The organism is Paenibacillus sp. KS1 (assembly GCF_001680695.1).
Taxonomy (GTDB): Bacteria; Bacillota; Bacilli; order Paenibacillales; family Paenibacillaceae; genus Paenibacillus_B; species Paenibacillus_B suaedae.
This window is the reverse complement of record NZ_MAIS01000021.1, coordinates 1-57,671: the sequence shown is the minus strand read 5'-3', so window position 1 is coordinate 57,671 and position 57,671 is coordinate 1. Positions and strand designations below refer to the sequence as shown.

Here is a 57,671-nt window from a genome sequence, read left to right as displayed (position 1 = left end):
GATGCTGTTATTTTGGCGACAGGCGGACCAGGGATTGTCTTCGGCAAAACAACGAACTCGGTCATTAATACCGGGACTGCGGCCAGCGCAGTGTATCAACAAGGCGTTCGTTATGCGAATGGGGAATTCATTCAAATTCACCCGACAGCCATCCCGGGAGATGACAAGCTCCGTCTTATGTCTGAATCGGCTCGCGGTGAGGGCGGTCGTATCTGGACGTATAAGGACGGCAAGCCATGGTACTTCCTTGAAGAGAAATATCCGGCTTACGGGAACCTCGTTCCGCGTGATATTGCGACTCGCGAAATCTTCCATGTGTGCGTAGATGAGAAGCTGGGCATCAATGGCGAGAACATGGTCTATCTCGATCTGTCGCATAAAGATCCGAAGGAGCTGGACGTGAAGCTCGGTGGGATTATTGAAATTTATGAAAAATTCATGGGTGACGACCCGCGCAAGATACCAATGAAAATCTTCCCTGCGGTGCATTACTCAATGGGCGGCATGTGGGTCGACTACAACCAGATGACAAATATCAAGGGCTTGTTCGCAGCAGGTGAGTGTGAATACCAGTACCACGGAGCGAACCGTCTTGGAGCGAACTCGCTGTTGTCAGCGATCTTCGGCGGCATGGTGTCCGGACCTAAAGCAGTAGAGTATGTCCGTGGCTTGAGCAAAGCGACAGAGGATGTATCGGCAAGCGTATTTGAACGTGAAGCAAAGCTGAGAACGTCCCAGTATGAGGACTTGCTCAAGATGGACGGTACGGAAAATGCGTACGTCATCCATAAGGAACTGGGCGAATGGATGACCAACAATATGACTGTCGTTCGCTACAATAACAAGCTGGAAGATACAATCAACAAGATTAAGGAATTGAAGCAGCGTTACAGCAAAATCAACATGACGGATACGGCTCGCTGGAGCAACCAAGGGGTAGCCTTCACTCGTCAGTTGTGGAATATGCTGGAGCTGTCGGAAGCCATGACGAAGAGTGCGCTGCTTCGCAACGAAAGCCGTGGGGCACATTACAAGCCTGATTTCCCGGATCGCAATGATGAGCAGTTCCTGAAGACGACAATTGCGTCATGGTCCCCAGAGGGACCTGAAATTTCATACGAAGACGTGGATGTATCGCTTATCAAACCGCGCAAGCGTGACTATACGGCGAACAAGAAGAAAGGGGAATAACGATGGCGGAAGCTGTGGCACAATCCAAAAAAGTCAAGTTGATCGTGACACGTCAGGATGCGCCGGACGCGCAGCCGTACACGGAAGAATTCGAGATCCCATATCGCCCGAATATGAACGTCATTAGCGCACTAATGGAAATCCAACGAAATCCTGTGGATGCAGCCGGTAAATCAACTGCTCCGGTATGCTGGGAATCGAACTGTCTTGAAGAAGTGTGCGGAGCTTGTTCTATGGTCATTAACGGCAAGCCGAGACAGGCTTGCTCCGCGTTGATCGATAAGCTCGAACAGCCGATTCGAATTGCTCCAATGAAGACGTTCCCAGTTGTTCGTGACCTCGTGATCAACCGTCAGCGTATGTTCGATGCGTTGAAGAAAGTCAAGGCATGGATTCCGATTGACGGTACGTATGACCTCGGGCCTGGGCCTCGTATGGCAGAGACGAAGCGACAATGGGCGTATGAATTGTCGAAGTGTATGACCTGTGGTGTCTGCCTGGAAGCCTGTCCGAATGTAAATGAGAAGACGAGCTTCATCGGGCCTGCTCCGATCTCGCAGGTTCGACTGTTCAATGCGCATCCGACAGGAGAAATGAATAAGGACGAGCGCTTGGAACAATTGCTTGAGGACGGCGGTATTGAAGGGTGCGGCAATTCCCAGAACTGTGTCCGTTCTTGTCCGAAGGAAATTCCGCTTACGACATCTATTGCTGAGATGAATAAAGACACAACGAAGCTGATGTTCAAACGCTGGTTTATGCAATAAAGTAAGGTAGGAGCGCCCCGAATAGGGGCGCTTTTTTGTACCAGATAATTCGGATATCCACGTATGGCGTTATGAGCGTGAAACAAGTCAAAACGAAGCAAAAAATTTTTAAGAAAAATTTGTATTCCAAAACTGAATTTTCGATTATAGTATTGGTTAACAACTTGAATGTGCGCTGGAAGCTTGTGAAGATGACTAGGGGGTGCCGAGTTGATAGTCCATTTGCCAATACAGGACACGAACAGCTGGTACGAGAACAGCCTCTTCAGTAAGGTGAAACTGCTGGTGGACGAGTGGGATCCACTAGGACTGCGGGCGCTTGGGGCGCCGGACGATGAATACGATTGCCTTACCGCGTACATAGTCAAGCTTAGTGCTGCCAACTCGGACATGAAGATGATGGAAGAGGCGCTGGAACAATGCATGGAGGAGCATTTCGGAATTGGGCCTTCCATCATGGAGAGGGAAAGGCTTCAGCGTTGGAGAACGAGTGTTTCAATGTTTTGTAAGCGTTTAGATTCACTAATTGAGCATGCAGCTCAGCCGTATGTGGAGTATTATTCACCAGGATAATGGAAGCGCATTCAATTCGTGGAGAGCGATACAGGCAATGGACTGCCGGCCCTATTATAGTGGTCGGCAGTTGTTGTATAGAAGAAGCGAAATAGGAATGGTGCGATGTGACACAATACGCTCTGATAGCCAAACAGGCTCTTTACTCCAAACGAATGGGAACATGGATAAATCGACCCTCACTAGGATTTGCATTGAATACCGAGCTGATTCATAATAAAAGGACGAGACAGGATAGTCATACATAGGAATCGGCGTTTACTGAATGCAAGAGGTAAAGGTAGGGGATAGCTATAAAATCTCCAATGACGAGAGACACGAATCCGAATTCAGTTGCGAATCCGGGAAGACGGCGTTTACTGCGCATGATGGTAGGGGCAGTAATAACAATGCCTATGGCGGTTGGGGGCTATGCCAGATTCATTGAGCCTAATAATATTCGGCAGCGTAAGCTTGAGCTGGATATTCACGGACTGCCGGCTTCCTTCAATGGGCTGACCATAGCGCATATATCAGATATCCATTACGGACATCATCTAAGTGAATCGAAGCTTGCGAGCATTGTCCAAGATGTACAAGCCAATCAACCGGATGTGATATGCATTACAGGAGATATCGTTGATAATGGGGATGTGGTTCCAGCCGAGATTGTACCAATCCTGCGCCAACTGCGTGCACCATATGGTTCCTATGCTGTGCTTGGCAATCATGACTATCGGGGAAGAGGCGCAAAAGCTGTGGAGAATGCGCTGCAAACGGCAGGAATCCGCGTGCTGCGGAATGACAATGTGATACTCAGGCGGAATCATGAAGTGCTCGCTCTGGCGGGAATCGACGACGCATTGGAAGGGATTCCTGATATGACGCGTGCTATGCAAGGGATATCGGGTAAGATGTGTTGTATTCTGCTCGCCCATGAACCGGATTGGGGAACGGTTGCCCTTAACTATCAAGTTGATCTTCAATTGTCTGGTCACAGTCATGGAGGTCAGGTTCGTGTGCCACTGGTGGGACCCTTGTTCCTTCCAACTTTAGGTGAGCGGTACCCAGATGGATTATACATGCTAGAGCGTGTAGATAGACCGGATCGCCCACTTCACATTTATACGAGCAGAGGATTGGGGACGACGTTTCTGCCCGTTCGCTTGCTGTGCCCGCCGGAATGGACCTTGCTTACCTTGCGATCAATTGGATAAGGTTTATGCATAAGTAGCCCGTTTGAGGCATAGCAAAGATATATTAGTAGGAGTAGGGTCACATGGCTATTCGTGATGATCAGTAGTATTCGGCTTATCCCCTTAGGGTGTATAATGCTGATATTAGGGAGGAGACGAAGCGACATGCAGTCTATAGCTATCATTTCCGATATACATGGGAATTTACAGGCGCTAGAAGCCGTGCTTAATGATATTCAGCGACAAGGCGCTGATAAAATATACTGCCTAGGCGATTTAGTGGGGAAAGGGCCAAACCCCGTAGAAGTTGTTGATATGTTGTTTGAATATTGCGATGTAATCGTCAAAGGGAATTGGGATGAGCTTGTTCGGCAGATTGAAGATGACGAGCAATTCCGCTGGCATGCACAGCGGCTTGGTTCAGAGCGGTTAGCCCGTCTGGAACGGCTTCCTTTCTCTTATGACTTCAATATGAGTGGGCGTCATATTCGCCTGTTCCATGCTTCCCCACAGAGTGTGTTCACTCGTGTGCAACCATGGGATGCACCGGAAAAGCGTCTGGCCATGTTCGATTTCACTGCATCATTGACGGAACCGCTCCATCCATGCCAATCACCAGACGTGGTCATTTATGGGGACATTCATAATGCATTCTTGCAGCATTTTAGAGGGAATACGTTAGTGAATTGCGGTAGTGTTGGCAACCCGCTGGACATGACGCAAGCCTCTTATGTGATGCTGGAGGGCTATTTTGGGCAAGTTCAGCAAAGTGAGTTCTCTATACATTTCCACCGAGTTCCCTATGATATTGAGCAGGCTGTTCGAGCTGCGGAAATGAGTGATATGCCTGGAGTGAAGCCGTACGTGCGAGAGCTGCGTACCGGGGTATATCGCGGGCTGCAACAGAACGAAGAATAATTACTGGAAATGATTGTTGTCAGCGTACATTCATGCTAGGATAGAATAGGTCAATGACGATGCCGCCCTAATTAGGGCGGCATTATTGTTGCACATTCAACTAGAACTTAATGTGAGCGTAGCGGATCAGAGCATGATCTACTCGCAGCATTATGGACAAGAGGCGGCGGAAGCCGCACGAAAGGTGGATACATCAGTGACAGCGCAGAAATGGTTCACTCACCCTGTAGGCATGACCGTAAGTGCGATCATTGCTACATTGTTGTGGGGAAGCGCGATGCCGGCGATTAAGCTTGGGTATGAAGCACTCAAGATTGGCTCGGACGCGGCTTATGAACAATGGGTATTTGCAGGATATCGATTTGCTTTGGCTGGACTTATGCTCATTCTATTGACTGCTTGCATGAATCGTGGAACGCGAGCTGATGGGGTTCATTACGGTCAGTCTCGGCGTGTTGGCTGGCGAGTCACACGTCTTGCAGTCATACAGACTTTTTTGCAGTATATTTTCTTCTATATAGGCCTAAGTTTAAGTACCGGAATGAAAGGCGCGATTATTACTGGCGCAACCTCCTTCTTCCAAATGGTCATTGCACGGATGGTTGATCGCAGTGAAAGCTTCACATTCGGCAAGATACTCGGATTAGGCTTGGGGTTCGCGGGCGTTATTATTGTAACCTTCAGTAATACAGGCGGCGCAGGTATGTCATTTGGCATTGGTGATGTGTGCCTGATATTATCGGCATTGTTCGGTGCGATAGGGAATGTGCTGGCGCGCCATGAGTCGCGTGATTTGCCGGTATTGTGGCTGACTGGACGCCAGATGGCCCTAGGGGGAATTGGGCTTATTCTGGTAGGCGCATGGCGTGCTGGTTTCGCTCCCTTTCAATGGGATGCCTCATCCTTGCTGCTGCTCCTCTATCTGGCCTTCTTGTCGGCAGCGGGATTCAGCTTGTGGAATTTGATTATGAAATATAATCAGGTAGGGAAAGTATCGATGTTCCTCTTCCTCATTCCGTTGTTTGGAGTACTATTATCCGCATGGCTGTTGAATGAATCTTGGAATGGTGGGACATTGGCAGCACTTGGCTTTGTTGTTGCAGGGATCATTGTGGTGAATCGATCTTCTGCAGAGAAGTCTGCTCGTAAGGGAGTTCAGAGGGCGGTTTAACACAGGCTTAATGATTTGTTACACAATGGTAATATTCCTGTTAACGTTGGTTAATGTACAGAGGGTATATTAATAACAAGACCCCCTTTTGATGAATATATATCCCTTGAGACGGATCTGTGAGATACAGATCCCTTTTTTTTGTCCTTAACTCCGTATCATAAAAGAAAGATGCAGCCAGAGCACTGCATGAACTTCGTATCCCGATGAAGTTCCTTATGCCCCAGAAGCATCTTTAGCGCGTGATATATAACTATAATAATCGAACTATGGTCGTGCCTCCTGACAAGTTAATCAATGGGTACGCCCTGTTTCTGCTTCTCTTTATAGTACACCCAGTACGTAAATCCGATGTCCTTCAGCCGGGAGCGGACTTCCTCCCAGTCCTCGCCGACGCGGGAAGGCTTATGTGCATCCGAGCCGAAGCTAACTTCGACTCCGAAATGAAGGGCACGTTCCAAGATGGCGTCCGCTGGATACCAGCCGCCGCTCAGCTTTGTTTTCCCAGATGTATTGATTTCGATGGCAACGCCGCATTCTGCAATGACCTTCAAGGTGTCGTCGATAATGTCAGGGGCTTGAATGTCCGAGAACGGGGGGTAATTGCCCTTCATGGCGTCAATATGGCCTAAAATTTGAAACATGCCTGTGCGAGCAGAATCACGAATCATCTCATAATAGGTCCGTTTTTCAGCAATTTGCTGCTCGGCGTTTAGCTTCTTCCATCTGTTTTTATTGAAAATGCTGACGCCATTTGTGCTGTGAACGGAGCCAATAATGTAGTCGAACGGATATTTTGCAAGCGTCTTGCGATAGGTCTCCGCATGTTCAGGGAAATAATCTGACTCGATGCCCAGCAGCACGTCGATGCGGCCTTCGTATTCCTTTTTGAGGCGCAGCACCTCGTCTACATAGTTGTGAAAATCACTTTTGGCCATCGTAATATTCGGGTGCGGATGATCTTCATCCTGGCCGAAATAGGGCGTGTGATCGGATATACCAATAACTTGAAGTCCATGGGCGATCCCTGCCTCAATATACTCACGGATGTTGCCATCTGCGTGACCGCAGCGAAAATGATGAGTGTGCAAATCGAATTTCATAGCTTCCCCTCCTGTTCATTGAATGGTAGTGTCATATCTACGAAGTGAGCGGTATCGTTACTCGGAGCCGATGAACTGGGTTTCAGGCATGCCCTTCAAATCATTTAAGAATTGCTGCATGGCAGAATTCAAGTAACGGCCTGAGCGATACATAACCCCAACAGGATGAGCGGTTTCGAGTTCATGAATTTGAACGATCTTCAACGTGCCGCGGCGCAGTTCGCTGCTGACTGATAGCTTGGAAATGATACCCGCTCCAAGATTCAACTCGGCCATCCGCTTCACTTCCTCACTGCTGGATAACTCCATAACGATATGAGGAGTGATATTGTATTGGCGGAAGGTTTCTTCGGCGAACCTGCGGCCTACAGTATCAGGCGACAATAGAATGAGCGGAACTTCCTTCAGCATATCAACCGTTGCATGCTCATGCTTGGCCAGCGGATGGTCTGGACAGACGACGAGTTCGAACGAATCGTAGTAGAGCACAGACGTATTCAGATTCGGATTCGGTTCGTTCAAATATCCGATGCCAATATCAACGGTGCCATTCTCGATATGGGCCATGATCTGTGAGGATGACATGGACATAATGGTCGTCTTAATGAGTGGGAATTGATCCTGAAAATAGGAAAGAATCCGCGGCAGGATTTGAATAGCAATCGAAGTCGTTGTACCTAGAACAATATGCCCTTGCGGAATTTGGTTCAAATCACTCAGCTTCTGTTTAACTTCGTCGACGATATCTAAGATGCGCGTTGCATGCTCCAAAAATACTTTGCCGCTGTCTGTCAGGGTGACAGGTTGGTTGCGGTCAATAAGCACCGTTTTGAACTCATCCTCCAAGCTTTTGATCTGAGCAGACACGGCAGGTTGAGTCAGGTTAAGCAATTCGCCTGCCTTGCGGAAGCTCATCGTCTTGGAAATGGTAATTAGTGTTTCCAACTGGCTTAAATTCATGACTGTTTCCCCCTTTCTTGCCTATTTTGACATAGGACTAAAATATGGTGTGAGATGTGTACATGGTGGTGAATATGTAAAATCCGAAATAGGGTGTGAGAACGGAGCTTCAATACAATTTATCGCTTTTGTTGTACTAATAAAATGTTTTTCTCATTATACATTAGATTAGTTAAGGAAGCTATGCCGATGAGCAATGTTTACCAATGCGGCAGCTTATATGAAAACTTAATAATTGAAATAGTTGACCGCCGCGCAGGCCATGCCGCACAATGAAATGAAGACGTTCTCAACAACGTTACGTTATAGCTTAGGGGGAAAACAATGCGTTCGAAACAGGTTCGCAGTTGGATGATGTATGATTGGGCGAATTCCGCTTTTGCGACAACAATGTTGGCGGCAGTTCTCCCTATCTTTTATCAGTCTGTGGCTGCTTCAGGACTTCCGAATCATGAGGCGACGAGCTATTGGGCTTTTACACAGACGATCGGCATGATCCTTGTCGCACTGTTGTCTCCGATATTGGGAGCAATGGCTGATCTATCACGCCGCAAGATGGCATTTTTGCGCGTCTTTGCGATTTGCGGCTCGGTGGCTTGTATGCTTCTGTTCTTCGCGGGAAATGGAGATTGGCTGTATGTGTCAGTACTGTTTATTTTGGCGACGATAGGCTTTTCTGGAGGCAATACGTTTTATGACTCTCTTTTGCCCGAGATTGCAGCACCAGATGAGCGGGACGAAATATCTGCCAAAGGGTACATGTACGGATACATCGGTGGCGGTGTGCTGCTGGCGGTAAACATTGTCATGCTTGAGAAATGGGAGATGCTAGGGTTTCCGAATAAGCTCGTTGCCACGCAGACCGTATTTTTGTCCGTAGGAATATGGTGGCTGCTCTTCTCATTGCCAATATTCCGCCACTTGCAGGATCCTGCCCGTACAGATCGGAAATCAGTGTCTTATTACACGAAGCAAGGCTTCGGCCGGCTAGCTCAAACGATTAAGCGGGTGAAGCATTACCCTGAGCTATTGAAGTATATGGTGTCCTTCTGGTTTTTCAATGACGGCATCTCCACGATTATCGGAATGGCGGCGATATATGGTGCTGGGATGGGCATTCAGACGAGCCATCTCATTATTGCGCTGCTTATTACCCAATTCGTCGGAATCCCGTTCACCTACTTGTTTGCGAAGTTCGCCCGCAGGTTAGGTTCTAAGCGTTCCTTGTACGTATCACTCAGTACGTATATCGTCATCGTGTTCTTTGGTTATTTTATGACAACAGCGCTCCATTTCTACATCCTGGCCTTCCTTGTTGGCATGGTGCAAGGGGGAAGTCAGGCAGTGGCGCGTTCTGTCTACAGTCAGATGGTGCCGATTAGCCGCGCATCTGAATTTTTCGGGTTCCTCAGTTTATCGAGCAAGGTGTCTGCTTCCATCGGTCCGGCCGTCTTTGGCATGGTAGGCTTAATGACCGGTTCTACACGCCTGGCAATCTTGTCTATCCTGGTCTTCTTCATTATCGGTATTATTTTGCTTGCATTTGTAGATATTGAGAAAGGACGCAAGGAAGCAGCGATGGAGGAGGATACTTGGAATACAGATGCTTCTGGGGGCAAGGGGATACCTGTGCATTAATATTTCGGATGTGTGTTTTCTGAAATAAGCTTCCTAGCATTACATAATTAGTTTTTCTATGAGCAACAGCCCTACGCCGATCTCGCGCCGGCATAGGGCTGTTGTGTTCGTGAGCAGCACATCCAATAGAAGGAGTTGTGCTTACGTTGTCATAATCATCCACCATTGCTTGTCATACGATTCCAACTCAACCTCTTTCAGTCCCAAGTTCGACTCAGCAATCCACTCTCTGACCAATTGAATATATGCACTGTGGAACTCTGAAGAATACCCCATTTGCTCATATCCAGCATAGGTGCAGTTGTCAAAAATGAGATAGCCCCCTTTTTTCAACAGCCTCATGCAGGTATCGATAATGTTGATGAATGGCTCAAAGGCTGCCTTTCGAAGTTCTCCTCGATTGTGATAGCTCATCACAGCTTGAAGTAATTGAGGCTCGATATCCCACCAATTATTGTTGACGGTATCGATACCCTCGATATCTGCAATTATCGTTTGTATAATATCATTTATCGCATGATGGAAAGAAATGACTTCGAAAGAATGAGGCTCATAATACTGCAATAAATTGTTCCCGTTATCTTCAATAATTTTGACTTGGATGTCCAAGTCAGCCGTTTTGTGCTTGAACTGTTGAGATAACTCTTTATTCAGATTTGCTGTCACATAGGTTGCACCGCTGGAGAATGCGTGCAGTGCTCTTGGAATACATACCGTATCACCTGCAGCTATTTCGTATAGGGATGCATGGGATTGGATACCCAGCTCAACAAGTAAATGGTACCAAGCTGCAGAGTAATAAAATTCGACTAATTCATGACTCCATTGGCGAGACAGGTCAATTGGACTTCGCATGATTTGATTTAATAAGCTTTCGATTTCTTCAGTGTTCATTTCTTGAAGTTGTGAGCGTAAGGCTGTAGGGAGATACTGTTCGAGATGTGGGGGGAAGTTCCCAATCTTATAATACTTGGCCAGTTCCTGCACGTTCATGAATGTCACCCCATTACCAATATTTTATTACATTCTAAGAGATAGCCGTGTAAGGAAATGAACGAATCTTGCTCAATTTAGGGGAGTCAATCTACGTCTAGGTTTAACAGGGGATGAAACGATAAATTGCAGAAAGAGAATGATCCATGGATAACCTGGTGAGTAGTATCTATAAAGCGACGGAATTCATAGAGAGCAATCTGTCCAGAAAAATAACATTGGATGAGATTGCGGATGCTTGCTATATATCGAAATACCATTTGCATCGGGCGATGAGTGCTGTTGCACGCCGTCCGTTGATGGATTATGTAAGGGCGAGAAGGCTGGCCTCTAGTCTGGATATGCTGCTGCATAGCACCTATCCTATTCTACATATCGCCCAGGAATATGGTTTCGAATACGAACAGTCTTATATACGGGCTTTTGTAAGTGAATATGGGATGACGCCGTCTAAGTTCAGAAAAGGGTGCTTTACTGTTAATCTTACTGAAAAAATCAACATCGCCGAATTTATCCAGTTGGACAATGGCATCGTTTTCGAGACAGGATTCGTGTTGAAGCCGGCCTTCCATTTAGTTGGCAGCCGTCACTATTTTTCTCCGGAGACGAATTGGCATGAGCATACTGCGAACAGAACCGGCAATGAATTTTTCTACCATGTGAAGGATAAGATTCCGAATGCGCTGCATCCGGATACGTACATTGGATTGACAAGATGGGTGGAGGGAGACGCCGACTCGAACTCTTATCTTCCTTCGGTTGAGGTATCCGCAGCCACTCAAGTTCCAGTCGGAATGAGCGGTGAACGGGTGGAGACGCATAAGTATGCTGTGTTTCAATATATTGGAGACATCCATCCCAACCAGCTCACCTATCAACATTTGAGCATGATCTGGTCATACATCAATGAGGAGTGGCTGCCGAACTCGGGGTATGTCCGAGCGGATTCCTTCTTCTTCGAATCGATTGACGTCTCAGTAGCTAACGAACATTACTGCGAAGTCAAATTGTATGTTCCGATTGCTGCTCCAGCCTAACTCGATAGAATTGCATGCTCATTCGATAAAAAAGGAGAGCGCCCGACATAAGCTCGTGGGATGCTCTCCAATACAAATAGCCCTTTTTTCTAGAATTGTGACGTTGCGGCTACTTCATTCATTGCCTGCTCGTCTGTTGAATGTGTTCGCGGCTGGAAGGGAAGGGTGGCCGGGCTCATTGATTTCTCAGCTCGATCCCCAGCTCGCTTCAGCAGTTGTTCCTGCGCGTGCATTTTCTGCATGCCTTTTGCGGCTTTCTTGCGGTACGTGCCGTCAGGCTGCAGGAATCGACTTTTCGCTTGATCTGCCAAATAGCAATGAAGGATTTGAATAATCTGCTGCTTCAGCTCCGAATGCTCAATTGGGAACATGGCCTCGACACGGCGATCGAGGTTGCGCGGCATCCAGTCCGCACTGCTCAGCAGTACCTTGTTCTTGCCGCCATGCTCGAAGTAGAAGATGCGGGTATGCTCCAGAAATCGCCCAACTATGCTTCGTACCGTTATATTCTCACTCATATTCGGCACACCTGGGCGGAGGCAGCATACGCCTCGTACGATGAGCTCAATGCGTACGCTGGCTTTCGAAGCTTTATACAGCAGTGAAATGAGCTTTTCATCCACCAGCGCATTCATTTTGAGAATGATGTGCGCTTTGCGGCCTTTCCGCGCAGCCTCAATCTCATATTCGATATATTGCTCCAGCTTATGGCGCAAAAACAAAGGAGCAACGCATAATTGATTTAAGCTGGATGGCACGGTGAAGCCAGAGAGCATATTGAACAGCACTGAGGCGTCGCTGCCAATCTGGGGATTGACGGTCAGCAGCCCCATATCCGTGTACAGCTTGGCTGTCACATCATTATAATTGCCTGTACCCAGATGAACGTATCTGCGGATACCGTCCTCTTCGCGTCGAACGATGAGCAGTGTTTTCAAGTGGGTCTTCAATCCTATCAATCCATAGATAACATGGCAGCCGGCTTGCTCCAACCGCTTCGCCCAGTGAATATTGTTCTCCTCATCGAAGCGGGCCTTCAGCTCCACGAGTACCGTAATCTGTTTTTTATTCTCTGCAGCTGCGATTAAAGCTTCAATGATCGGAGAATTGCCAGATACCCGATACAGCGTTTGCTTAATGGCCAATACGTCTTGATCCTGTGCGGCTGCTCTTACAAGCTGAACGACAGTATCGAAGCTGTCGAAGGGATGATGCAGCAGACGATCTTGATGGCGAATCCAGGTGAATACATCCTCCCCGTCCTGAAGGGGCTGATGCGGCTGATGGTTTGGATAGAGAAGCCCTGGCTTCTGAACGAGCTGGATCAGCTTGAACAGGAATGTATAGTCGATAGGGCCGGCGATTTCGTATACGCCGCCGAGCGGCTCGTCTTCTCCATCCTGTGTGATCATTTGAAGCAGTTCATGACTAATGCCTTCCTCCGCCTCAATCCGAACCACATTCCCCCATTTCCGCATTTTGAGCGATTCCTCAATCTCCTTGAGCAGATCCTCTGCGCCTTCCTCATCTATGTCCAGATCCGCATTGCGCGTTATGCGGTAAGCCTTCATATCGACAATGTCATAGCCATGGAACAAGATGTCCATATGCAGCTTGATGACGTCTTCGAGCAGGATGAACTCCTGCTTGTCCGTGCCTGTCGGTAGCCTTACGAGTCTAGGCAATACTTCAGGCACTGCTACTGTCGCGAACACATCTTCCTCCTCGTCCGTATTGCGGACGATCAATCCAATATTCAAGCTCTTGTTCTGGATGAGCGGGAACGGCCGGCTTTGATCCACGACCATCGGAGTGAGCACAGGGAACAACTGCTCCATAAAGTAGCTGCGAAGATAGTGCTTCTCATTCATCGACAATCGATGCGGCCGCTTGATTACAATGTTGTGCTGGCGCAGCTTCCTTCGAAGCTGACCGTATATGTAGGCTTGCTTCTCGACCATTGCGGCAGCACCAGACTTGATGCCTTCGAGCGTATCATGCGGTGTGCAGCCTGATCGGTCGCGTTTGTCGTAGCCTGCAATCATTTGATCAATGACGGACGCAGCACGCACCATGAACAATTCGTCCATATTGGAGCTGCTTATGGCTAGGAACTTCAGTCTTTCTAACAACGGGTTCGTTTTGTCATACGCTTCTTCAAGAACTCTTCGATGAAAAGCCAATAGGCTCCATTCGCGGTTAATAAATGTTCGAGCCATCATGAAACCTCTCCTTTTTTGCACAATGAACGATTGTAGCTCAGCATGACATGGTCATTGGGGAGATGAGAGGGATGCTATCCTTTTAGTAGGACAGGATACCCGCTCACTTGCTCGAAGAATGAGCTTTCATGTTGGAAGGCCCACCGTTCCAGCTCCAAGCTGCCCTCATAGGTAGGAATCATCGTAATGTAAGTGCCTTTTTTAATATGGATGGTGAAATCTTTAACTTTCTGTTGGTGGGCAATATCGAGCGCATCGGCTAGCTTGAGGATAGAGGTGAGCTTGGATAGTACCAACTGCTCCTGTTCACTCATATCCGGTCTCAGAGGCACTTGAGCACTGCGCGGATGGTATAGTGCCATACTTGCGACAAGCTCCTTGTCCTTCTCAGACAGACCTAGCCAGTCCATCGCTTTAATCATATGGTATGAATTGGCGGCATGGCCCTCCTGGGATATGGTCTTGCCGATATCATGCAAGATAGCAGCCAGCTCCAAGCATAATTTGTGAGATGGGTCCATGCGAAATAAGCTGTTCAAGCGATCAAAGAGCTTGCTTGCGAGTCTTCGAACCTGTCTGGAGTGCTCCGTATCAAGCTGAACGCGTTCGGCAGCATGGAAGGCGGACGCCGTCATATCTTCGATATACAACGCTTGCAGCGAAGCTGACTGATCATGTGCTGAGAGTGACATCTCGTGAAGGACGCCGTGCCGTAAGGAGACATCCGGCAGAAGCAGTCGCTCTGCTGCCGTTGCTTTGAGCAGCTCTGACATAATAATAGCTGTTGGGATGAGCTGAGAGGCGCGTTCTTCATCAATATGGAATTTGTGCGATAGCTCTGCAGTGCCTGCTTGCATCCATTCGAACAAATGGCGCTGGAGCGTTGTTCTTGCGATGGATCGCAGTGGCAAGCTACCGACTGAGCTTGTCCCTCGCTCTCCATATTTGTTCGCCAAGGTGGAGGCTTCTCCGCCGAGGACAATTAGATGATTGATGGTATAGGAAGACATACGGCGACGCAGCATGTCCAGTTGACTTTCAATATATTGCTGAAGAACGCTGGAATAATGCAGCGACTCGCCCCGCAAGGACTCAAGCACTTCCTTCAGCTTCAAGATACCGATGCGAACATATTCGGAAAATTGCAATCTTCCAGATGCATATACGCTTAGCTGGACACCGGCGCTGCCAATTTCGACGACCAGCAATCCTTCCTCACGCAGCTGCGGCATTTGTTCAACGCCGATATTCAGTCCGACATAGGTCAAATATCGTTCGACAGAGCTATCAACCAGCTCGATGTCCATGTCCGTGTAACGGCGAAGGTTATCTAGAAAGTACCCGCGATTGCTTGCCTCTCTAACCCCGCTCGTCGCACAGGCGCGATACGTTTTCACTTTGTAATCTTTCATGAGCTGCGACATTTGCTTCATCGCGCGGCATACTTCGAACGTGGCTTTAGAATGGATCTGACCATGGGTGAAGGTATCGTCGCCGATCGGGGATGTAAGCTTAACATCCTCAAGAATGCGAAGCTGCCCTGGTCCGGCAAGCTCGGCAATAAGCATTTTAATTGCATTCGAACCAATGTCGATGCCTGCGGCAATAAGCGGTTTGTCCATAATATCCCCTGTCTTTCGTTACAAGTGAATGAAATAGACGGCATGTATGCCTTCACACCTATATCGCTCGCGATTTACGGGCAGGAATGAACACAGCTTATGGTGTGAATACTGCTTCCAATAGACTGGGCATTGCTGTCTACTGCTAGAGTAATGGATTTGACAGGTACAGGTCATAGATTTACAAAAGATTAACATTATGTTACGCGCTTTCGGATGGAGTTTTCATACAGGGCATGGCAAAATGAAAAGATATTGCAAGTATTTCAAGAGATGTCACTCTTTTTTTTGGAATGTAAGCAATGATAAGCTCAGCAGGCCGTTCTTCGCGGACGTAGGTGGATGATGGATGCTGTGCACACAACGTATTGCGATGAGTAAGGAAGGAGAGTATGCCATATGATGCGACCTAAGAAGCCGTTAGAAACCAAGGTTCCGACTCAGAATCGCCATCAGGGCATTGTAGATATCGGTTCCAATTCGGTACGTCTTATGATTGCGGAAATTCGCGAGGATCTGACATTTCAAATTGTAGACCAATGGAAGGAAGTCGTTCGTCTTGGTGATGAGTACGATGAAGATGGAGCGATTCCGGAATATAAAATTGATAAATTAATTTCAACGCTCCTATTATTTAAGCAGTTGTGCAGCCGTTATGAGTCATGTGAGATCATCGCGGTTGCCACGGCTGCACTGCGCAAAGCGACGAACCGGGCATTAATCCTAAGCCGCATTCTAGGTGCAACACAATTGTCTGTGCGAGTAATTAGCGGAGAGTCGGAGGCTTATTTGGACTATCTGGCAGTCGTATCGACCATGAATGTCAAGGATGCGCTGCTGGTCGACATCGGAGGCGGCTCCTTGGAGATGGTGCTCATTCAGGATCGGACCTTGAAGGAGAGCATCAGCATTCCGATTGGAGCGTTAACGCTGGCAGGCCAATATCATGTCAGAGAGGCGCTTGAAGTAGAGGAGGGGCTGCGGCTTGCTGCCGATATGGGGAAGCTTCTGGGGCAGATTGAGTGGCTGCAGCAAGCAGAGGGATATCCGCTTATTGGTGTGGGCGGAACGATACGGACAATTGCGAAGATGGATAAGGCTCAGGCTAAGGTTCCACTTGCTTCGCTCCATCATTACGTGCTGAGCCGGGAACACGTTGAACAGTGGCATGAGAAGCTGAGACCGTTGTCGCTGGAGGAAAGAGAGAAGATTCAAGGGTTATCCAAGGATCGGGCGGACATTTTTATGGGAGCCTTTACGTTCATTACGTATGTGATGGAACGATTGGATATGCCTATATTGACGGTAAGCGCCAAGGGTGTTCGGGAAGGTGTTCTATTCGATTTGCTTCAGGGGGAAGGGCTGATGATCGATGATCCTCTGTCTTTGTCCATCTCGAATATGATGCGGCGGTTTCGGTTGCAGCGAGATCATGCCAAGCGAGTCCATATCCTATTCAATCGACTGGTGGAAGATATGGGAGCACTAATGGAACTGGGAGGGGACTGGTCGCAGATCATGCACACGAGCGCGATGCTGCATGATTGTGGAGTCGTCATTTCTCCGCTTGAACGAGAACGGCATGCGCTATATATGCTGCTCCATTCAGATTTATATGGTCTGACTCCTCGCGAGCTCGTGCTCAGTGCGTTCATCGCCTCAGCTGATCAGAAGCTGAAGGCAGGCGAAGCATGGAGTGAATATGAGGCGCTATTCCTTCCCGGAGACAAAGAAGGTGTGCGTACACTTAGCCTATTGCTGCGGCTTGCGATAAGCTTCAATCGCGGAGCAGCCTCAGATGTAGAATTGGTGGCCTGTGATATTGAAGAGCAGGAAGTCGTATTTCACGTGCGCGCCTCGACACCGCCACTGCTTGAAGTATCGGAAGCCTATGCGGTTCGCACGGCATTTCGCAAGCGCTTCAAGCGGGATCTTGTCATTGTCGCGAATGTTACGCAATCACGATAACGAATGGAAAAGGCTCTCTGAGGCAGAGGACATCGCTGTTCTGCTTCAGAGAGCCTTGTTATTTACGCATCCCAAATTGGGTCTTCGATGATGATGGGTCGATCCTGCTCCAGAGGAAGACCAGTCTCATAAGATCGGTTGCCAATTGCTGCTCGAAGAGTCTCATACGCGTTAGCAACTGTACGCGGATCTTGATTCGCTTCCTCCTTGATGTTCCAGTAGGCGGCGGCAGCCGATACAGCACGCGCCGCATCTTCACGGGCTTCTTCCCACATATCCCATATACTCGCGGATCGAATTTCTCCTGTGCCCGTCGGATCTGGCCATGGTCTTCGTGCTTCATTCAACACATCATAGGCTGGTGGTGTCCGCTTGTAAACAAACGGTTCAATTTGTTTACATGTCAGAAGCTGCTTTATCCCGGACGGGTCATGGAATAGCTTCTGTGCGCGCACCATAGCTTGATTGGCGTCGTTCCAATAGCGTGTATCCACTCGGTTGGACAGCTCAGGGTAGTATCGGCCCGTTAAGGCATGCAGTGCACTGACCATTGCTTTCGGGAACTGTCCGCCCGTATCGATTTCTTTCCATACCGGTGTATTCCATGTGGCGATATTGCGCTTGGCGCGCAGCACGTGGGTATCCATCAACACCTCGAACCGCTGATGATCCCATTTGCGGAATCCTGAACGTACAAATACATAAGGATGCATGTTCCGATCAAGGATATGATGCAGCAGAAATCCGAGGGCGTATACGCGAGATAGCATATCTCCCTTGGGCGCGGAATCGATCAAGTCGAGCAGAAATGGACCGCATTGCTTATTGTGCATGGCGCTTCCAAGCTCGTTCATTACTTTATTGCGCTGCCATGGCAGAAATTGATGATAGAAAAGAAAATCAGGCCCCTGGCACCCCATATTGAACATGCGTTTCTGGGAGTCGGGCGATATCCAATGGGCGATGCCAGCGTCGTCAAGCGCCTCTTGGCCGAATAGTAAATGCGTCCATACGTTGGGCATTGTTCCCCTCCTCGTTACGGAGCACCTCTTATGCAGCTGCGTGAGAAGCTGCATAAGAGATGCCTATCTACCAGTTCACCTGAAATAAAGAGGAATGTCAATCCTTTGTGAGTATGAAATGGGAACTCATTTGCTATCTTGATGTGGAACATTTTTGTGCAACATGATAAAGTTTCTCGATCTGTATAGCAAGATGAAGCGTTTGCATGTACACTGTAAGGAGCCACGGGGGACAAGCCCACAACGGGCCTGCCGAAGTGTGACAAGAGAGAATAATTACATCATGTGGAGAACAGGTGGAGGATAATAACATGGAACAATTTCGTTTGCCTAAAATCGATGTACCTGCATTTGACTTGCCAAAAGCAGTCGTCCGCGTTATGGAAGAAGCGGAACAGAAGCTGGCGCATCGTCCTAAGTTGTTGAAGCTGTTCAAGAACTGCTTCCCGAACACGTTGGAAACAACGACTAAATTGCTGGATGACGGGACAACATTCGTCTTGACCGGGGATATTCCCGCTATGTGGCTGCGCGACTCGGTGGAACAGGTGATTCATTACGTTCCTTTCGCGAAGAATGACAAGGATTTGCAGCGCATTATCGGTGGTTTGATCAAGCGTCACATGTTCTATATTAATATTGACCCGTATGCAAACGCGTTCAACGAGACTGCGAATGACTGGCACTGGGATGCGAATGACCAGACTGAGATGTCCCCATGGGTATGGGAACGCAAGTATGAGCTGGATTCGATGTGCTTCTCGATTCGCCTCGCATATATGTATTGGAAAGAGACAGGACGTACCGATATTTTCGATACGAACTTCAAGTCCGCTATGCGCAAAATTGTGGACGTGTGGAAGACAGAACAGCATCACTTCGAGCAATCGCAATACCGCTTCACACGTGTGAACTGTCCAGCGATTGATACGATCCGCAACGACGGCAAGGGAATGCCTGTAAATTACACAGGAATGACTTGGTCCGGATTCCGTCCAAGTGATGATGCATGCGACTTCCACTACAGCATTCCTTCCAATATGTTCGCGGTGGTCAGCTTGCGTCAAATGCAGGAAATTGCGAAATACGGCTTCCGTGACGAAGAGTTCGTTAGCGAAATGGCGAAGCTGGAAGAGGAAATCAATCACGGCATCCAATTGTACGGGGTTCACAACCATCCGACATACGGCAAGATTTATGTGTATGAAACAGATGGCTTCGGCAACTATTGCCTCTTGGATGATGCAGGGACGCCAAGCTTGCTGTCCATCCCTTATATTGGATATGCAGACGCAAGTGATCCTATTTATGAAAATACGCGCAAATTTATTTTGAGCAAAGAAAATCCGTACTACTTCGAAGGCAAGGTTGCCAAAGGAATCGGCAGCCCACATACGCCAGACGGCTATGTATGGCACATGGCGTTGTCCATGCAAGGATTAACGGCAGCAAGCGATGAAGAAATGCTCGCTATGATTAATATGCTGGAAGCAACAGATGCGGATACAGGCTTCATGCATGAGGGCTTCCTCGCGGATGATCCGAATGTATTTACACGTCCATGGTTCGCTTGGTCGAACAGTCTGTTCTCGCAGCTTGTGTGGAAGGCCATGCATCGCGGGCTGTTGGATAAATAAAGTTTGACCAATTACGAAGAGCGATGATGAGAAGCAGCCGTCCATTTCCCTAGGGGAGTGGACGGCTTTGTTATTGAGTTTGGGAAGCTTGCTTATCGTAGATTTACAGCAGATTGGAAGAAGTGCCCCATGTATTGTCATAGACGAGCTGGCTTAATACTTTCCGCTTCTCCCAGTTGTAGGCTTCGAGCAGTGGTCGCTCCGGATAATCCTCTGTATAACCGATAGAGATAAGAGCTGTTGGATCAATATGAAGCGGGATGTTCAGAATCCGCCGAATATCCGGCTTTTTATAGAAGCTAACCCAGCCCATTGCCAAGCCCTCAGCGTAAGCGGCGAGCCACATATTTTGAATAGCGCAGCTGACAGACATAATATCGGTCTCGGGAATGGAGTTGCGACCGAGAACATGATCCCCGCCACGCGAAGGATCGCATGTAATGCAAATCGTAACAGGGGCCTCCAGAATGCCTTGAATTTTAATCTCCATAAACTTGGTGTCGCGATCTGTGCCTTCATAGTGAATCGCCAGCGCACGACGCTCGCGATCTACCACTTCTGCCAACTTCGCCTTGGTCTCTGCGTCTTTGATGACGATAAAGTTCCACGGCTGCATAAAGCCCACCGATGGCCCGTGATGGGCAGCCTCCAGCAGTTTGACCAGCAGCTCATCAGACACGGGCTGTTGAAGGAATGTACGAATATCGCGGCGATTGTATATCGCCTTGTAAACGCCTTCTTTTTCTTGTTCGGTTAGTTTATTCATTGTCATGAGTTACACTCCTTTTTCTTGTATTTCAAAGGCATGTCATACTATTGACTGTTTCCCTCATATGTTTATTATAACGTACAAGTTATTCATGCTGCGAATCGGGGTAAGGTATGAAGGGATCTCTTGTTGGGAAAGAAAAAGGGCCTGCCCTACATACATGTGGCAAGACCCTGCAGCAATCGTAATAGGTAATATTACAGATGATAGTAAATAATTGGCTTAAGTATTAGATAAAACAATTAGAACATTTTTTTATAGGATCAAGCATGGTTTTCGTTATGAATGTTTTGTTGCGGGTGTTTTCCCGCTAGGTGGTGGTGTCACAGACTCCTTGCCAGAACTGTGTTCTGATCCTGGTTGACGAGCAGGCTGTTCTTTCTTAACTTCAGATAGAGACCGAACAGCATCTGCCACTAGGGCGGCATATGCTTTGGCGCCCTTAGGTACGAGATGAGTGCCATCCGGCTCGAAATAATCGTCATGGTCTTCAGTGGCGTTGTACCAATCGACCAATGTAATGTTGGAATGGGCAGCAGCCGTTTTCGCTAACAACGCATTGACCTTGCCTTCCCATTTCTCTGGCATGCGCGTATTGACGAAAATAATATGCTCAACATCAGAAAGGGATTCGATCAGTTTGTTTAACTGCTTTTCACCAAATATGCCGTTTGTTCCAAGTGCGATGATGACATATCTGCCGAGCTTGCCGTTCTGCTTCAACCCCTGAATAATATCGCTGGCTGCGGACATCTGCCTTCCAATCTTCGCATCGACAACAGTACCAGGGAGCTGCTTGCTCAGATAGGGAGCAACATCGAGCATGACTGAATCACCAATTGCAGAAATAGACCAGTTCTGCTTCTTGTCGGATGCGCGGTCTGTGTGAGACGGCTGATTCGGCTGTTGTGTCTGCTTGCTTTTAGGCTGCCCGCCTCCCTTGGCAGTTGAGCTAGATTCTAACGGGTCATCGGCACTTGGACTGCCGGGCTTCTTGATGGGATCAGAAGCAGCATCAGAGCGCTTCGGCTTCTTAGGTGTCGTATCCTTAACTACATGGGAGCCGATATGTTCGGTTTGGTGAGCCTTAGATGCAGCTCCCAGATTGTCATGCGTAATGACTATCCGCTTGTTAGCTGCAGATTCTTCGGATTGGGCTAGGGCGGCATCCACTAAGGAACGACCGCTCATTCCAACGTAGAAAAGGGTGAGCAGCAGAACACAGCAGGCGGAGACTGACCAATGCTTCCACGATAGCCGCTGCCAACAATTAGGTTGCTCGCGCAGCTTGCGCCACAGTTGGGAGAGGCAGCCGCGTTGGATGGGCTGTTCGATATATCGCCACGACAAGGCGGCGAGCAGCACGCTCGCGGTGACCTGCAGCATGGCGCGCGTCCCATCAAATCCACTCGTATTGACTTCAGGATTGGTGAGAATTATGACCGGATAATGCCACAAATAAATGCCATATGATCTCTTGCCGATCCATACGAGCGGCCCCCAGCTGAGCAGCTTACTCAAGCGGCTTGCTGGATGTGCAAGCGCCGCAATCGTAAGTGCACTCACAATAGAGAGCAGCACGAATCCCCCTTGATATAGAAAATCATCGTATTCACTTACTTTTACAATCATATAGAGCATAGCGCTTAATCCGAGAGCCCCTATTAGATCAAGGCTTAAGCTTGCCTTATGAGCTGTGTTTGCAGCAAGACGTCTGCTAGGCCATACGACAGCAAGTGAAGCTCCAATGAGAAGAGCGAATACTCGCGTGTCTGTGCCGTAATATACACGGCTTGGATCAGTGCCTGGCTCATACAGCCATGCCATTGCCAATGCAGAAGCAGCTGCTGCCGCTGAAATTCCGAGCAGAAGCTGACCTCGCCTTGGTGCAAGCTTTAATCCAATCATGAGTAGTACAGGCCACATCAGATAAAATTGCCCTTCAACGGCAAGAGACCATAAATGAAGGTAGGGTGAGGGCGAACCAAAGCTGTCAAAGTAAGAAACATTGTGAAAAATGAGATACCAGTTGTTCCCGTACACGAAGGTTGACCATATATCCCCTCGTAGTTTGGTCAAGCGCGCAGGATCGAAAATGGTTAGCCAAGCAACGCTGAACAGCAGCATAACGAGAATGGCGGGAACTAGCCTGCGCACCCTGTGTACCCAGAACGTATACAGATCAATTGCACCTCGCTGCTGCCTTGTGGCAAGCAGTAAATCCGTTACAAGGTAACCGGACAAGACGAAGAAAATGCCGACACCTAAAAAGCCTCCTTGAGCCCAGCCAAGATTCAGGTGATAGGCGATGACGGCCAGAACAGCAATTGCTCTCAGGCCATCCAGGGCGGGCATGTAGCGTCTATTGTTGCGTCGAAGCTCATGCATATTGGACGCCCCCTATATGTGGTGTGACCACGACGAATAACCGTACTACTGAATCGTTATTCGGATGAAGTCTCATGCATAACCATTTCATTGTAGTCTTGATGTCCTTTCTTGAGATGTAGGGGAACATGATTGATTTGGATAATAAACTGGTAAAGGTTTCAGGTGAGTCCTGCTTGCGTTGAACCGTGTTCGTAGCGAAGAGGATGAAGGGGTGTGAGTGTCAGATATTCTCTTACTCGTTCCTTGTGTGCCTATATCTCCTAACCGTGTATACAAATATCAAAGTTCGAATAACCTCTCTTACTATATCGAAAAAACACATATGTACTCGTTACAGATCTATTACATATTTTATTCAATTTTGTAATTTTTAGGATTCATGGTAAGGTTACAGCAATCTGTCCCAACACTTGTTACGCAAGCTAGTGACTAGAGTTGTTGCAAGCGACAGTGGAAATGTTTTCAATGTTTGTTCCGGTCAATGGATCCGGTATGCATTTACGTTCATTTGTCGATAATTCAAGCTTCAGGGGCCTTACATGTACTCGATCACATCACAGAAGCTTTTATGGATAAAATTATGTCTTTGACACACGAGAGAGGATCCGATGTAATCATCGAATTTTTGGCGAATGTGAATTTGGAGACTGATCTAAAAATAATGGCCGCATCGTCGTAGTTGGTAACCGGGGCAGTTTGGAAAGATCATATTATCCATTGATTAAGGATCAAATAATCCGAAGAAAAGGCAGACTACCTACTAATAGAAAAGAGCTGTTTCCTGCAGCAGGCAATGCAAAGAAGAAAAAAAGGAGAAAAATGTCGAATTAAACCCAAAGAAGTAGTTCTTTATACTCAAAAACTTAATTTGGATATGTTTTTCTTGTGAAAATGATAAATCATATAGTGCTTGGCTGAACCGTTTTCAGTATAATAGGCATAGAAAAGTGGAAGTATAGGACGTTCGGAATATGTCGAATATACTCCATTAATGTCGGAAAGGGGAAAAGATAGCTGAGATGAGAGCCGAATGGATTCAACCTTTTTTGCAATCGGCAAGCACAGTTATTGAACAAATTGTGCAAGTCCGTCCCAGTCGGGGAGAGCTTCAAATGTTAAGTTGGAGCGGTACGCATGACTTTCGCATCCAGGTCGGTCTGACGGGGCAGTTGTCCGGACAGGTGGCATTTGGCTTGAACGAAGACGTGGCGTTGAAAATGGCATCGGCTATGATGGGGGGATCTCCTCTTGCATCCCTTGATGCTATCGGTGAGAGCGCCATTTCAGAGCTAGGCAACATGATTAGTGGCAACGCAACGTCACTGATGTACAATCAGGGAATCAGCGTTGATATAACACCTCCCCAGCTGCTCATATCGGCTGATCATCCTGGTCCTATTCAAGAGGTCTTGGCTGTACCGTTATTATTGGATGGAATCGGTCGATTTGATGTACTTATGCATATCGGCTAAAGTGATAGAGTCGACGTTGTATCCTAATGCGGCGACGCAGTTCTGACCAACTGCACCTGCTTTGTACATAAGTTAGACATGGTGCGGATTGGAGGGTAAAGGAGTAAATCAATGGAACTGAAGGGCAAGATTGTGCTTATCACTGGAGCCTCGAGCGGAATTGGGGCTTGGACAGCTCAAGCTGCTGCTGCGAAGGGAGCCGTTCCGATCTTAACGGCGCGCTCCATAGAGAAGTTGGAAGTCGCGGCTGTCTCGATGACGCCTTCACCTGCCGTCTATACGATGGATGTAACGAAGGATGAGGATGTGACGCGCGGAATTTCCACTGTGATGGAGAAGTATGGGCGTATCGATATCTTGGTGAATAATGCAGGTTTCGGCTTGTTTGAACGGACTGTAGATATGCCATCCTCGCAGTTCGCCGCGATGATGGATGTGAATTACATGGGAACGGTGCGCTGCACGAAGGCGGTCCTGCCTCATATGCTGGCCCGGGGAGAAGGGCATATCATCAATGTAGCTTCTATGGCAGGCAAGGTTGGGTCTCCGAAGTCTGCTGGCTATACGGCAACGAAGCACGCGGTGCTGGGCTTTACGAATGCACTGCGCATGGAGCTGGCAGGGACAGGTGTTGCTGTATCTGCAGTGAATCCAGGACCTGTGAATACACCATTCTTCGAGCAGGCAGATCCAAGCGGACAATATGTAAATAATATTCGTTGGTTCATGATGGAGCCAGAGAAGGTTGCGCGGCATATTGTTCGGGTGATGGAGACCCGCAAGCAGGAAGTGGATCTTCCGTGGATTGGTGCGCTCGGAGGGCGGCTGTATGGGTTGTTTCCGAGAATATCGAACCGGATTGCGGCTAAAATGTTGAATAAGAAATAAACATGTGGATGTTGTTAGGATAGGCAACCATTGGCGATTCCGATGGTTGGCATGGCGAAGTCCGCCCACTCCTGTTCGATTGGGATCAGGAGAAGGCGGACTTTTTGTGTGCTGAGCACGATTGGCATGCTTCAAGTACTACTCGTCTTACTGCTCGTCGCCTTCATTGGCACGGTGAGCCTCATTCATTTGCTTAACTTCCTCGAACAGTGCACGAACGGCTGCCTTGCCCTCTGGATTGGCATTGTTCCAATGACGGGTTAAGTTGGGCATTGTTTTGTGCATATGATTATAGAGCGCCCACATTTTCACTTTTTCTACCGTTGCAGCATCAGTGTGTCCGGTAAGCAGATCGGCATATTTCTCCAGAAGCGCATCGAATGAAGCGGATAGGTTGTCGGTCATTTGCAGATACCTCCTTACTTTTTTGGATGTGCATATTTAGGCTATCATAACGAGCAATCATTTGGAAAGTTGGAGTGAAGACTTCTTTTCGATATAATGGGTACAGCGAACAATGGGAAGGTATGTTCATTGGTCATGAATCAGCGCCTTCCATAGAGAGGAACGATACAAGTTGAGTACAACATTTGACACATTTGCAATACGGGAAGAGCTGAAGCTTCGGCTGGAGGCCAGACATATTACGGAGCCATCACCCGTGCAGGCTGCGGCAATTCCTGCAGCATTGGAAGGACGCGATGTCCTTGCACAATCACAGACGGGTACGGGCAAGACGATTGCGTACTTGCTTCCTGTCCTAACACGGATTCAGCAAGATGTACGATCAACACAGGCCGTGATTATAGCGCCTACCCAAGAACTTGCGATGCAAATTGTTCGAGAAGCGGAATATTACAGTGAGGGCAGCAGCATTCAAATTGCGTCGCTGATAGGCGGTGCGGCATTGAAGCGCCAGGTAGAGAAGCTGAAGCTTTACCCGCAGCTTGTCATTGGTACTCCGGGCCGGATTCATGAGTTGATTGAGATGCGCAAGCTGAAGATGCACGAGGTGCGCACCATCGTCGTGGACGAGGTCGATCATGTACTGCAGAAGGGCGGTGCGAGCGATACTGATTCGATTATGCGCAGCGCGCTGCGTGATCGTCAGCTCCTGTTCTTCTCCGCTACCCTGCCTGCTGAGGTGAAGGCACTTGCAGAGCGCTGGATGCAAGATCCCGTTAACATTGGCATTGAGCCGGAGAAGCGGATAGCGGATACGATTGAGCATCTTGTATTTGTATGCGAGGAGCGCGATAAGATTGATATGCTGCGCCGTCTCGTTCGTCATTGGAATCCGAAGCAGGCAATCGTATTCATCAATGACTCATCTGAGATTGCCGAATGGGAGCAGAAGCTGGGCTATGCGAACTTGTCAGTTGCTTCGTTATACGGAGATGCGCCGAAGCAGGAGCGGGTGAATGTCCTTCGACGCTTCCGTGAGGGACAGTTCCAGTTGCTGTTAGCTACTGATGTAGCTGCACGTGGATTAGATATACCGGATCTGCCGTATATCTTCAGTGCTCAGCCTGCATTGAATGCGGAACATTATGTTCATCGTGCAGGGCGAACAGGTCGCATGGGACGTCAAGGTGTGTCCGTCAACCTGATCTCTCATCGTGAGCAGTTCATTATGCGCAAATTCGAACGTGAGCTCGGAATCGTTATCCATGAGCGCGAATTCTACAACGGTCGCATCTTCGAGCCGAATGATGCATCACGTCGTCCGAAGACGAAGCCAGCTGCCAATCATCCGTCAAGCAAGTCGTCGGCTGGGTATCGCCCGCCGTCAAAGGACAAGCGTTCTGGCAAGGACAAGGATAAAGGCGCACCAAAATGGTTGAAAGAGAAAAAGCGCCAGTAATAACAGCAATGGTATGAACTCGAACGAGGAACCGCCGCAGATAATGGATCTGCGGCGGTTTTTTTTGCGTAATCATTATCTAATTTTTACAATTATTTTGCCTTTGGCTCTTCCTGATTCTGAATATTCCATCGCTTTTTGCGCATCTTCAAAAGGAAAAACGCTATCAATAATTGGCTTGATTTTTCCAGATTCAATTAAGTTTGCAATAATACGCAATTGATCTCCACTTGGCTTCATAAACAAAAAGCTATATTGTACATGATGCTTTTTCTCAAGTGCAGTCAGTTTTTTGCTTGCAGCTGAAAACAACAAGGTTTTCCAAAATCCTGAACCGTATTCTTTAGCAAAACGAGCATTTGGCATTCCTGATACCGAAACAATTTTACCCCCACTTTTTAAGATGCCGAATGATTTCTCAAGTGTTTTGCCCCCAAGTGTATCCAATACGGCATCAACATCTTTCAATACATCTTCAAAGTTTTCTGTCTTGTAATTAATCATTTCATCTGCACCAAGCGATTTTACTAAGTTCGCACCTTTTTCACTGGCAGTCGTTGCAACAGTGGCGCCCATTGCTTTTGCCAATTGAATCGCAAAAGTTCCGACACCTCCAGCACCAGCTTGAATCAATACCTTTTGCCCTTTTTGTAATTGCATGATGTCATGTAAGGCTTGGTATGAAGTTAACCCTACTAGTGGGATCGAAGCTGCTTCCTCAAAGCTCAAATTTTTAGGTTTTAAGGCAATGTCGTCCTCATGAACGGAAATATATTCTGCAAAAGTACCAATATTATTTTTCCGTGGACGGGCATATATTTCATCGCCAACGTTAAAACGGGTTACTTTTGCTCCAACCTTTACTACGACACCAGAAAAATCATTACCTAGGATGAGGGGCATTTTATAGGTGAGCAGCAGCTTCACTTTTCCATCGCGTATTTTAAAATCAATTGGATTAATGCTAGCTGCATGAATTTCTGCGAGTACCTCATATTCATTTATTTCGGGCATGGGCACTTCTGCCATTCGCATAGGGATTTTTCCATATTTATCGATAACCATTGCTTTCATATCCTAATTCCTCCATATAACTCTATATTTATACTTATTCCATAGTTTCAATAAAAGTCATGCATTAGCTCTTCAATATCCAGCACAAGCGTTTTTAATAAACCTATCTTTGTACGTAAATTAATATAATAAAAGTTTTTTGTAGCTTCTTTGCGCATTTCAATAATACCGGCATCCCGCAAAATTTTAAGATGATGGGATACCGCAGGTCGAGAAAGATGCGTTTGTTCCGTGATTTCCCCTACACGCAATCCAGTTTGACAATCTGTCTCCATGAGAACTAGCAAGATAGCTTGACGTGTTTCATCGCCAATTGCGACTAATACTTTTTGACAATTTATGAAATCTTCTTTGATACGATTTACTTGCTCCTGCTTACTCATTTCAGTGAAATATCTCCAATCATTCGTTTAATGGTTTAAGTTAATGAACCAAGTTGTTGACTATAAGATAGTATATTTTTGCGCCTCGCTGCAATATTGAGAAAGAAAATCGAGACGAATCACATCTTGTAAACGAGCACTTTGCAACCTTGGAACAATGTGATTCAAATTAGGTTGAATCAAGAAAAGGCTAATTATTCATCTACGAATGAACGTCTAGTGTTTGCCATTGGAAAATTCAAGATACAACATATACGAGTTTTCACTTGTATCCTCGACTTAGGGTGAATCTGTGACGAACACAAAAAAGATGGAGAAAACATGGAACAATTCTTGAATCCAAGAAACCAAATGGCTGGTAATATCGTCTAATTAGATAGGGGTATGTACAAATGAGCATATATCTTGTTTCTTGTGCGACAAATAGGAAGGGGAGAATGAGTTGGCGTCAAAGTGGAAAATAGGGGTGCTGCTGCTTACAGTAGTAGCTTTAATGAGTGGCTGTCTCGGGGAAAAACCGGTGCTAGAGCAGCTGGAAGAAGGGAAAGGTAAGATTAAGGTCATTAGTTATAACGAGGAATCTTTCTATAGCGAGTATGGAAATTATTTCAATATTAAACACCCGGATATCGAATTTGAAGTCGTTAGCTATCAAGAACTGTATGCCAACAATCAGGATGGCGAACCATTTGATTATGATGAAGAGATGGAAAAGTTCATAGAAAAAAATAAGCCGGATGTGCTTCTCTTAAACGATAAGCTGTTCGAGAAGTATGCGCAAAATGGAAAGCTGTATGGTCTTGATCAAATTATTAGCCAAGAAAAATTTGATTTGGAAGGCTACATGCCAGGCCTAATTGATATGATCCGCTCCAAGGGGAACGGTACTCTATATGGATTGGCGCCGTCCTTCTATACGAATGTACTGTACTATAATCGAGATCTATTTAAGGAGCATAATGTAGAGCCGCCGAGCAACAAGATGAGCTGGCAGGAGATTATCGACTTGTCCAAGCGATTTACTTCTATCGGTTCGGGAGACAATCAAGTCTATGGATATTATCAACCCTATGGAGACATACGATCTGCCGTGAATCAAATCGTCTCATCCTCTGCATTGAATCTATTCGATACGAAGGGCGAGAAGCTGCTTATTAATTCGGATGGATGGAAGAAGGCAATTAAGATGGCAACAGATGCCGTGCGCGACAAATCGATTGGCATTCCATCTTCCGAGCAAAGAAGTATGTCGGATGATCCGTTCTTCCAGGGTAAGGCGGCGATGGTAACGGAGGGGACTTGGTTTGCACAGCAACTCAGGGATCGCCCTCGTTATGATAAGAAGGTAAAAGAAATCAATTGGGACATCGTAACAGCACCAATCGATCCTTCGAGTCCTGACGAATCAAGTAATGTGGGCTTATCTGAAATTTATGGGGTTGCAGCTGATTCCCCAAATAAGCGTGCGGCCTGGGAATTCGTCAAGTTCATAAATGGGCCTGAAATGGCGAAGGCTTCTGCACGTTCCATGTCTGGCCGTATTCCAACACGCAAGGACTATTTCAAGGAGATTGATGGCCGCAGCACAGAGCCATTTTACCTATTGAAACCTAAAATGGGTACATCCTCATCAGGCTTTTGGAATAGTAAAATTCCAGAGAAATTCCATGAGGGCTTCATGCCATTGGTAACTACGTCGCTACAAGCGGTAGTCGATAATAAGAAGACGGTGGATGAAGCTGTAGCTGAACTGGAAACGAAGGGGCAGCAAATGCTTAATAAAGCGAATGAAGAGCAAAAGGCCAAATCAAAAGATAAAAAATAATAGAATCTGAATCAAGATGCATCACTGATCCACCATAGAACCTTCTATGGTGGATTTTTTTATTCACTTATAGATCGGATGAAAGTAGCGGGGGAAATTGATTTCTTTCACATAAAATCAATTCTATTGTTGAATGATGGAAAAATGATCTATATACTTATTGTTGATATTTGGAAAAATAGGAAGGAGAGTTGTGTGTGAAGACGAAATGGAAGCTCGTCATATTTCTGCTAACGATTACTTCTATGTTAAGCGGGTGTCTCGGAGAGAAGCCCGTGTTGGAGCAGCTTGATGAGGGAAAAGGAAAAATTAAGGTTCTCTACTATAACGAGGAATCATTCTATCAACAGTATGGCAATTATTTTAATGTGAAATTTCCGGATATTGAATTCGAGGTTGTAAACTCAGAAGATATGTACGCAAATCGGAAGGATAATGAGCCGTTTGATTATGAAGCAGAAATGAAAAAGTTTCTTGATAAGCATAAGCCTGACGTCTTGTTCTTGAATGACACCATGTATGAAACCTATGCGAAGGACGGGAAGTTGTACAACATAGAGGAGATCATTGCACAGGAGAAATTTGATTTGGAAGGCTATATGCCAGGCCTGATTGATATGATTCGTGCGAAAGGGAACGGTACGTTGTATGGACTTGCTCCATCTTTCTATACGAATGTATTGTACTTCAACCGTGCTTTGTTCAAGGAGCACAATATCGAGCCCCCGCGCAATAAGATGAGCTGGCAGGAGGTCATCGATCTGTCGAAGCGATTTACGGGTATCGGTTCAGGAGACAATCAAATCTTTGGATTGTACCAAGACTATGGGGATGTTGAGCGTGTGATGGACAACATTGTCTCTACTTCTGGCTTGAAATTGGTAGACCAGAAGGGCGAGAAGCTGCTTATTAATTCGGACGGTTGGAAGAAGGCCATCACCCTTGCTACCGATGCGATACGGTCGAAGGCCGTCTATGTCCCACCACGAGATAATGGTGAGAATGGACAAATGATGCGGTTCGGTAATGATATGTTCATGAGAGGCAAGGCGGCAATGATGATTGAGAGCACGTGGTTTGCGCGTCAAATTAAGGATCGACATCGTTATGACAAGGAAGCGAAGCAAATCGATTGGGATATCGTCACGGCACCGGTAGATCCAGCAACACCTGATGAGTCTGGCAATGTGTTTTTATCTGAAATTTACGCGATATCCGCAGATTCTCCAAATAAGCGAGCGGCGTGGGAATTCGTTAAGTTCGTCAATGGTACAGAAATGGCGAAGGCTTCTTCCCGAGCGTTAAGTGGACAAATTCCGACCCGCAATCAATATTTCAAGGAAATCGACGGCAGAAGCACGGAACCGTTCTACTTGCTGAAACCGAAGTCTACCGCTGAGCGCTACAACAAAAATATTCCTATGGAATTTTACGAGCCTTATAACCAATTGCTGCGGAAAGCGTTGCAGGATATCGTCGACAACAAGAAGTCGTTAGACGAAGCGGTAGCTGAATTGGAAACAAAGGGGCAAGCCGAATTGATAAAGGCGAAAGAGGCAGAGAAGGCGCGTCTAGCGAAAGAGAAAAAAGGAGATTCGTCTTCGACGAAAACAGAGTCTACAGGCTCTACAGAATCCACTGGATCCACTAAATCGGGTGGCTAACCTGTCCAAATGATATAGATATATGACGTTACAGTACCTATTCTCCATGCCTTCTTGTGGCGAGAATAGGTACTGATCGTTTGAAGGGATGCTGCAGAGGTGAAGGGGAAGAACGTAATGTCTATGTCTAAGGTATTAACGCGTGCCATAGTGTCTATGTTAGTACTTGCGATGATGATGGCAGGATGCAGTTCGGAAAAACCGCTTCTGAAAGATCTGGACGAGGAGAAGGAAGTTACACTCAGAATTCTAACCAATATGGATAGAATGTCTTTTAGGAATTTCTATGGGGGATTATTTGGGATTCAATATTCAAATATTGATATAGAGTTAATTCCGTTTGATGAACGATATTCATCGAATCTTGACAGCATAGTGGCTCTGGAAGCGAACATCAGCCGGGTTAGACCAGATGTTGTCTTTCTGTCGCCTGATGCCTATGAACGACTAGCTGTCGAGCACAAGCTGTACAATTTGGAGACGATAATACGCCAAGAGCAGTTCGATGTGGATACGTTTCTTCCAGGTCTCATCGATTGGATCCGTAAAAAGAGTGGGGGCGCCTTGTATGGCTTAGCGCCCTCGTTTATGGGCAAAGTGTTATTTTATAATGCAGATTTATTTCACCAATACGGTGTGGAACTGCCGCATGATGGAATGACGTGGGATGACGTGTTGAAATTAGCCGCACGGTTCCGCAATGAGGGATCCTCAAATGATGAAGTAAGTGGTCTCTATGTGTGGGATATTGAGGCTGCTATATTTGATATTTCTATGAACTTGGGCCTAAAACTCGTTGATTCCAAAGGGGAGCGAATGTTGATCCAATCGGAGTCTTGGAAACGAGTATTCAGCCAGACCGTTGAGGCGATTCAGAACAGGGATATACGTCCTCAATTCTCAATTGCTAATAACGGAGTGATCAAGGAAGAACGGTCGGATTTATTTCTAGCTGGACGTGCGGCAATGAAGTTGGATTGGAACATGAGTGTGTTTAGTTTACAGAGGGGAAACATTCAAGGAGGCAACAATTATGCCTTTGATTGGGGCGTGGTTACAGCGCCAATCGATCCATTTCGGCCTGGAGAGACCCCTTATATTCAGATCCCTAATATTATGGCAATTCCTATCGAGGCGGAACATAAGCGGGAAGCATGGGAATTTATTAAGTTCTCAAATGGCCCAGAAAAAGTAGAGAGGGGGTTGCGATATTTCCCCTTCGAAATGATGACTCGCGGTTTGTCCAAGAAAACTAAGGATTATAACAAGCTTGAAACGTTCTATAAGCTGCGTATGAGTCAGGACCGTGATTCACGGCCATACCCTGTGAATGTGCCAGACTCTTTTACAGAACCTTTTGACAAGTTGTTAAATCAAGTCCTAACTCGCATGATTCGCAAAGACGTGACCGTGGAGCAAGGAATTAATGAATTGGACATCAAGGGGAACGAATTATTGAAGCAGGCCCGAGCAAGTCAGAATGGAGGGGGCCAACATTAAACGGATATCAATAGGGTTGCTAGTTGTCATTTTACTGCTTATGAGCGGGTGCTATGGCGAAAAGCCTGTTCTTGCACCGCTTAAGGACGGTAAAGGGAAATTACGAGTTGTATATGATGATGAAGATCAATTTTTCAATGATTACGGCGATTATTTTCAATTCCTTTATCCGGATATCGAAATAGAAGTTGTCAGCACCACGAATTTATTTACGATACAAAATAATGTGATGGACAGATCGGACCAGAAGATGGAGCAGTTTATTAAGGAAAATAAACCTGATGTGCTGTTCTTGAACGAAGAACTGTTTGACAATTTTCTACATACGGGGCTGTTATACAGCTTGGATGAAATTATGAAGCAAGAGCAGTACGACTTAAGCGGCTTTATGCCTGGTGTAATTGAATCACTTCGGGATATAGGAGGAGGAAAGTTGTATGGTCTAGCTCCTTTCTTTAGTACTTTTGTTCTTTATTACAACGAGGATCTATTTAAAGCGAATCATGTGGATCTTCCCAAGGACAAGATGACTTGGCCGGAAGTGCTTCAACTAGCTGCCCGTTTTGGACAACCTGCATCGGAAGGCAGAACTGGACAGTATGGGTTGTCATTCGGATATACGAATGCCCATTTGCTATTTGGAGAGATAGCTAAGGCATCCACTTTGCAATTAACCGACCCAATAGGCAGCAAGCTGCAAATTCATTCCGATAGTTGGAAGCAGATTATGATAATGACGGTGGATGCGATCCGCAGTGGCGCTGTATTTACCGATCAGGCAAGTCAAGCTCTTAAGATATCAGGTGAAGATGCATTTTATCAGGATAAGTCTGCGATGCTGCTTACTGGACTATCAGTAGCAAATGAATTGGAAAGGCGTCAAATCAATACTGATATGAAGCAGATGAACTGGGGGATGGTCACTGCCCCTATTAACCCGAATTATCCAGAGGAATCCACAAATGCACATCTAGAGGAGATATGTGCAATTCCCGCTGATTCGGTGAATAAGCGTGCGGCATGGGAGTTCATTAAATTCATGAATAGCAAGGAGTTAGCGAAGAGTGCTCCAGATATGAGGCCCCCTAAGCTGCCAACCCGGATGCAGTATATGAAGAAATGGAAAGGGCGAAGTACAGAGCCTTTGTATGCATTGAAGCTGAATTCGCATCATCGCTTCATATGGGACAATCAACGCGTTCCTATGGAGCTCAATTCCGCCCTCACTCCGTTATTGCGGGATGGACTGCAGGCTGTGCTTGCCAACGGGAAGTCTATTGATGAACTGCTTGATGAACTGCAGGTGAAGGGTCAGGAGGCACTGGATAAGATGAAGCAATAATACAGGAATAGGGAGAGTCTTTTTGCACATGGATGCAGCGGCTTTGTTGATAGAAATCTGATATTCGCCTTATCTTGTGACGCAATTGTGTGAATATTGGAGGTTTGGTAGATATACTAAATCTTATTGGAAAATAGAGGGTGGGAGGTTGTGTGTTGGTGAGATGGAAATTCCGGAAGTTGAGTGCTTTACTGCTTGCAGCCATGCTGCTCGTAAGCGGTTGTCTTGGGGACAAGCCGGTGCTTGAGCCGCTAGAGGAAGGAAAGGGAAAGATTAAAGTTCTTTATTATAGTGAGGAATCATTCTATAGGCAGTATGGAAACTACTTCAATATTAAATTCCCGGATATCGAATTTGAAGTCGTTGGTATGGAGGAGCTCAATTCGAGCGACGACTATCAAGAAGCACTTAAGAAAATGGTAGAGAAACATAAGCCAGACGTTATGCTTCTGAGCGAGGATATATTTGAGACCTTTGCCGAAGACGGGAAGCTGTACAGCCTAGATGATATCATTGCACAAGAAAAGTTCGATTTAGAAGATTTTATGCCAGGCCTTATCGAGCGTATTAAAAGCAAGGGGGGCGGCAAGTTGTATGGCCTCGCTCCTTCCTTTTATACGCGAGTCTTGTATTACAATGAAGACTTATTCAAGGAGCATCATATTGAATTGCCGAACAACAAGATGAGCTGGAAGGATGTCTTGGATTTGGCCAGACGATTCAGCGGTATTGGTTCCGGTGAGGATCAGGTCTATGGGTATTATCAGGAGTATGGGAACATGAGCAACCTGTTTCAAGATATTGTTAGCTCGTCATCCTTGAAGCAATTTGATGCGAAGGGTGAAAAGCTGCTGATTAACGCTGATGGCTGGAAACAGGCCTTTACACTGGCAACGGATGCGCTGCGAAGCAAGGCTGTATATATGCCACCGAAGGGCGAAGAAGCGCAATTTATGAATAATAACTTGTTCGTTCAAGGGAAGGCAGCAATGATGATGAGTGGTACTTGGCTCGCGCAAGAGATTGATAATCGTCCGACCTACGACAAGAAGGCGAAGAAGTTTGCCTGGAACTTCGTCACAGGTCCGATCGACCCTTCGTCTCCAGACGAATCTGCTTATGTGAATTTATCTGAAATCTATACAGTTTCTGCCGACTCAGCGAATAAGCGCGCAGCGTGGGAGTTCGTCAAGTTTGTCAACGGCAATGAAATGGCCAAGGCAGCCTCGCGTTCCATGATGGGAAGCTTGCCGACACGAATGAAGTATAAGAAGGATATTGCAGGTAAGAGCTCGGATCCGCTCTATATGCTGAAGCCAAAATCCATCTCGGCTTATGGCTGGTGGAACAGACATGTTCCTAGAGATTTTTATAGCACCTATGACGGTATGGTTCAGCAAGCCCTCGAATCCGTAATTGAGAAAAAGAAATCCGTGGATGAGGCTGTTGGAGAACTGGAAGCCAAGGGGCAGGCAGCGTTAACGAAAGCGCATGAAGACGAAAAAGCGCGCAAGGCTAAAGAGAAGGGCAAAGAATCAAGTTCTACTGAAAATGGAAAGTCGGGTTGATGGAATGAATAGGGTTCTTGTGTGAGCAAGCCGTCTGAAAAGACGGCTTTTTATTGTTCATACAAATCGCTTCTATTGTGACAGAAATGTAAGGTCGTGATTAGAGGATATCCATTCGCTTCCTGTCAGGTTGTTCGATATAATGAGAACAGTGAGGTGAAGAGGCATGAAGCCTTTATTGAAGATAGACCGACTAACTGGCGGTTACAGTACAGGCAGACCTGTGCTGCATGATATCTCCTTGCAAGTGAATGCAGGCGAAATGGTTGGCCTCATTGGATTGAACGGCGCAGGGAAGAGTACGACGATGAAGCATATATTAGGACTGCTTGAGCCGCAAGCAGGAAGCGTTGCCATACATGGGAAGACGCTGGCGGAGGATGCGGAAGCGTATCGTGCTGCTATTGCGTATGTACCGGAGTCGCCGATTCTATATGATGCGCTGACGGTGCGCGAGCATCTGGTATGGACGGCTACCGCATATGGCGTCGAACAAGGGGTATTTGAGAAGAGGGTACGGGAGCTTGCGGAAATGTTCCATATGACCGCACACCTGGATAAAGCTGCACAGCATTTATCGAAGGGGATGCGGCAGAAGACGATGCTCATGTGCGCGTTTGCTGTTCGGCCGCCTTTATATATTATTGATGAGCCTTTCCTTGGACTTGATCCGCTCGGTATTCGATCACTGCTCCAATATATGAAGCAAGTGCAGGGTGAGGGCGCATCATTGCTGGTGAGCTCTCACATTTTGTCGACGATTGAGCATTACTGTGATTCGTTCGTGCTTCTGCATCATGGTAAAGTTCTCGGAGCGGGCACGGTGCATGGAATGCACGATCAATACGAGGCCCAGTCAGGCAAGCGGGCAGAAGAGCGGCTGGAGGAGCTGTTCTATGCGTGGGTTAGCGATGAGCGCATTACTGGTTCTGTGGATGGTGTACAGCGATGACACAGACCCGAATGAAGGAGGCATCCACCGTCAATAGTCTGACAGAGGTGCTTCTACATCCTGAGGAGCTATGGGCAAGCCGCAAGCGTGAATTCTGGGGCAAGGTCATGCCTTATATGCGCTACGTCATACAGAGCGGACTCGGGGCACTCATGCTATTCGTGCTCGTGGCAGGGACGGCGTTATATGCTTCCTTTATCGAGCACATTCCGCCTACTTTTCCGATTAAGGAGGTTGCTCTGCTGCTGGTAGCACCCGCAGTTGCCTATACGACCTATCGCACGCTGCTGCGGCCGGCCGATCTTGCCTTTCTGCTGCGCATTGAGCATCGAATGTCCGGCTATATGAAGAGGAGCGTACGCTATAGCCTATGGCCGCGAACAGTACTCCTTATTGCTGTGTGGTGTGTATTGTGGCCGTTATACAGCCGTGCAGAGGATAATCCGAAGAACTTCATCTTTACTTTGATCCTATTGTTGATGCTCAAGGTGGTTGCTGCATTTGGCGCTTGGAAGGAGCGCCACTATAGTGACAATCGTCGTCGAGTTGCTGCCCGCTACGTGCGTTATCTATGGGCTTGGGGAGCAACGGCTTGTTGGCTGTGGCTCAATATGCCTGCTGCGCTTCTTGTCATCGGTGTGAGTGGGTTGGTGTACATAGGCTGGTTGGTTACAGGGAGAACGCTGCGTTTTCCATGGGAGGCGCATTTCGAAACGGAGAAAGCACATGAGGGACGGGTTTATTTGTTTTTGAGTGGATTCGTGGATCTGCCAGCAACAGATGAACGTCGATATGCGAGACCGTGGCTCAATTTCATGGGCAATCGATTTGCATTGCGGAAACCATTTGCCTATCGTTACTTGCTGATGAAGACGTTGGTGCGAAGTGAGCTGCTGGGCATCTTATTGAGGCTGGTCATCATTGGCGCTGTGCTTTTATATTGGACAAATGCTACAGAGTGGAGCCTCCTGCTGTATGCAGCAGTTGTATTCGTTGCAGGCACACAGATGGGGGCCGTGTTTGCCTTCCATCGACATGATGTGTGGCAGGAAGTTTACCCACTTCCCGTGCATGCACGTCATGAAGCGGCATTATATGCCAGTACCGTTGCGCATGCGCTGGCAGCCTTCGCTCTGCTGCTGCCAATTGCAGTCGGGCCATTATCGGTCTCATTCAAGCTAGCCGTGATCGGATCGGGTGTGGCTATCGTCTTGTTGACTAGATGGAAACGTTCGAAGCCGCGCAAGGATGATGAAGATTAATCGAATAGGAAGCATAAAGATTACAACATAAAGGGTTCCTAGAATAACGTTTCGAAGCGTATGACGAGCATATTGACCTGACAGGCAAACCACGTCAAGCTTCAAAAACAGATAGTACGAATGGAACTAATTAAATAACTGCGATTGTATATACGGGACAAGGGAGAGATGCTTTATCTGCTTCCTTGTCTTTTTTTCTGTCAGTATGTTTCACAAGCAGTTCATGCATATGCACTAATTCTTTATTTCGTGTCTAGTCGTACAAGCAGCGACAAGAATACGATACATTGTGACGTCATAGTTATGGTAATGGGATGGCTGAATCCGCTATCATCATCAAATATGCAGCCAATTGAATTCGGCAGGGGATGCCCGTCATGCAGATGAAGGGAGAGGTGAATGTCCGATGGAGCAAGAACGTCGTCAGCTATTGCTTGGGGCAATCATATGCAAGAGGTGCGATCGGATAATTGCCGAGCAAGATACGGAAAAAGTCATGGTGTACTATGTGGAGTGCAATAAGCGCGATTGTAGAGAGCAAACAGCAGTGATGGAGAGAGAGGTACTGTACATTGAAGCTTAGTTCGAATCAGGCGGAGCAGTGGGATAAGACGGTTGTCCAGCGTCATGGCCATTCCAACAGTACGGCTGGCATACGGATTATCGAATTGCATCAGCAGCATATTCATCATGTTGGCACATTATGGCGGGAGACGGAATACAAGAACTTCGTCCCTTATTCGCCTCAATTAGATGGCCTGCATGTTGCGCAGTGCGGCAGTTCTGCAGAAGTGCAGGCTGCTGCAGAAGCAGGGTATCACAAGTTGCTGCTGGCGCCAAGTCATAGCTTATTAATGAAGTCGGAACGTGTTCGTCTCATTCGTGAGATGCTGCTTGCTGGAACGGCGGGAGAACGTGCTACAGCGCTCCAGAAGCTGCTTCCGCTGATGACGGCCGAATATGAACATATGTTGGCTGTCCTTCATCGACATGCTGCTATACATGGATATGTGCGTTTGCTCGATGCCCCAATTATGCAGCTGCTGCCGAGTATAGCTGATTTGGAGTTGCGAATGGGAGTAGTTCAGCGCTTTGCGGCCGATTCCGATCTATCAGTGGAACGGCACCGTCTGCATCAGCAGTGGTTGAAGCTTAAGCAATGGAAGCAGTGGCTTCATTCCGGAAACGGGGACAAATGCATGCTGTCGAGCGCAGTTGTGGAATGGATCGATATGCAGGCAGAAGCCTTGTTCCGGGCTGAGCAGCGCTTGGCGAATCAAGGATATGATATTCAATTAACGGTGCTGCTGCCGTATGAAGCGGGGAGCTGGAAGCAGCATGTTGGCTGCGTCCGTCTGGCTGCCGAGCAAATTCTTGGTGTTCACGCCACACGTAGTTACCCGATTGTCGGGATCCGAATAGAGCATGCGGTTAGCGCTCGGAAGAATATGTCACAATCCGGCAGAATTGGTGGATTAGGCGGGCAGTTCGTCTTACCAGAAATCGATATGGACTGGGAAGAAGTTGATTTCGTTTGGATGAGTCGGGGAGGGGAGCAGACGAATGAAAACGATCATTTCTAGATGATCGTCATAATATAGCTCGAACGGTGGAAAGGCCAGTGACGGTGTGGAAGCTGCCGGCACTGGCTTTATTTGAATTTAGAACAACCGGTTCAGACATCGCTTGCTTCCTGTGTCTAGTTCAGAGATCGGAGGCACGATACAGCGTCGTCCGAAGCTGTCGAGTAGAATCATTCCCCCTTCTGGTGAAGGCTGGACGTGCTCATGTAAAGTTTCCAGCTCGAGCCTCATTGTTCCTCTATCAGTGATAACCTCCCATTTCCACACATTGTTCTTCTCATGTATGCTCACAATACTCTCCACTCTAGGAATGAAATACCGACGCTTCAGCTCAAGCTGAATAGCGCCTTGACTGCTGGAATCCAGCTGCTGCAAGTCGCGTATAATGCCAATTTCCTTGCCATCACGATCTCGTACAGATAAGTAGCATAAGGCGTGAGAGAATGGAAATGCCCGATAAATTGATACTTCCGTTGTTACCGTATCTCCATCCCTAAGCTCCAGCAGGCCTCCTTCACTGTGGCGAAAGGATACGGCGGGAGGAAAATAGCGGATATCTTCCGCAAATGCGCTTATGGAAGTGGCGGACTGATCATGATCGTTAGTGTTGTTCGCTGACTGGTTGCGGATATGTTCTTCCAGCTCGGCTTGATGGAGCGGTTCTTGGACATGTACATCAGGCAAAGAGATACTCCCCTTTCATTTCAGACATTTCCTGTTGAGCTTGCACAAGCTTTGCATATACTCCATTCTGCGAGAGAAGCTGATCGTGGGAACCGACTTCCACGAGCCTGCCTTGATCCAGGACAATAATACGAGTGGCGTGGCGGAGCGTAGACAGCCGATGAGCAATAGCAAAGGTCGTGCGCCCACGAATGAGTCTCATCATCGCTTCTTGAATCTGGCGCTCTGTGGCGGTATCGACAGAAGCGGTAGCTTCGTCGAGAATCAGGATTGCCGGATCATGGAGAATTGCGCGTGCAATGGCAATCCGCTGCTTCTCACCGCCGGATAATCGTGCTCCGCGTTCGCCGACCCGAGTATCATAACCATCGGGCATTCGGATGATGAAGTCATGTGCATTCGCTATCTTGGCGGCACGCATAATCTCCTCTGGAGATGCGTCAGGCTTCGCATAAGCAATGTTCTGGGCTACAGAACCGTCGAATAGGAAGGTTTCCTGAAGAACGACTCCAATATGCTGACGCAAGCTCTCCTGTTTCATATCTCTAATATCGATCCCGTCGATGCGAATGAGGCCGTTGTCAGGATCATAGAAACGGCAGAGCAGATGAATGAGCGTGGACTTCCCTGCTCCTGAATGACCAACGATACCGATCATTTCTCCAGGCTGTACAGCAAGCGTAAGTTCCTTCAATACGGGACGATGCTTCTCGTAACCATAGCTAATATTCTCGAATTGTACGGCTCCGCGTACAGAGGTGAGCCGCATTGCTTGATCTCGATCCGGTACCTCTGGCTTCATATCGATAATTTCAAATATGCGGCCTGCGGCAGCAAACGCCCGGCTGGTCCAGTTTACGGCTTGACTGAACCATTTCAGTGGGCCAAAGAACATACCCAAGTAACCAATGAACGCCATAAGCGTTCCAAGTGTCATATGTTGACCAAGTACGGATTGACCCCCAACGAACCAGACGAGCAGCAAACCAGATTGTGTCACAAGGGAGAACAATGGGAATACACCTGCCCAAAGTCCGTCTACACGAATGGACTGCTTCATTAACACCTCATTCGCCTCATGGTAACGACTTCTTTCTGTGCTCTCTTGTCCGAATGCTTTTACGACGCGAATGCCTTGGAGTGTATCGCCTACAATCGTGTTGATGCGATTAAGCGCTCTCCAGTGGATGTACCAGCGCTGATGAATGAATGGCCAGATGACAAAAGAGAAGAAGATGACGATGGGAGCTGGGACGAGTGCGAGCAAAGTAAGCTGCCAATTGAGTGAAGCCATCATGGTGAAAATGGAGATGATGAGCAGAATCTGGCTGGTAACCCATACGACGCCATCGTTCAAAAATTGACTGAGTGCGTCGGCATCATGGTTGACTCGCCCAATGAACTGTGAAGTTTGGCGGCGATCAAAAAATCCGAGCGACAGCTTCATCAGAGAACCATATACATCCTCACGGATATTATGCATAAGCTTACTGCCGGTATGTACGCTGATATAGCCGCGAACGGTCGTCATGACAGAAAGTGTGAGCTGAACAAGACCAAGCATCAGTACGAGTGCGAGCAGGGATGCGGCGGGATGTGTCGTCTGCAGGACATCATCGACGATAATTTTCGTGAGGTAAGGAGGGATAAGTTCAATTAACGTTGTGGCGATGACGAGCAATGAGGCAACCGACATCCATTTCTTAAAAGGCTTCGCATAGTCCAGCACTCTCCTGAATGCCTTTCCCTTATCGGTGCAGCGTAGGCAGCTTTCGTTCTGGTTAACGAGTCGTGCCCCACATTTGGAGCACCGCCGCGGCATGTCATCCACGGATGGAAGCGGCAGCTCATCTCCCTGAATGATTGCTTGGATCAGTCGGCAAGCGAACGCGAACTTCACATTTTCCATCGATGTGTATCGAACGAGTACGATCGAACCGTGCTCAGTATCTGCGATGAGCTGCGAGCTGCCTATCGCATCATTCGTTCGGCACCTTTTGACAACGCTTACAAGAATGCGTTTTTCTAATTTTCCGGAAGAGGTGCATATGAAGATTTCATCTTGGGAAATCAGCAGCCAGCGTTCAGATAATGTAGCATCGTCCTGAATATCGGCTCTCCCGCAGAAGAGCAGTTCAGCCGTGGTCATGCCTGTGGTCGCGAATGGCGGTGATTCGATAAAACGCAAGGATATCCCCCTTTTCTATAAGAATTCTTAATATTGGGAAATTGTAACATACAAACTTGTGTTAGGGGAGGGGAATTTCGCAAAGCTGCATAATATTGGAGGAAAGATTCAAGATAGCACAGAGAACGGATCTAAAATAAAAAGAGCCGCCTAAGGAGCAGTGTTCTACTCCTTAGGCGACAATTGTTCGTTGCACGATAATAGGGCTGCTGAATTGCACGAACAAGCACAGGGTGCTATTTCGTCAGATCAAGAATCCCTTGATAGATCGTATCAAATAATTGCTCTAATTGGTTCTCCTCAATACAGGAGAACGCAACACGCAGATCGGTATCGCCAAGAGCAATTGTGCCGACACCATACTGCTCGAGCAAGTGTGTGCGCAAGGTTTCGGCATGTACATTTTGAAGCTTCAAGCACATGAAATATCCGGAGTTGAATGGATAGTAGCTTAGCACATCTCCGTACTTGCCGCTGTCAAGCAGATCCTTCACTTTGTTCGCACGCGCCTTCATCAGATTGAACTTGGCTTGCTTCTGCGCTCCGTACTCTGGAGAGTTCAGCGCATGGAGCACGAACGTCTGCGAAGGATGAGGGCCGCTGGATATGGTAGCCCGAATGATTCCGATTGTCTTCTGCTCCAAGGCAGCGAGCAGTGCTTCGGACTCAGCTGCGTACGTGATGAAACCTACGCGGAATCCCCATACATACTCTTCCTTCGTAGCTCCATCGACCTTAATTGGCAGGATGTTAGGATGAATGGAAGCCAATTTGCCAAATAAGGATTCATGCATGGAGTCTTCGAAGAAGAGACCGAAGTAAGCATCATCTGTTACCACGACGAGACGCATGCCTGCTTCTGCTGCTTCAAGCAAGGCCGCAACGATCTGCTCGCCTTCTTCTCTTCCAGGTGTATAGCCAGTTGGGTTATTCGGGAAGTTCAAGACAACGATTGCCTTACCCTTGTCCTTATTGGCAAGCAAGGCATCGCGAAGTCCTGCACTATTGAATTTCCAATTGTCATTATATAACGGATAGTAGACCATCTCTGCATTGCGGCGAATGCCGAACGTGAGCTCGTAGTTCTCCCAGTTCTTCTCTGGAAGCACCACAACATCGCCCTCGTCCGCGAACAGATCCGCAACGATGCTGAGTCCGTGCGTCAATGCATTCGTCACAATCGGATTGCTGATTGTTACATTGCTAAGCGATGGGTTCTCCGTAAGCATTTTTTCTTTCCATGCTTTGCGCAGTTCAGGCTTGCCTGCTGGCGGTGCATAGGGATAGATATCAGCAGGGTCATAGGCAGACAACGTATCCTGAATGACGCTGAGGTGCATTGGGGTATTGCCTTCCGTAGCGATGCCAATTGTGGCATTGAATGCCTTGGCCTTGCTTTTGGCTTCTGCTGATTGGCTCAGTATGCCTTCCTTCGGGAAGTAGATTTGCTGCGCGAGCCGGGAGAGCATGGCATAAATGTTGGGATTGTGCTGTTGAATTGTTTCGTTCAATTGTTGAGCCAGTTGATTCATGGCGTCCATCCTTCCACCATCATTGTAAGAGGGCCCATTCCATGCATGCATTGAATACGCCCTTGAAATACTTTCTTCATTATAGCATTATGGCTCTTCATTCGTCACGATGAATTGGTTATCATTACCTATAAGCGGCATGCAAATACGATACGCCTAATATTTGATGAGTAAAGAATGAGGTTCAAATTTTGCAAAAGTGATGGTACTATAGTGAAATAGTGCAAATTTTTCGAGCAATCCTACATGAAATTGACTTAATTATGATGGAGAAGAGACCATGTTAGAGAGAAAGAAGGGGGCACTACCGTGTTACAAGCATCGCCGACGCAGTACATTCTGAAGCCGGCTTGCGCGAAGATTACATGTGAACCGAACTGGAAATGGCAGAAGCGAGAGAAGCCAATGCCGAACTATGACCTGTTCTATGTATGGAGTGGGGAGGGGGAGCTGACGCTGAATGGCGAAGTCTATGAGATTCGCAAAGGCAGCTGCTTCTTATTCCGTCCGGGGGATCACACATCCGCAACACATAATCCGCAAAAGCCGCTGACATTAACTTATATTCATTTTGATGTGGATGCATCATTGTCGGACATTCCCATGTCCTATCGAGAACTGCACGAAACGGTTGACTTCGAACATTTGCTTGCCAGATATGTGCGCTTGTTTTTGCGGGATACGTATGGTGCAGAGATTGAAGCTCAGCTTGTGCTGAAGCAGTTGATGATACATCTGCTGCGCGCAGACAAGGAAGAGCCGGATGAGCGGAAGACGAGTCATCAGCTTGCGGAATCCATCCATGAAATTGCGAATTATATCAGGCAAAATCCGGGTGCCAATCATCGTATTCAGCATTTGGCGAAGCGAGCGCAGTTGTCCCCGCGTTATTTCTCAGTGAAATTCAAGGAACTGATCGGGATGTCTGTGCAGACGTATATTATTCGTTCTCGAATTGAACGAGCGGAGCATCTGCTGCATCATGCTGGAATGAATGTGACGGAAGTGGCGGATGCATTAGGGTACAGAGATATCTTCTTCTTCAGCCGCCAGTTTAAGCAATATACAGGACGGAGCCCGTCCGAAATTCGATAAAAGGATCATACAAGCTGCTTTGGGCACTATTGTCCGGGCAGCTTTTTTTGCTGGGTGTGGATTTGCTCTAAAACGACAACCTTATCTGCCTACATAATGATTAGAATTGTTAAGGAACGATAAATTCAGCACGAGGTTATCGACAAAAGGTGTTCACTAGTTTACTTTTAATAGTAGAAAGTGCGAGTCGAATAAATATTCATTTTGTTGGAATGTGAGGGATTTACAAGAGATATATATAATGATAGAATTAAGACAATAAATTCCATAATAAGGAGGTGATGGAGTGGGTTCCATCAGTGCTGTTTATTCGACATTAGGAGAATTAATTCAACGTTATCGGTATGAACGGTCAATGACGCAGGCGAAGCTGGCGGAGTTGACAAGAATTAACCGAGGCAGCATCTCCAAGATTGAGAATGGGGACATTAAACGGCCTGATTACGCGACCATACAACCCATTATTTCCGTTCTGAACGTGCCCTTGCGCGAAGTGATTGATGCTTTGTCCTTGACTGACCATCGTTCAGACACTTGGTTCGGATTATTGCATAATTCAACATCGAGTGGGGATTACTCCTTGTCAGCTGAGATCGCTTCCTATCTATTAGCATCCCGCAATGAAGAGAGCGAAGTTCTGCTAGGCAAGCTTTTTCAAATAGTTCAAGAAATATCGAACGATAATGAGCTGAAGCTCTCATTACTGAACATCGTTATTACCTATGCACGAAGTCATGGAATTCAACGCTTCGTTGCGAGAGGGACCTTACATAAGTATTTGATTGAGCGAGACGATTTCTCGAAGATGGAGGCAACCTATCAATCCGGACAGTATGTGCTCCATTATGTCGAATTTCTATCTCGTGAGGAGAAAGCCACTTTATATTACAAGCTTGGCGTTCATGCGTTTAATTTGGGCCTGTACAATGAATGTATAGAGTTATGTAAAAATGCAGTCATTCAAGAAGATGTGGAAAGCAGTTTTAGCGCATACTCTACTTTAGCGATTTGTTCGTCATATTTTGAACTTGAGCAATATGATATGGCGGAAAAATATTTGAGAACATTTAGTTTGTTCAGCTTTCCTTTCGTGCAGAAAAATGTAGACTATATGACTGCTAGATTGAATGAGAAAAAAGGGAATATTCGCTTGGCAATCCAACAATTTAAGGATTGCTTAGAACTTCCATCCTATAGATTAAATGCTGTGAACTCGCTGTTAGAAATATATCGTTTGCATAATGATATTGATTCAGCAACTGAACTGATTAAACGTGAATCAGAGTATTTGGTTCAACACTCTGAAAGTCCGATTATTGTTTCTGGACGTGCACATTATTTTTTGAATAAAGGAAAATATTTGTGTGATACAGGTGATGTAAGAGAAGCAATTCAGAATTTTATTACAAGTGCTACTATGTTTGTGGAATTGAGCGAACATAAAAAAATTTACGAGTGCTTGGAACATATTTTTTGTCTAATTGGATCTTTTAGTAACGATCTTGACCTGATGAAACAAGTACATATTTTATTTGCTGACTTAAAAAAATAAGGAGGAAAAATCATTGAAACAAAAATTAATTAAGTTATTCGTACCATTTGTTGTGGCCTCACTTCTTCTAATGCCTACACTTACAAATGGGTACCAAGCGAAAAATGATGTTCGAAAGAATGTTCAATCATACAGTAATGAGGCCGTTTACCAGAGTGATCAGTTTTATATGTTCTCAGGAGGAAAGGATGCAGAAATAGCTTGGTAGCAATTAATTAAGGACGCTAACTCTAGCGTCCTTTTTTTGTCGTCTACTATGCAACGCAACAAATGTTGAACAGCGTCGAATATATCTTATTTTAGAGAAACATAGTGAAACAAGCAGAATGTTATATAATGACAATGATACATAATTGTCGGATAATAGAAACAATCACTATAATATAGAATCTCATTAAAAGGGAGGCTAACAAGATGAGGTTTTACTTTGATATCCCAACTAATGAAATCAGTTTATCTGATGAAATACTGCTGGACGAAATCGAAAAAGCTCGTGAACAGTTGCAGGAAGCACTCGAAGAGGGCAAAACTTTCACTGACGTAGAGGTCATTGAGCTTAGTCAGAGGCTCGATGAGTATTTGGTTGAAATTCAAAAGAAAAGACTGCTAAAAAAGGCGATCTTGGAAATTGATATTGCTGGATAAGCTAGTAGCCAATGTTTGGCTGATATCCTGTAAGCGGAGGAAACATGAATGCGTTCCGTTATGGTGCACGAGAAACTAGGGGAACTAATACAATGTTACCGGAATCGGAAGAATATGACGCAGCAGGATTTTGCAAAAGAAGCAGGTATAGACCATGAAAGTGTTATCGCAATTGAAAAAGGGGAAATTCCATTAGAATATGCAGTGCTGAAGTCACTTCTTGCAGTGCTGCATATCCCGATGGCAGAAATAGTGGCTCATCTGGTGACAGAAGAAGTAAGTACAGAATTATGGCTGTCGCTACTAGAGGCATCCTTGCCTAGTCAGGATAGGCGTTTATGCGAAGACATTGTTGTACACGTATTGGCTCGCTGTAATGAGGACTGTGAAGATTTGCTGCTGAGGCTATATCAAATGATTCAAAAATGGACTGGCAGCATTGAAATGCGGCTTGAGTTACTGGACAATGTGATTTCCTATGCTAGATCACGAGATTTACAGAGCTTGGTTGCAAAAGGACTGTTTTATCGGTATTTAGTGGAGCGGGACGATTTCAGTAAGATGGAGGAAACGTTCAAATCCGGACAGGATGTACTTCCTTATGTCAAGTTGCTCCCTCGAGACGATCGTGTGATTTTCTATTACAAGTTAGGCGTGCATGCTTATAATTTGCGCTGGTTTAAAGACGCCATTACATATTGCACAAAATCCATAATTGAAGATAAAGATAGAAGCGTGTATAGAGGGTATTCCACATTACTTATTTGTTCTTCTTATTATCAACTAGATCAATGTGAAGAATGTGAAAAATATTTAAAGATATTTAGTAAAATGGAACATCCCTTTGTAAAAGAGAATGTTGATTTTATGATCGCAAAACTGCACGAAAGAAAAGGAAATACGGAAATAGCAATCTCATTATTGCTCCAATGTTTGAATACATGCTCTTATAAAATGAATATTGTAAATTCACTTCTAGAAGTATACTACTTCAGAAACGATAGTTCTTCTGCCATTCAATTACTTCAACGTGAGCATGAATACCTCAATTTAAAATACACTAACCCAATTTCAATAAAAGGACACGCATATTATTTCATCAATAAAGGAAAATGGCTTCATCGATGGGGGAAAAACAGTGAAGCCATTGATTGCTATATCCAAAGTGTAAGCATGTTTGTTGAATTAACCGAAGCTGATGAAGTTTTATTACGAAAGATGGAGCGCACACGGTTGAAGATGATGAATGCAGCCAAAACAGGACGGAATTTAACAGATGTCTCTGTTGTGCAGCTCAGTCAAGAGCTTGATACCTATATCGTTGAAATACAGAAAAAGGGAATATTTAAGAATTCTCTATTAAGAGATTAATAAGAAAAATAAGCACAATTGATCTCTTTTGTTTCCAGATAGAGATTCACTCACGAGTCATCAAGCAAGTGTAATGGAGGATACATGCATGGGGGTTGTAAAACCGAGAGATGAGACCTTGGGGGAGTTGATTCGTCGTTATCGAGATGAATTGAATATGACTCAGCAGGAACTTGCGAACAGGTCAGGTGTAAATAACAAGAGAATTTCGTTCCTGGAATATGGCGGAGCTCCACGAGATTATGCGATCCTACAACCCATTTTCTCTATTTTACATATACCTGCTCATGAAGTCGTAAGTGCTCTTGCCGCTACAAAGATTCAATCGGAGATATGGTTCTGTCTGCTGCAACAACTCGTGTTGTCTGAAGACGATATCTCACTGGCTAGAGAAGTAATGGTTCATCTAATGGCCTCTCAGGACGAGAATTCTAAAGTGCGTTTTGGGAAGATATTAAGCATCGTACAGCAAGGATCAGGCAGCTTAGAGTCTCGGCTAGAATTAATGGATGATGCAATTATGTATGCTCAAAGACAAGGCTTACAGACACATGTTGCAAAAGGATTGTTCTATCGGTATTTAGTGGAACGGGATGATTTCAGTAAAATGGAGCAAACCTATCATTCGGGTGAGCAAGTACTTGCCTATGCTGAAGATCTGACCAGTGAAGATCGTATTATTCTATATTACAAGTTAGGTGTCCATGCATTTACACTGTACAAGTATAATGAAAGTATTAAACTCGGGAAATTATTGCTGGCCTGTGATAAGACAGAGAGTACCTATAAAGCATACTCCATTTTACTAATTAGTTCTTCTTACTATTATAAATCTCATTTTGAATTGGCAGAGCAGTACCTAAATCGTATTCACTTGACACGCTTCCCGTTCCTTAGGGATCATGTATCTTTTATGAAGGCAAAGCTTCATGAGCAACGGGGAGAAACGGAATCAGCTATCTACCATTTGCAGCTGTGTATGGAGTCATCGACTTACAAATCAAATATTGTAAACTCACTACTTCATATCTATCTTCAACAACGAGATATAGATGCAGCACAACATTTGCTCCAAGGTGAATCAGACTATCTGGAAGAAGACTTCTCCAATCCTATGAAAATCAATGAACTTGCAAACTATTACATCAACAAAGGGAAAGTAATGAGCGGAATGAATAGACAGAAAGAAGCTATCGATTATTTCAAAAAGGGGATATCCATGTTCACTAGATTAACGGAAACGGATGAGGCCTTGCTGAGACAATTGGAGCAGACACGATTGAACATGATCAGTGCTGTAGCGGATGGCCGGAATCTGACAGATGCTACTGTCGTTCGACTTAGTCAAGAGCTGGACGGTTATATTGTGGAATTTCAGAAAAAGAGCATTTTAAAAAGAGCAGTGTTAACTACTTAAAGAAAGTTATAGCGCTTTTCTTTAGTAGTCGGTGCCTGAGAAAATGAGCACAGAAAAAGGGGCTTTTCCAATTGCCATGGTTCATGGCCTATGGAAAAGCCCCTTTTCAGTAAGATGCTATTGAACGCAAGTAGGGTTAGCTCTGTGTCTTCTGTACGCGTTCAGTCTTCGCATGGAACGTTCCCAAGCAATCTCCCATTCTAACCTTGGCGCCGAGCGCTAATCCCTCCAGGGGCTCGAATGTATTCGTTTCTGTCAGCAGCACAACGGTTGATCCGAATTCAAAATAGGCAAGATCCTGCCCCTTCTCGTAGCTGGACTTCACTTTATCATCCGAATAACGGATGCTGCTCACATTGAGTGCCCCAACTTTCACAACCGCTACTTCACCTTGTCCATGTCGTATGTACGTGATAAGTCGTTCGTTGCGGCTAAGTACACGCGGCATATGATGCAGACCAAAATCATTTACTGGATAGACACGCCCAGGCACATGTTCGCTCTCCACAGTGGTCCCCGTAACGGGGGCGTGAATACGATGATAATCGGAAGGACTTAAATACAGCACGAAGCAATAGCCATGACTATATTTTTGTCGATGAGGAGAGTGGTTCAGCATCTCATCGAGAGTATAATCCTGCCCCTTCACATTAAATATACTGCCTTCCTGAATTGGCCCCATACCTGTAATCATTGCATCTACAGGGCTAGCAAGCTGGTCTTCTGCAGCAGAAATAGGACGCATATCTGGCTTAAGCTTGCGAGTGAAGAATTCATTCAAAGTCCCGTATTGATCCATAGGCTTCTCAGCTTCCTCAACACGGATATTGTACGTCTTCGCAAAGGTTGGAATAAATCGGCGGCTTAATCCGGAGTTGGCGAAGCGGCCTGCGATGCGAGATACCCACTTGCGTGAGGATAATTCAGTTAGTAGCCGTAAAAATCTTTTTTTCATTGTTAATTAATCACCTGGTTTATAAGACACCTGAATTAAGGGCGTCCTGTATTTTTCAGCCTCAAGAAACAGAATAAGAAGCATGTTTCCTGTGGACTATCTTGACACAGAACGCCATCATTTTCAATATGATCCTACACAACGCTAAGAATAAAGAGGGTTATTGACTTGCTTGACGAAGCAGAGATGCGCCATAGGCAATGGGATTCACATAGGTTGCTCTCCAACATTCAAGTAAATTAGCCTCACGAAAACTGTAACGTTGATCTCGTCCATTGCATTCGATAAATAAAGGAATTCCATCAGGAGAGATCCCGATATCTAGTCCTAAGTCTGCAAGATGGGGCAGGGTGTGTGATAGCCGTGAAGCGACATCTAAGGAGAAGCGGCTGATTCGTTCGCGAAGGATATCAAGCGGAATATAAGGCAGTGCAGAAGCTGCCAGCAGTTCAAATGGATAGACTGTTCCGCCTTGAGCTACGTTCGTGACGAATGTATGCGATGGTGCAACCTTGCCCACGATTCCTGTGATTTTCCATTCTCCGGTTCCGTCTCGTTGTACGGATACACGTAGATCGAAGGGTCTACCCTTATAGCAAGCGAGCGGCAAGAGCTGTTGAACCAAAAAGGCCTTCTTCAGCATTTGGGACTTCACGGATGCGGGCAATTTCCCCTCAGGCATCTCGACGGTCCTCCATTTACGGCCCCCTGTTGACGTTCGCAGCATGTAGTTCGTTCTCCACCCTTTGCTTGTTCGCTCAATTTTGGTGAGCCCTCGTCCTATGCTGCTGTTATTAGGCTTCAGTACAATCGCGTCATAGCGTTCCATGAGTCTGGCGATAGAAGAACGAGTTGCGAGGGTTGTGTCTGGCAAATGTGGGGCGATCATATGATCTGCCTTGAGTACGTTGTGAATGCTCATTTTGCCATATCGATTGACCTCGTTGAATAAGATAATATTCGTTTGAACAAGAGAGCGGATACGCGCGCGTGAAGTGGGACGCAAATAAATCGCTCGGTTATGAATGACTCGTGGAATAGGCATGCGTCGGCGAACATAGCCAGTCGGCCCTTTTACATATGCGGCTACTTCCATTCGACGTGTATTTACATCTTCAATTCGGAAGAAGCAAGGGATGATTCCGTTCTGACGCGCAGCTTCTTCATAGAACAGGATAGCTTCGTGCTTCGTCTTACCACGGATGAGTCCACGCAGCAAGGGAGCATTGAACAAAATGCCGATTCGATTATCGGACATGGTCATACCTCCTTAGGGGCAAAAATGCGATATACAAATAGCCATCGGCGATAATGCATCGTATGTATGTCCAGTATTGGCGGTATGGACGAGTGGATGAAGGCATAATGACTAAATTTGATGCTTGGCTAAGCAGATGAGGAGGAACGAAATGCATCTTCAGAAGGTGGCTGTCATTACGCCAGGAACATTCCCGATTCCTTCTGGATCGAGCAGCTCCGTTGAGCGAGTCGTGGAGCATGTGGTAAGCAAGGCTGCTCAGCGAATAGATGCACGAATTTATGCAAGACTGTGGAGCGGCCAGGAAGAGATAGACACGGTTCGGGGTGTTCCTTGTGTTCGAATTCGAGCGAGCCATGCACGGATGTACGTGCAGGGGGTTATTCGCAGTATGGCTCAGTTCATGCCTGATACGATTCAAATTGAGAACCGTCCCCGATTTGTTCTCCCTATCAAGCGTTCCTTTCCCAATGCCCAAATCATATTGAATCTTCACTCCGTCACCTTCATGAGCCGCAAGCATATTCCCCTGAAATTATTAAGGTCATCACTTCGAGCAGCAGATCGGATTTTCGTCAACAGCCGCTATTTATACCGCAAAGTTGCAGCAGTCTGTCCAAGTTGTGCTTCGCGAATCGTAGTGAATACATTAGGAGTTGACCAAGAGCGATTCCGCTCTAAATGGACGGAAGAAGGAATGCAGCGTTCTGAAGCAGGCAAGGACATGCTAGGTTGGGCGGATCGCAAAATCATTCTATATGTCGGGCGTCTTATTCCCTTAAAGGGAGTTCATCATTTATTGAAGGCCATTCCGCGTGTCATTGCGAGGCAGCCTAAGGCGCTATTTGTCATCGTCGGCAGCGCGTTTTATGGATCTGCACGGAGAACCGTCTATGTGCGTAAGCTTGAGCGTTTGGGCAGAGTGTATCCGAAGCACGTTAGATTCGTCCCTTATGTATCCCATGAACAAATACCGGATTGGTATTTGCTAGCGGATGTTGTAGTCATGCCTTCGGTCGAGAAGGAGGCATTCGGTTTAGTCAATGTGGAAGCGATGGCTTCTGGAGTCCCTGTACTTGCAACACGTGTCGGAGGCATTCAAGAGGTTGTTGCAGACGGGATTACAGGCGTGCTCGTGCGGCCGTTTCGGCTAAGCGTACGGCTTGCGAATGAACTAAATCGGTTATTGGATGATGATGAACGAAGAAAGAGAATGGGGGAAGCGGCTGTGGAACATGTACAGAATCATTTTACATGGGACAAAACAGCCGAGCGGTGGGCTAACGAAATAGGCGCTCCTGCAGAGCAATAGATTCATACGTATAGGCGAGTGTCGGGGAGAGCACTGGGTGCATATGATGGATTAGGTGTAGGTAGAAGCCCATCGGAAAGGAGAGAGTGCAGCGTGAAAAAGAAAAAAGGGAGCTTGTCCCCGAAAGGAAAGAGGCCTTCCTATTATGTAGATAATCCGAATAGGTCGGAACTGAAAATGTTGGATCGATTATCGAAATCTAAGCCTAGTTTGGATCAATTATCGAAATCTGAGCCCCATTTGGATCAATTATCGAAATCTAAGCCCGATAGTGTTGCACAGTCCAAGAAAGCTAACATCAATGCGTTTGCGACAGCACAGGAAGAAATGAACCATCTGATGAAACAAGCAAAGCTGGCTCTTCAGCAGGCAAAGAGAGGCAATGTTGCCATGAAGCAGCCCACAGCAGGTGGAGGTTTTTCGAAGTCGAAGACACCATCTTTGGATGCCCATGTAAGTAGAGAAGAGAACATACCAACGCCTGTACCTCCATTCACTATATCCCCAGACATTGAGCATAGCGAGCAGAAGGCGCAGTCCACTCAAGTTTCGGAAGTCGAAGCTTCCACACTCACTGGCGTAAACGCACCTTCATCGAAGCAAGCAGATAGCAAGCTTTCGAAAGCAACCCGCACAGAAAAGAAGAAGACTAAAAATCCATCAAAGCCTATTAGAGGAACGGTGTCCCAAGATGTAGAGGTTGTAGCTTCCTCAGTTGATGCTTCCTCTATGGACGCACTCCATGTGCTTGAAAACAATCCAGTTGAGCAAACGGAGCTGAAGGTAGACGTTGATGCAGTAATAGCTGTGCAGGCAGAGAAGGAAAAACAGCTTTTCGAGAAGAGAAGCATTTTCCGGCCAAAAGCGATTGTATATACCGATGATATCGTGGATGAGGCTGTTACCAATGAGAAACTGGCTGCGTATTCGATAAGCGGATCCAAGATTAAACGTGAGAGCATTGATTCTGATGCGCTAAAGGATCATTCTGTCACATCGATTAAAATTGCAGATGAAGCGATCACTGGCGGGAAGATCGCTCCTGATTCGATTATGGGTGAGCACCTCATTCGCAATGCGATTTCAGGCAGTAAAATTCGAGATCGTTCTATTACAGGAGGCAAAATTAAGGACGGCAGTATAACCTCCGAGAAGCTGGCTGATAAGACGATCGATTCTGATAAATTAGCGGAAGGCTCTATTCATACGAAGCATTTGAGCGAACTAATCATCTCGAATGAATTGATTCAAGACCAATCCATAACCTCTGAAAAGATACGCAGCGGTGCGATCCATACGGAAAACTTGGCCAATGGCGCTGTGGACACATCCAAGCTTAGTGATGATGTAGTCACGAATTCGAAGCTGCGGAATCATGCTGTAACGAGCGATAAAATAGCCCCCTCTAGCATTGTTAGCGACCATTTAGCTGATGAAATTATTGTGAGTCGTATCATCGCTGAACGTGCTGTTGAGAGTCGGCATATTGGTTCCAACCAAATTGAAGGCTCACATCTTACCCCGAATATGATTAGCAGCTATCATCTACAGCCTCAATCAATTCATTCGATCCATCTTGCAGCAGAAACAGTTCAATCTGCCCATTTGCAGAAGGAAGCTATCCATCAGAAGCATGTGCGCGAAGGAGAAATTCATAGCTGGCATTTGCACGAACAGGCTGTAACGACAGATAAATTAGCGGATCAATCAGTCGCAACAGCGAAGTTGATAGATCAAGCTGTCACTTCCTCCAAAATCGCCGATCAGAGTATTACTTCGCAAAAAATTGCAGATTCCATGATTCAGTCGCGTCATGTTGTCAAGCATGCAATAAGCACGCAGCAGATCGCACCACTTGCCATAGTCGGTCTTCATATTCAGGAAGAGTCGATCGGCGGGGAGCATATTGAGCAAGATAGCATTGCAAATCGGCATGTGCAGGACGGGGCAATTGATAAGCGTACGATTACTTCAGGCGCAGTACAAGGGCGACATTTAGACGCGAATGCTGTTAACACAGCGCATCTCGTGGATGAGGCAGTGACAACAAGCAAGTTGGGTGTACACAGCGTTACCTCTTTGCAGCTCGCTGATGAGGCGGTTACTCGTCAAAAGCTGACGAATCAAAGTGTGACGGCTGAGATATTGGCTGACAATAGCGTAACTTCCCGTCACATCAGTGCGGGTGCAGTAGGGGCCAAGGAAATAGAGCTGTACTCCATCAAGGATGAACATATTTCACCTGGAGCAATTAGCGACGAACATATCCGAGCTCAATCGATTGATGCGGCTATGCTGAAGCAAGAAGCGGTGACGAGTGAGAAGATTGCTCCGCATGCTGTACGAGACAGACACATAGGTTCATCCTCCATATACTCCCATCACTTGGCTGATCATGTGGTTACATCCCTCAAGTTGTCTCCAGGAGTGTATCCAGCGACAAGTTAAGTGATTTGTCGGTTACATCTAGCAAGCTTGCGAATAAGAGTGTTACTTCTGAGAAATTAGCAGCGGGCAGTGTAGAATCCATCCATTTGACAAAAGGTGCAGTAAGCTCGGAAGCAATTGCCTATCAAGCTGTTGAGGCGGAGCATCTTGCTCCCGGATTGGTATCAGGCAAGCATGTAGAAGCACAGGCGATTGACACTTATCAGCTTGCAGAACAGTCGGTAACGGCCTCCAAGCTGGCTCCAGGGTCAGTGGAAGGGACACATATTCAGCCACAGGCTGTTGCGGACGAACACTTGGCATCTGGGGCAGTTTGTATTGAACATCTCGATGATGAATTGTTTACGATGTTGAATAATCTCGTCAATCCCCCACCAGCAGAGCCCATAATCATTGGATCGTCTCAACTTGAACCATTTGCTGTAACGAAAGACCATATAGGGCCCAACGCTATCCATGCAAAACATATATCAGTAGCAGCTATCCATGGATCTCATCTGGCGGCAGGAGAAATAAACAGCCAGCATATGGCCAGCGGCTCGATTGATGAGACGCATCTCGTAGCGTATGCTGTGCATGGGCATCATCTTGCCCCGGAGAGCGTAGAATCGATTCATGTGCAGCCGGAGTGTATCCAAGCTCAGCACATTAGCCAAGGAGCAATAAGCTCGGAGCACGTG

46 protein-coding genes and 1 pseudogene (1 of these 47 running past the window's edge) are annotated in these 57,671 nt (G+C 46.5%); 31 read left to right on the top strand and 16 right to left on the bottom strand.

The genetic code is table 11. The features are described 5' to 3' along the window. The 6 genes from sdhA to BBG47_RS09450 form a co-directional block, all read left to right on the top strand. Positions 1-1,191 carry the 3' portion of a succinate dehydrogenase flavoprotein subunit gene (sdhA, locus tag BBG47_RS09475; RefSeq protein WP_065291539.1) on the top strand. Its footprint begins 567 nt before the window's first position, so only the last 1,191 of its 1,758 coding nucleotides appear in the window; the start codon falls outside the window, past its left edge; it ends in the stop codon at positions 1,189-1,191. A 2-nt stretch (positions 1,192-1,193) separates the two neighbouring features. Beyond that, a complete protein-coding gene (gene sdhB / locus BBG47_RS09470; RefSeq protein WP_021252666.1) occupies positions 1,194-1,958 on the top strand; it encodes a succinate dehydrogenase iron-sulfur subunit in 765 nt (254 codons plus the stop codon). 210 nt (positions 1,959-2,168) lie between these two features. Then, complete coding sequence (locus BBG47_RS09465) at positions 2,169-2,531, top strand: hypothetical protein (protein ID WP_231586701.1); 363 nt, start codon at positions 2,169-2,171, stop codon at positions 2,529-2,531. 305 nt (positions 2,532-2,836) lie between these two features. Next, positions 2,837-3,727 carry a metallophosphoesterase gene (locus tag BBG47_RS09460; RefSeq protein WP_021252668.1) on the top strand — a complete coding sequence of 297 codons (891 nt, stop codon included), beginning with the start codon at positions 2,837-2,839 and terminating at the stop codon, positions 3,725-3,727. Between the two features lie 144 nt (positions 3,728-3,871). Next, a complete protein-coding gene (locus BBG47_RS09455; protein WP_065291538.1) occupies positions 3,872-4,624 on the top strand; it encodes a metallophosphoesterase family protein in 753 nt (250 codons plus the stop codon). Positions 4,625-4,712: 88 nt separating this feature from the next. Next, positions 4,713-5,795, top strand: a complete 1,083-nt coding sequence (locus BBG47_RS09450; protein ID WP_251487117.1) for a DMT family transporter — start codon at positions 4,713-4,715, stop codon at positions 5,793-5,795. Positions 5,796-6,085: 290 nt separating this feature from the next. Here the strand turns inward: BBG47_RS09450 and BBG47_RS09445 are convergent, their stop codons facing one another. Together BBG47_RS09445 and BBG47_RS09440 are read right to left on the bottom strand one after the other, a co-directional pair. Beyond that, on the bottom strand, positions 6,086-6,898 hold the full coding sequence (locus BBG47_RS09445; protein WP_065291537.1) for a histidinol-phosphatase: 813 nt from the start codon (positions 6,896-6,898) through the stop codon (positions 6,086-6,088). Positions 6,899-6,955: 57 nt separating this feature from the next. Next, a complete protein-coding gene (locus BBG47_RS09440; protein ID WP_065291536.1) occupies positions 6,956-7,858 on the bottom strand; it encodes a LysR family transcriptional regulator in 903 nt (300 codons plus the stop codon). A gap of 324 nt (positions 7,859-8,182) precedes the next feature. Between BBG47_RS09440 and BBG47_RS09435 the strand changes: the two genes are divergently transcribed. Beyond that, positions 8,183-9,496: an MFS transporter gene (locus tag BBG47_RS09435; protein ID WP_065291535.1), complete on the top strand. Its 1,314-nt coding sequence runs from the start codon at positions 8,183-8,185 to the stop codon at positions 9,494-9,496. Positions 9,497-9,637: 141 nt separating this feature from the next. On the opposite strand, the gene BBG47_RS09430 is transcribed toward BBG47_RS09435, so the two are convergent. After that, on the bottom strand, positions 9,638-10,489 hold the full coding sequence (locus tag BBG47_RS09430) for a hypothetical protein (protein WP_065291534.1): 852 nt from the start codon (positions 10,487-10,489) through the stop codon (positions 9,638-9,640). A gap of 146 nt (positions 10,490-10,635) precedes the next feature. Between BBG47_RS09430 and BBG47_RS09425 the strand changes: the two genes are divergently transcribed. Further along, positions 10,636-11,526, top strand: coding sequence for an AraC family transcriptional regulator (locus BBG47_RS09425; RefSeq protein WP_065291533.1), 891 nt, complete (start codon positions 10,636-10,638; stop codon positions 11,524-11,526). Positions 11,527-11,615: 89 nt separating this feature from the next. Here the strand turns inward: BBG47_RS09425 and BBG47_RS09420 are convergent, their stop codons facing one another. Beyond that, positions 11,616-13,748: an RNA degradosome polyphosphate kinase gene (locus BBG47_RS09420; protein ID WP_083189189.1), complete on the bottom strand. Its 2,133-nt coding sequence runs from the start codon at positions 13,746-13,748 to the stop codon at positions 11,616-11,618. A 74-nt stretch (positions 13,749-13,822) separates the two neighbouring features. Continuing rightward, a complete protein-coding gene (locus BBG47_RS09415; RefSeq protein WP_065291531.1) occupies positions 13,823-15,370 on the bottom strand; it encodes a Ppx/GppA phosphatase family protein in 1,548 nt (515 codons plus the stop codon). Between the two features lie 399 nt (positions 15,371-15,769). Between BBG47_RS09415 and BBG47_RS09410 the strand changes: the two genes are divergently transcribed. Beyond that, positions 15,770-17,338, top strand: coding sequence for a Ppx/GppA phosphatase family protein (locus BBG47_RS09410; protein ID WP_065291530.1), 1,569 nt, complete (start codon positions 15,770-15,772; stop codon positions 17,336-17,338). Between the two features lie 62 nt (positions 17,339-17,400). On the opposite strand, the gene BBG47_RS09405 is transcribed toward BBG47_RS09410, so the two are convergent. Continuing rightward, positions 17,401-18,360 carry a zinc dependent phospholipase C family protein gene (locus BBG47_RS09405; protein ID WP_065291529.1) on the bottom strand — a complete coding sequence of 320 codons (960 nt, stop codon included), beginning with the start codon at positions 18,358-18,360 and terminating at the stop codon, positions 17,401-17,403. Positions 18,361-18,671: 311 nt separating this feature from the next. Here BBG47_RS09405 and BBG47_RS09400 point away from each other — a divergent pair, with 311 nt between their 5' ends. Then, entirely contained in the window at positions 18,672-19,997 is a 1,326-nt protein-coding gene (locus BBG47_RS09400) for a glycoside hydrolase family 125 protein (RefSeq protein ID WP_065291528.1), read from the top strand. Positions 19,998-20,100: 103 nt separating this feature from the next. On the opposite strand, the gene bluB is transcribed toward BBG47_RS09400, so the two are convergent. After that, positions 20,101-20,763, bottom strand: a complete 663-nt coding sequence (gene bluB, locus BBG47_RS09395) for a 5,6-dimethylbenzimidazole synthase (RefSeq protein ID WP_028533753.1) — start codon at positions 20,761-20,763, stop codon at positions 20,101-20,103. A 282-nt stretch (positions 20,764-21,045) separates the two neighbouring features. Then, positions 21,046-23,154 carry an acyltransferase family protein gene (locus tag BBG47_RS09390; protein ID WP_065291527.1) on the bottom strand — a complete coding sequence of 703 codons (2,109 nt, stop codon included), beginning with the start codon at positions 23,152-23,154 and terminating at the stop codon, positions 21,046-21,048. Between the two features lie 1,022 nt (positions 23,155-24,176). On the opposite strand from BBG47_RS09390, the gene BBG47_RS09385 reads away from it, so the two are divergent. Next, complete coding sequence (locus tag BBG47_RS09385) at positions 24,177-24,629, top strand: chemotaxis protein CheX (RefSeq protein WP_021252682.1); 453 nt, start codon at positions 24,177-24,179, stop codon at positions 24,627-24,629. A gap of 111 nt (positions 24,630-24,740) precedes the next feature. Next, positions 24,741-25,517, top strand: coding sequence for an SDR family NAD(P)-dependent oxidoreductase (locus BBG47_RS09380; protein ID WP_065291526.1), 777 nt, complete (start codon positions 24,741-24,743; stop codon positions 25,515-25,517). Between the two features lie 147 nt (positions 25,518-25,664). Here the strand turns inward: BBG47_RS09380 and BBG47_RS09375 are convergent, their stop codons facing one another. Continuing rightward, entirely contained in the window at positions 25,665-25,922 is a 258-nt protein-coding gene (locus BBG47_RS09375) for a DUF2573 family protein (RefSeq protein ID WP_065291525.1), read from the bottom strand. A 172-nt stretch (positions 25,923-26,094) separates the two neighbouring features. Between BBG47_RS09375 and BBG47_RS09370 the strand changes: the two genes are divergently transcribed. Then, the gene (locus BBG47_RS09370) at positions 26,095-27,381 is read left to right on the top strand and encodes a DEAD/DEAH box helicase (RefSeq protein WP_065291524.1); all 1,287 of its coding nucleotides are present in this window, start codon (positions 26,095-26,097) and stop codon (positions 27,379-27,381) included. Positions 27,382-27,456: 75 nt separating this feature from the next. Here BBG47_RS09370 and BBG47_RS09365 read toward each other — a convergent pair whose 3' ends face one another. Further along, a complete protein-coding gene (locus BBG47_RS09365) occupies positions 27,457-28,455 on the bottom strand; it encodes an NADP-dependent oxidoreductase (protein WP_065291523.1) in 999 nt (332 codons plus the stop codon). Positions 28,456-28,502: 47 nt separating this feature from the next. Further along, positions 28,503-28,838: an ArsR/SmtB family transcription factor gene (locus tag BBG47_RS09360; protein ID WP_065291522.1), complete on the bottom strand. Its 336-nt coding sequence runs from the start codon at positions 28,836-28,838 to the stop codon at positions 28,503-28,505. A 442-nt stretch (positions 28,839-29,280) separates the two neighbouring features. On the opposite strand from BBG47_RS09360, the gene BBG47_RS09355 reads away from it, so the two are divergent. The 9 genes from BBG47_RS09355 (at position 29,281) to BBG47_RS09320 (ending at position 40,534) form a co-directional block, all read left to right on the top strand. Then, entirely contained in the window at positions 29,281-30,663 is a 1,383-nt protein-coding gene (locus tag BBG47_RS09355; protein ID WP_083189188.1) for an ABC transporter substrate-binding protein, read from the top strand. Between the two features lie 197 nt (positions 30,664-30,860). After that, positions 30,861-32,327 carry an ABC transporter substrate-binding protein gene (locus tag BBG47_RS09350; protein ID WP_021252689.1) on the top strand — a complete coding sequence of 489 codons (1,467 nt, stop codon included), beginning with the start codon at positions 30,861-30,863 and terminating at the stop codon, positions 32,325-32,327. A gap of 117 nt (positions 32,328-32,444) precedes the next feature. Continuing rightward, a complete protein-coding gene (locus BBG47_RS09345) occupies positions 32,445-33,827 on the top strand; it encodes an ABC transporter substrate-binding protein (protein ID WP_065291521.1) in 1,383 nt (460 codons plus the stop codon). A gap of 16 nt (positions 33,828-33,843) precedes the next feature. Next, positions 33,844-35,169, top strand: a complete 1,326-nt coding sequence (locus BBG47_RS09340; protein WP_175400506.1) for an ABC transporter substrate-binding protein — start codon at positions 33,844-33,846, stop codon at positions 35,167-35,169. Positions 35,170-35,321: 152 nt separating this feature from the next. Continuing rightward, complete coding sequence (locus tag BBG47_RS09335) at positions 35,322-36,737, top strand: ABC transporter substrate-binding protein (RefSeq protein ID WP_483310710.1); 1,416 nt, start codon at positions 35,322-35,324, stop codon at positions 36,735-36,737. Positions 36,738-36,903: 166 nt separating this feature from the next. Further along, positions 36,904-37,689 carry an ABC transporter ATP-binding protein gene (locus BBG47_RS09330; RefSeq protein WP_065291519.1) on the top strand — a complete coding sequence of 262 codons (786 nt, stop codon included), beginning with the start codon at positions 36,904-36,906 and terminating at the stop codon, positions 37,687-37,689. Beyond that, the gene (locus BBG47_RS09325; RefSeq protein WP_083189187.1) at positions 37,686-38,951 is read left to right on the top strand and encodes an ABC transporter permease; all 1,266 of its coding nucleotides are present in this window, start codon (positions 37,686-37,688) and stop codon (positions 38,949-38,951) included. Before BBG47_RS09330 ends, BBG47_RS09325 begins: the two co-directional genes overlap by 4 nt. A 406-nt stretch (positions 38,952-39,357) precedes the next feature. After that, on the top strand, positions 39,358-39,534 hold the full coding sequence (locus BBG47_RS29300; RefSeq protein WP_090513584.1) for a GapA-binding peptide SR1P: 177 nt from the start codon (positions 39,358-39,360) through the stop codon (positions 39,532-39,534). Further along, complete coding sequence (locus BBG47_RS09320) at positions 39,524-40,534, top strand: hypothetical protein (RefSeq protein ID WP_065291518.1); 1,011 nt, start codon at positions 39,524-39,526, stop codon at positions 40,532-40,534. Before BBG47_RS29300 ends, BBG47_RS09320 begins: the two co-directional genes overlap by 11 nt. Positions 40,535-40,612: 78 nt before the next feature. On the opposite strand, the gene BBG47_RS09315 is transcribed toward BBG47_RS09320, so the two are convergent. The 3 genes from BBG47_RS09315 to BBG47_RS09305 all read right to left on the bottom strand — a co-directional run bounded on the left by BBG47_RS09315 (position 40,613) and on the right by BBG47_RS09305 (position 44,938). Beyond that, positions 40,613-41,218, bottom strand: coding sequence for a DUF1854 domain-containing protein (locus BBG47_RS09315; protein ID WP_254659791.1), 606 nt, complete (start codon positions 41,216-41,218; stop codon positions 40,613-40,615). After that, positions 41,211-43,406, bottom strand: a complete 2,196-nt coding sequence (locus BBG47_RS09310; protein WP_139070695.1) for an ABC transporter ATP-binding protein — start codon at positions 43,404-43,406, stop codon at positions 41,211-41,213. Before BBG47_RS09310 ends, BBG47_RS09315 begins: the two co-directional genes overlap by 8 nt. Before the next feature lie 236 nt (positions 43,407-43,642). Beyond that, positions 43,643-44,938 carry an aminotransferase class I/II-fold pyridoxal phosphate-dependent enzyme gene (locus tag BBG47_RS09305; protein ID WP_065291517.1) on the bottom strand — a complete coding sequence of 432 codons (1,296 nt, stop codon included), beginning with the start codon at positions 44,936-44,938 and terminating at the stop codon, positions 43,643-43,645. A 309-nt stretch (positions 44,939-45,247) separates the two neighbouring features. Between BBG47_RS09305 and BBG47_RS09300 the strand changes: the two genes are divergently transcribed. The 6 genes from BBG47_RS09300 (at position 45,248) to BBG47_RS09275 (ending at position 51,018) form a co-directional block, all read left to right on the top strand. Continuing rightward, entirely contained in the window at positions 45,248-46,033 is a 786-nt protein-coding gene (locus tag BBG47_RS09300; RefSeq protein ID WP_028533760.1) for a helix-turn-helix domain-containing protein, read from the top strand. Positions 46,034-46,319: 286 nt separating this feature from the next. Further along, a complete protein-coding gene (locus tag BBG47_RS09295) occupies positions 46,320-47,585 on the top strand; it encodes a helix-turn-helix domain-containing protein (protein WP_065291516.1) in 1,266 nt (421 codons plus the stop codon). Positions 47,586-47,598: 13 nt separating this feature from the next. After that, positions 47,599-47,793, top strand: a complete 195-nt coding sequence (locus BBG47_RS09290; RefSeq protein ID WP_044354291.1) for a hypothetical protein — start codon at positions 47,599-47,601, stop codon at positions 47,791-47,793. 206 nt (positions 47,794-47,999) lie between these two features. Then, on the top strand, positions 48,000-48,230 hold the full coding sequence (locus BBG47_RS09285; protein WP_021252699.1) for an aspartyl-phosphate phosphatase Spo0E family protein: 231 nt from the start codon (positions 48,000-48,002) through the stop codon (positions 48,228-48,230). A gap of 48 nt (positions 48,231-48,278) precedes the next feature. Further along, complete coding sequence (locus BBG47_RS09280) at positions 48,279-49,601, top strand: XRE family transcriptional regulator (protein ID WP_065291515.1); 1,323 nt, start codon at positions 48,279-48,281, stop codon at positions 49,599-49,601. Between the two features lie 88 nt (positions 49,602-49,689). Next, entirely contained in the window at positions 49,690-51,018 is a 1,329-nt protein-coding gene (locus BBG47_RS09275) for a Spo0E family sporulation regulatory protein-aspartic acid phosphatase (protein WP_065291514.1), read from the top strand. Between the two features lie 136 nt (positions 51,019-51,154). Here the strand turns inward: BBG47_RS09275 and asd are convergent, their stop codons facing one another. Both asd and BBG47_RS09265 read right to left on the bottom strand, forming a co-directional pair. Next, on the bottom strand, positions 51,155-51,973 hold the full coding sequence (gene asd, locus BBG47_RS09270) for an archaetidylserine decarboxylase (RefSeq protein WP_065291513.1): 819 nt from the start codon (positions 51,971-51,973) through the stop codon (positions 51,155-51,157). A gap of 160 nt (positions 51,974-52,133) precedes the next feature. Then, complete coding sequence (locus BBG47_RS09265) at positions 52,134-53,231, bottom strand: YheC/YheD family endospore coat-associated protein (protein WP_065291512.1); 1,098 nt, start codon at positions 53,229-53,231, stop codon at positions 52,134-52,136. A 151-nt stretch (positions 53,232-53,382) separates the two neighbouring features. Between BBG47_RS09265 and BBG47_RS09260 the strand changes: the two genes are divergently transcribed. The 3 genes and pseudogenes from BBG47_RS09260 to BBG47_RS09250 all read left to right on the top strand — a co-directional run. Continuing rightward, entirely contained in the window at positions 53,383-54,543 is a 1,161-nt protein-coding gene (locus BBG47_RS09260) for a glycosyltransferase family 4 protein (protein ID WP_065291511.1), read from the top strand. Between the two features lie 93 nt (positions 54,544-54,636). Continuing rightward, on the top strand, positions 54,637-56,991 hold the full coding sequence (locus BBG47_RS09255) for a hypothetical protein (protein ID WP_065291510.1): 2,355 nt from the start codon (positions 54,637-54,639) through the stop codon (positions 56,989-56,991). A gap of 5 nt (positions 56,992-56,996) precedes the next feature. Next, positions 56,997-57,671, top strand: a pseudogene (locus tag BBG47_RS09250) (hypothetical protein); the annotation flags it as partial.

Bases quoted from the DNA above. Each gene is read 5' to 3' on its own strand.
- sdhB (WP_021252666.1), top strand. From the start codon at position 1,194: ATGGCGGAAGCTGTGGCACAATCCAAAAAAGTCAAGTTGATCGTGACA.
- BBG47_RS09460 (WP_021252668.1), top strand. From the start codon at position 2,837: ATGACGAGAGACACGAATCCGAATTCAGTTGCGAATCCGGGAAGACGG.
- BBG47_RS09455 (WP_065291538.1), top strand. From the start codon at position 3,872: ATGCAGTCTATAGCTATCATTTCCGATATACATGGGAATTTACAGGCG.
- BBG47_RS09445 (WP_065291537.1), bottom strand. From the start codon at position 6,898: ATGAAATTCGATTTGCACACTCATCATTTTCGCTGCGGTCACGCAGAT.
- BBG47_RS09440 (WP_065291536.1), bottom strand. From the start codon at position 7,858: ATGAATTTAAGCCAGTTGGAAACACTAATTACCATTTCCAAGACGATG.
- BBG47_RS09435 (WP_065291535.1), top strand. From the start codon at position 8,183: ATGCGTTCGAAACAGGTTCGCAGTTGGATGATGTATGATTGGGCGAAT.
- BBG47_RS09430 (WP_065291534.1), bottom strand. From the start codon at position 10,489: ATGAACGTGCAGGAACTGGCCAAGTATTATAAGATTGGGAACTTCCCC.
- BBG47_RS09425 (WP_065291533.1), top strand. From the start codon at position 10,636: ATGGATAACCTGGTGAGTAGTATCTATAAAGCGACGGAATTCATAGAG.
- BBG47_RS09420 (WP_083189189.1), bottom strand. From the start codon at position 13,748: ATGATGGCTCGAACATTTATTAACCGCGAATGGAGCCTATTGGCTTTT.
- BBG47_RS09415 (WP_065291531.1), bottom strand. From the start codon at position 15,370: ATGGACAAACCGCTTATTGCCGCAGGCATCGACATTGGTTCGAATGCA.
- BBG47_RS09410 (WP_065291530.1), top strand. From the start codon at position 15,770: ATGATGCGACCTAAGAAGCCGTTAGAAACCAAGGTTCCGACTCAGAAT.
- BBG47_RS09405 (WP_065291529.1), bottom strand. From the start codon at position 18,360: ATGCCCAACGTATGGACGCATTTACTATTCGGCCAAGAGGCGCTTGAC.
- BBG47_RS09400 (WP_065291528.1), top strand. From the start codon at position 18,672: ATGGAACAATTTCGTTTGCCTAAAATCGATGTACCTGCATTTGACTTG.
- bluB (WP_028533753.1), bottom strand. From the start codon at position 20,763: ATGAATAAACTAACCGAACAAGAAAAAGAAGGCGTTTACAAGGCGATA.
- BBG47_RS09390 (WP_065291527.1), bottom strand. From the start codon at position 23,154: ATGCATGAGCTTCGACGCAACAATAGACGCTACATGCCCGCCCTGGAT.
- BBG47_RS09385 (WP_021252682.1), top strand. From the start codon at position 24,177: ATGAGAGCCGAATGGATTCAACCTTTTTTGCAATCGGCAAGCACAGTT.
- BBG47_RS09380 (WP_065291526.1), top strand. From the start codon at position 24,741: ATGGAACTGAAGGGCAAGATTGTGCTTATCACTGGAGCCTCGAGCGGA.
- BBG47_RS09375 (WP_065291525.1), bottom strand. From the start codon at position 25,922: ATGACCGACAACCTATCCGCTTCATTCGATGCGCTTCTGGAGAAATAT.
- BBG47_RS09365 (WP_065291523.1), bottom strand. From the start codon at position 28,455: ATGAAAGCAATGGTTATCGATAAATATGGAAAAATCCCTATGCGAATG.
- BBG47_RS09360 (WP_065291522.1), bottom strand. From the start codon at position 28,838: ATGAGTAAGCAGGAGCAAGTAAATCGTATCAAAGAAGATTTCATAAAT.
- BBG47_RS09345 (WP_065291521.1), top strand. From the start codon at position 32,445: ATGTCTATGTCTAAGGTATTAACGCGTGCCATAGTGTCTATGTTAGTA.
- BBG47_RS09330 (WP_065291519.1), top strand. From the start codon at position 36,904: ATGAAGCCTTTATTGAAGATAGACCGACTAACTGGCGGTTACAGTACA.
- BBG47_RS09325 (WP_083189187.1), top strand. From the start codon at position 37,686: ATGACACAGACCCGAATGAAGGAGGCATCCACCGTCAATAGTCTGACA.
- BBG47_RS29300 (WP_090513584.1), top strand. From the start codon at position 39,358: ATGGAGCAAGAACGTCGTCAGCTATTGCTTGGGGCAATCATATGCAAG.
- BBG47_RS09305 (WP_065291517.1), bottom strand. From the start codon at position 44,938: ATGAATCAACTGGCTCAACAATTGAACGAAACAATTCAACAGCACAAT.
- BBG47_RS09285 (WP_021252699.1), top strand. From the start codon at position 48,000: ATGAGGTTTTACTTTGATATCCCAACTAATGAAATCAGTTTATCTGAT.
- BBG47_RS09280 (WP_065291515.1), top strand. From the start codon at position 48,279: ATGCGTTCCGTTATGGTGCACGAGAAACTAGGGGAACTAATACAATGT.
- BBG47_RS09275 (WP_065291514.1), top strand. From the start codon at position 49,690: ATGGGGGTTGTAAAACCGAGAGATGAGACCTTGGGGGAGTTGATTCGT.
- asd (WP_065291513.1), bottom strand. From the start codon at position 51,973: ATGAAAAAAAGATTTTTACGGCTACTAACTGAATTATCCTCACGCAAG.
- BBG47_RS09265 (WP_065291512.1), bottom strand. From the start codon at position 53,231: ATGTCCGATAATCGAATCGGCATTTTGTTCAATGCTCCCTTGCTGCGT.
- BBG47_RS09260 (WP_065291511.1), top strand. From the start codon at position 53,383: ATGCATCTTCAGAAGGTGGCTGTCATTACGCCAGGAACATTCCCGATT.